The sequence below is a fragment of the Nostoc sp. genome (assembly GCF_036916975.1).
Taxonomy (GTDB): Bacteria; Cyanobacteriota; Cyanobacteriia; order Cyanobacteriales; family Nostocaceae; genus Nostoc.
In genome coordinates this window covers 57672-114083 of record NZ_JBALFF010000126.1, presented here as the reverse complement: position 1 = coordinate 114083, position 56412 = coordinate 57672, and the positions used below count along the sequence as shown (strand labels likewise).

The 56412-nt window shown below is 42.4% G+C and carries 60 protein-coding genes and 2 pseudogenes (1 of these 62 cut by a window edge); 35 read left to right on the top strand and 27 right to left on the bottom strand.

Annotated features, from left to right (window positions below; translation table 11 throughout):
• From V7K73_RS28990 to V7K73_RS28965, 6 genes are all read right to left on the bottom strand, one after another.
• A protein-coding gene (locus V7K73_RS28990) for an AbrB/MazE/SpoVT family DNA-binding domain-containing protein (RefSeq protein WP_334885426.1) crosses the window boundary here: on the bottom strand, window positions 1-21 show its beginning. The gene continues 240 nt to the left of window position 1, outside the view; only the first 21 of its 261 coding nucleotides appear in the window; its start codon is at window positions 19-21; its stop codon lies off the left edge, out of view.
• A gap of 127 nt (window positions 22-148) precedes the next feature.
• Entirely contained in the window at window positions 149-526 is a 378-nt protein-coding gene (locus V7K73_RS28985; protein WP_334885424.1) for a type II toxin-antitoxin system VapC family toxin, read from the bottom strand.
• A 3-nt stretch (window positions 527-529) separates the two neighbouring features.
• Window positions 530-784: a hypothetical protein gene (locus tag V7K73_RS28980; RefSeq protein WP_334885422.1), complete on the bottom strand. Its 255-nt coding sequence runs from the start codon at window positions 782-784 to the stop codon at window positions 530-532.
• A gap of 142 nt (window positions 785-926) precedes the next feature.
• Window positions 927-1175, bottom strand: coding sequence for a DUF4926 domain-containing protein (locus V7K73_RS28975; RefSeq protein ID WP_334885420.1), 249 nt, complete (start codon window positions 1173-1175; stop codon window positions 927-929).
• Window positions 1176-1194: 19 nt separating this feature from the next.
• Window positions 1195-1548, bottom strand: a complete 354-nt coding sequence (locus tag V7K73_RS28970) for a DUF6883 domain-containing protein (RefSeq protein ID WP_334885418.1) — start codon at window positions 1546-1548, stop codon at window positions 1195-1197.
• A 32-nt stretch (window positions 1549-1580) separates the two neighbouring features.
• Complete coding sequence (locus V7K73_RS28965) at window positions 1581-2111, bottom strand: hypothetical protein (protein WP_334885416.1); 531 nt, start codon at window positions 2109-2111, stop codon at window positions 1581-1583.
• A 176-nt stretch (window positions 2112-2287) separates the two neighbouring features.
• Here V7K73_RS28965 and V7K73_RS28960 point away from each other — a divergent pair, with 176 nt between their 5' ends.
• The 5 genes from V7K73_RS28960 (at window position 2288) to V7K73_RS28940 (ending at window position 5431) form a co-directional block, all read left to right on the top strand.
• Complete coding sequence (locus V7K73_RS28960; protein ID WP_334885414.1) at window positions 2288-2440, top strand: UPF0175 family protein; 153 nt, start codon at window positions 2288-2290, stop codon at window positions 2438-2440.
• A gap of 200 nt (window positions 2441-2640) precedes the next feature.
• Window positions 2641-3492, top strand: coding sequence for an ABC transporter ATP-binding protein (locus V7K73_RS28955; protein ID WP_334885412.1), 852 nt, complete (start codon window positions 2641-2643; stop codon window positions 3490-3492).
• Window positions 3449-4303, top strand: coding sequence for an ABC transporter permease (locus tag V7K73_RS28950; protein ID WP_334885410.1), 855 nt, complete (start codon window positions 3449-3451; stop codon window positions 4301-4303). The genes V7K73_RS28955 and V7K73_RS28950 overlap by 44 nt, the downstream gene beginning before the upstream one ends.
• 19 nt (window positions 4304-4322) lie before the next feature.
• Window positions 4323-4796 (top strand): MarR family winged helix-turn-helix transcriptional regulator, encoded by a 474-nt coding sequence (locus V7K73_RS28945; RefSeq protein ID WP_334885408.1) that lies wholly within the window; start codon window positions 4323-4325, stop codon window positions 4794-4796.
• A 29-nt stretch (window positions 4797-4825) separates the two neighbouring features.
• Window positions 4826-5431 carry a DUF4129 domain-containing protein gene (locus V7K73_RS28940; RefSeq protein WP_334885407.1) on the top strand — a complete coding sequence of 202 codons (606 nt, stop codon included), beginning with the start codon at window positions 4826-4828 and terminating at the stop codon, window positions 5429-5431.
• 150 nt (window positions 5432-5581) lie between these two features.
• Here the strand turns inward: V7K73_RS28940 and V7K73_RS28935 are convergent, their stop codons facing one another.
• Window positions 5582-6862 carry an aspartate aminotransferase family protein gene (locus V7K73_RS28935; RefSeq protein ID WP_334885405.1) on the bottom strand — a complete coding sequence of 427 codons (1281 nt, stop codon included), beginning with the start codon at window positions 6860-6862 and terminating at the stop codon, window positions 5582-5584.
• A gap of 280 nt (window positions 6863-7142) precedes the next feature.
• On the opposite strand from V7K73_RS28935, the gene V7K73_RS28930 reads away from it, so the two are divergent.
• Window positions 7143-7583, top strand: a complete 441-nt coding sequence (locus V7K73_RS28930) for a hypothetical protein (protein WP_334885403.1) — start codon at window positions 7143-7145, stop codon at window positions 7581-7583.
• A 354-nt stretch (window positions 7584-7937) separates the two neighbouring features.
• Here V7K73_RS28930 and V7K73_RS28925 read toward each other — a convergent pair whose 3' ends face one another.
• Entirely contained in the window at window positions 7938-8315 is a 378-nt protein-coding gene (locus V7K73_RS28925; RefSeq protein ID WP_334885401.1) for a hypothetical protein, read from the bottom strand.
• 126 nt (window positions 8316-8441) lie between these two features.
• Between V7K73_RS28925 and V7K73_RS28920 the strand changes: the two genes are divergently transcribed.
• Window positions 8442-8624, top strand: coding sequence for a hypothetical protein (locus tag V7K73_RS28920; protein ID WP_334885399.1), 183 nt, complete (start codon window positions 8442-8444; stop codon window positions 8622-8624).
• Window positions 8625-8757: 133 nt separating this feature from the next.
• On the opposite strand, the gene V7K73_RS28915 is transcribed toward V7K73_RS28920, so the two are convergent.
• A complete protein-coding gene (locus V7K73_RS28915; RefSeq protein ID WP_334885397.1) occupies window positions 8758-9381 on the bottom strand; it encodes a Uma2 family endonuclease in 624 nt (207 codons plus the stop codon).
• Window positions 9382-9694: 313 nt separating this feature from the next.
• Here V7K73_RS28915 and V7K73_RS28910 point away from each other — a divergent pair, with 313 nt between their 5' ends.
• A complete protein-coding gene (locus tag V7K73_RS28910; protein WP_334885395.1) occupies window positions 9695-10711 on the top strand; it encodes a potassium channel family protein in 1017 nt (338 codons plus the stop codon).
• A 111-nt stretch (window positions 10712-10822) separates the two neighbouring features.
• Window positions 10823-12112, top strand: coding sequence for a leucine-rich repeat domain-containing protein (locus V7K73_RS28905; RefSeq protein WP_334885393.1), 1290 nt, complete (start codon window positions 10823-10825; stop codon window positions 12110-12112).
• A 375-nt stretch (window positions 12113-12487) separates the two neighbouring features.
• Here V7K73_RS28905 and V7K73_RS28900 read toward each other — a convergent pair whose 3' ends face one another.
• Window positions 12488-14830 carry a putative PEP-binding protein gene (locus V7K73_RS28900; RefSeq protein WP_334885391.1) on the bottom strand — a complete coding sequence of 781 codons (2343 nt, stop codon included), beginning with the start codon at window positions 14828-14830 and terminating at the stop codon, window positions 12488-12490.
• Between the two features lie 813 nt (window positions 14831-15643).
• Between V7K73_RS28900 and V7K73_RS28895 the strand changes: the two genes are divergently transcribed.
• Window positions 15644-16102 carry an MgtC/SapB family protein gene (locus tag V7K73_RS28895; protein WP_334885389.1) on the top strand — a complete coding sequence of 153 codons (459 nt, stop codon included), beginning with the start codon at window positions 15644-15646 and terminating at the stop codon, window positions 16100-16102.
• Between the two features lie 227 nt (window positions 16103-16329).
• Here V7K73_RS28895 and recF read toward each other — a convergent pair whose 3' ends face one another.
• On the bottom strand, window positions 16330-17454 hold the full coding sequence (recF, locus tag V7K73_RS28890) for a DNA replication/repair protein RecF (RefSeq protein ID WP_334885387.1): 1125 nt from the start codon (window positions 17452-17454) through the stop codon (window positions 16330-16332).
• A gap of 45 nt (window positions 17455-17499) precedes the next feature.
• On the opposite strand from recF, the gene V7K73_RS28885 reads away from it, so the two are divergent.
• Window positions 17500-17847: a hypothetical protein gene (locus V7K73_RS28885; RefSeq protein ID WP_334885385.1), complete on the top strand. Its 348-nt coding sequence runs from the start codon at window positions 17500-17502 to the stop codon at window positions 17845-17847.
• 320 nt (window positions 17848-18167) lie between these two features.
• On the opposite strand, the gene V7K73_RS28880 is transcribed toward V7K73_RS28885, so the two are convergent.
• Complete coding sequence (locus V7K73_RS28880; protein WP_334885607.1) at window positions 18168-21026, bottom strand: cation-translocating P-type ATPase; 2859 nt, start codon at window positions 21024-21026, stop codon at window positions 18168-18170.
• A gap of 638 nt (window positions 21027-21664) precedes the next feature.
• Here V7K73_RS28880 and V7K73_RS28875 point away from each other — a divergent pair.
• From V7K73_RS28875 to V7K73_RS28870, 3 genes and pseudogenes are all read left to right on the top strand, one after another.
• A complete protein-coding gene (locus tag V7K73_RS28875) occupies window positions 21665-23335 on the top strand; it encodes a transglutaminase family protein (protein WP_334885383.1) in 1671 nt (556 codons plus the stop codon).
• A gap of 270 nt (window positions 23336-23605) precedes the next feature.
• Window positions 23606-23734 (top strand): annotated as a pseudogene (locus V7K73_RS29970) (IS982 family transposase); the annotation flags it as partial.
• A 455-nt stretch (window positions 23735-24189) separates the two neighbouring features.
• Complete coding sequence (locus V7K73_RS28870; RefSeq protein ID WP_334885381.1) at window positions 24190-24765, top strand: hypothetical protein; 576 nt, start codon at window positions 24190-24192, stop codon at window positions 24763-24765.
• A gap of 141 nt (window positions 24766-24906) precedes the next feature.
• On the opposite strand, the gene V7K73_RS28865 is transcribed toward V7K73_RS28870, so the two are convergent.
• The gene (locus V7K73_RS28865) at window positions 24907-25761 is read right to left on the bottom strand and encodes a PD-(D/E)XK nuclease family protein (protein WP_334885379.1); all 855 of its coding nucleotides are present in this window, start codon (window positions 25759-25761) and stop codon (window positions 24907-24909) included.
• A 146-nt stretch (window positions 25762-25907) separates the two neighbouring features.
• Here V7K73_RS28865 and V7K73_RS28860 point away from each other — a divergent pair, with 146 nt between their 5' ends.
• From V7K73_RS28860 to V7K73_RS28850, 3 genes are all read left to right on the top strand, one after another.
• On the top strand, window positions 25908-27323 hold the full coding sequence (locus V7K73_RS28860; protein ID WP_334885377.1) for a phosphoglucomutase/phosphomannomutase family protein: 1416 nt from the start codon (window positions 25908-25910) through the stop codon (window positions 27321-27323).
• A gap of 190 nt (window positions 27324-27513) precedes the next feature.
• Window positions 27514-27789 (top strand): LapA family protein, encoded by a 276-nt coding sequence (locus tag V7K73_RS28855; RefSeq protein WP_334885375.1) that lies wholly within the window; start codon window positions 27514-27516, stop codon window positions 27787-27789.
• Window positions 27790-27802: 13 nt separating this feature from the next.
• Entirely contained in the window at window positions 27803-28000 is a 198-nt protein-coding gene (locus tag V7K73_RS28850; RefSeq protein ID WP_334885373.1) for a DUF433 domain-containing protein, read from the top strand.
• A 36-nt stretch (window positions 28001-28036) separates the two neighbouring features.
• Here V7K73_RS28850 and V7K73_RS28845 read toward each other — a convergent pair whose 3' ends face one another.
• Both V7K73_RS28845 and V7K73_RS28840 read right to left on the bottom strand, forming a co-directional pair.
• A complete protein-coding gene (locus tag V7K73_RS28845) occupies window positions 28037-28315 on the bottom strand; it encodes a type II toxin-antitoxin system RelE/ParE family toxin (protein WP_334885371.1) in 279 nt (92 codons plus the stop codon).
• Entirely contained in the window at window positions 28305-28547 is a 243-nt protein-coding gene (locus V7K73_RS28840; RefSeq protein WP_334885369.1) for a CopG family ribbon-helix-helix protein, read from the bottom strand. Before V7K73_RS28840 ends, V7K73_RS28845 begins: the two co-directional genes overlap by 11 nt.
• Before the next feature lie 316 nt (window positions 28548-28863).
• Between V7K73_RS28840 and V7K73_RS28835 the strand changes: the two genes are divergently transcribed.
• The gene (locus tag V7K73_RS28835; protein WP_334885606.1) at window positions 28864-29433 is read left to right on the top strand and encodes a Uma2 family endonuclease; all 570 of its coding nucleotides are present in this window, start codon (window positions 28864-28866) and stop codon (window positions 29431-29433) included.
• Window positions 29434-29562: 129 nt separating this feature from the next.
• Here the strand turns inward: V7K73_RS28835 and V7K73_RS28830 are convergent, their stop codons facing one another.
• Complete coding sequence (locus V7K73_RS28830) at window positions 29563-30054, bottom strand: hypothetical protein (RefSeq protein ID WP_334885368.1); 492 nt, start codon at window positions 30052-30054, stop codon at window positions 29563-29565.
• Window positions 30055-30056: 2 nt separating this feature from the next.
• Window positions 30057-30272 carry a hypothetical protein gene (locus tag V7K73_RS28825; protein ID WP_334885366.1) on the bottom strand — a complete coding sequence of 72 codons (216 nt, stop codon included), beginning with the start codon at window positions 30270-30272 and terminating at the stop codon, window positions 30057-30059.
• Between the two features lie 283 nt (window positions 30273-30555).
• On the opposite strand from V7K73_RS28825, the gene V7K73_RS28820 reads away from it, so the two are divergent.
• Window positions 30556-30744 carry a hypothetical protein gene (locus V7K73_RS28820; RefSeq protein ID WP_334885364.1) on the top strand — a complete coding sequence of 63 codons (189 nt, stop codon included), beginning with the start codon at window positions 30556-30558 and terminating at the stop codon, window positions 30742-30744.
• Between the two features lie 81 nt (window positions 30745-30825).
• A complete protein-coding gene (locus V7K73_RS28815; protein ID WP_334885362.1) occupies window positions 30826-31104 on the top strand; it encodes a hypothetical protein in 279 nt (92 codons plus the stop codon).
• A gap of 159 nt (window positions 31105-31263) precedes the next feature.
• Here V7K73_RS28815 and V7K73_RS28810 read toward each other — a convergent pair whose 3' ends face one another.
• Together V7K73_RS28810 and V7K73_RS28805 are read right to left on the bottom strand one after the other, a co-directional pair.
• Window positions 31264-31974, bottom strand: coding sequence for a hypothetical protein (locus V7K73_RS28810; RefSeq protein WP_334885361.1), 711 nt, complete (start codon window positions 31972-31974; stop codon window positions 31264-31266).
• A 150-nt stretch (window positions 31975-32124) separates the two neighbouring features.
• Window positions 32125-32847: a Uma2 family endonuclease gene (locus V7K73_RS28805; protein ID WP_334885359.1), complete on the bottom strand. Its 723-nt coding sequence runs from the start codon at window positions 32845-32847 to the stop codon at window positions 32125-32127.
• Between the two features lie 579 nt (window positions 32848-33426).
• On the opposite strand from V7K73_RS28805, the gene V7K73_RS28800 reads away from it, so the two are divergent.
• From V7K73_RS28800 to V7K73_RS28790, 3 genes and pseudogenes are all read left to right on the top strand, one after another.
• On the top strand, window positions 33427-34428 hold the full coding sequence (locus tag V7K73_RS28800) for a DUF4351 domain-containing protein (RefSeq protein ID WP_334885357.1): 1002 nt from the start codon (window positions 33427-33429) through the stop codon (window positions 34426-34428).
• 8 nt (window positions 34429-34436) lie between these two features.
• Window positions 34437-34696 (top strand): annotated as a pseudogene (locus tag V7K73_RS28795) (DUF4351 domain-containing protein); the annotation flags it as partial.
• A gap of 18 nt (window positions 34697-34714) precedes the next feature.
• Window positions 34715-35176 (top strand): hypothetical protein, encoded by a 462-nt coding sequence (locus V7K73_RS28790; protein ID WP_334885355.1) that lies wholly within the window; start codon window positions 34715-34717, stop codon window positions 35174-35176.
• Between the two features lie 115 nt (window positions 35177-35291).
• Here V7K73_RS28790 and V7K73_RS28785 read toward each other — a convergent pair whose 3' ends face one another.
• A complete protein-coding gene (locus tag V7K73_RS28785; RefSeq protein WP_334885353.1) occupies window positions 35292-36869 on the bottom strand; it encodes an NAD(P)H-quinone oxidoreductase subunit 4 in 1578 nt (525 codons plus the stop codon).
• 404 nt (window positions 36870-37273) lie between these two features.
• On the opposite strand from V7K73_RS28785, the gene V7K73_RS28780 reads away from it, so the two are divergent.
• The 3 genes from V7K73_RS28780 (at window position 37274) to V7K73_RS28770 (ending at window position 38128) form a co-directional block, all read left to right on the top strand.
• A complete protein-coding gene (locus V7K73_RS28780; protein ID WP_334885351.1) occupies window positions 37274-37504 on the top strand; it encodes a hypothetical protein in 231 nt (76 codons plus the stop codon).
• Window positions 37501-37764: a ParE family toxin-like protein gene (locus V7K73_RS28775; RefSeq protein WP_244141934.1), complete on the top strand. Its 264-nt coding sequence runs from the start codon at window positions 37501-37503 to the stop codon at window positions 37762-37764. Before V7K73_RS28780 ends, V7K73_RS28775 begins: the two co-directional genes overlap by 4 nt.
• Window positions 37765-37870: 106 nt before the next feature.
• Window positions 37871-38128: a hypothetical protein gene (locus V7K73_RS28770; RefSeq protein ID WP_334885348.1), complete on the top strand. Its 258-nt coding sequence runs from the start codon at window positions 37871-37873 to the stop codon at window positions 38126-38128.
• 10 nt (window positions 38129-38138) lie between these two features.
• Here V7K73_RS28770 and V7K73_RS28765 read toward each other — a convergent pair whose 3' ends face one another.
• Window positions 38139-38366 (bottom strand): type II toxin-antitoxin system MqsA family antitoxin, encoded by a 228-nt coding sequence (locus tag V7K73_RS28765; RefSeq protein ID WP_223277960.1) that lies wholly within the window; start codon window positions 38364-38366, stop codon window positions 38139-38141.
• Window positions 38363-38650, bottom strand: a complete 288-nt coding sequence (locus V7K73_RS28760) for a DUF4258 domain-containing protein (RefSeq protein ID WP_334885346.1) — start codon at window positions 38648-38650, stop codon at window positions 38363-38365. Before V7K73_RS28760 ends, V7K73_RS28765 begins: the two co-directional genes overlap by 4 nt.
• Before the next feature lie 44 nt (window positions 38651-38694).
• On the opposite strand from V7K73_RS28760, the gene V7K73_RS28755 reads away from it, so the two are divergent.
• Entirely contained in the window at window positions 38695-39090 is a 396-nt protein-coding gene (locus V7K73_RS28755) for a hypothetical protein (RefSeq protein WP_334885344.1), read from the top strand.
• A 274-nt stretch (window positions 39091-39364) separates the two neighbouring features.
• On the opposite strand, the gene V7K73_RS28750 is transcribed toward V7K73_RS28755, so the two are convergent.
• The 3 genes from V7K73_RS28750 to V7K73_RS28740 form a co-directional block, all read right to left on the bottom strand.
• On the bottom strand, window positions 39365-41467 hold the full coding sequence (locus V7K73_RS28750; RefSeq protein WP_334885342.1) for an NAD(P)H-quinone oxidoreductase subunit 5: 2103 nt from the start codon (window positions 41465-41467) through the stop codon (window positions 39365-39367).
• Between the two features lie 383 nt (window positions 41468-41850).
• Window positions 41851-42237, bottom strand: a complete 387-nt coding sequence (locus V7K73_RS28745; RefSeq protein ID WP_334885340.1) for a thioredoxin family protein — start codon at window positions 42235-42237, stop codon at window positions 41851-41853.
• A 414-nt stretch (window positions 42238-42651) separates the two neighbouring features.
• On the bottom strand, window positions 42652-43374 hold the full coding sequence (locus V7K73_RS28740) for an NnrU family protein (RefSeq protein ID WP_334885339.1): 723 nt from the start codon (window positions 43372-43374) through the stop codon (window positions 42652-42654).
• 212 nt (window positions 43375-43586) lie between these two features.
• Between V7K73_RS28740 and V7K73_RS28735 the strand changes: the two genes are divergently transcribed.
• From V7K73_RS28735 to V7K73_RS28705, 7 genes are all read left to right on the top strand, one after another.
• Entirely contained in the window at window positions 43587-44600 is a 1014-nt protein-coding gene (locus V7K73_RS28735) for a LysR family transcriptional regulator (protein WP_334885337.1), read from the top strand.
• A gap of 268 nt (window positions 44601-44868) precedes the next feature.
• Window positions 44869-46269 carry a serine/threonine-protein kinase gene (locus tag V7K73_RS28730; protein ID WP_334885335.1) on the top strand — a complete coding sequence of 467 codons (1401 nt, stop codon included), beginning with the start codon at window positions 44869-44871 and terminating at the stop codon, window positions 46267-46269.
• Window positions 46270-46294: 25 nt separating this feature from the next.
• Window positions 46295-47350, top strand: coding sequence for a PstS family phosphate ABC transporter substrate-binding protein (locus V7K73_RS28725; RefSeq protein WP_334885333.1), 1056 nt, complete (start codon window positions 46295-46297; stop codon window positions 47348-47350).
• Between the two features lie 637 nt (window positions 47351-47987).
• On the top strand, window positions 47988-48740 hold the full coding sequence (locus V7K73_RS28720) for a PEP-CTERM sorting domain-containing protein (protein ID WP_334885332.1): 753 nt from the start codon (window positions 47988-47990) through the stop codon (window positions 48738-48740).
• A 349-nt stretch (window positions 48741-49089) separates the two neighbouring features.
• Window positions 49090-50997: a phospholipase C gene (locus tag V7K73_RS28715; protein WP_334885331.1), complete on the top strand. Its 1908-nt coding sequence runs from the start codon at window positions 49090-49092 to the stop codon at window positions 50995-50997.
• Window positions 50998-51139: 142 nt separating this feature from the next.
• Window positions 51140-52117, top strand: coding sequence for a hypothetical protein (locus tag V7K73_RS28710; protein WP_334885330.1), 978 nt, complete (start codon window positions 51140-51142; stop codon window positions 52115-52117).
• Window positions 52118-52227: 110 nt separating this feature from the next.
• A complete protein-coding gene (locus V7K73_RS28705; RefSeq protein ID WP_334885328.1) occupies window positions 52228-53271 on the top strand; it encodes a PstS family phosphate ABC transporter substrate-binding protein in 1044 nt (347 codons plus the stop codon).
• Window positions 53272-53299: 28 nt separating this feature from the next.
• Here V7K73_RS28705 and V7K73_RS28700 read toward each other — a convergent pair whose 3' ends face one another.
• Complete coding sequence (locus V7K73_RS28700; protein ID WP_100901811.1) at window positions 53300-54019, bottom strand: Crp/Fnr family transcriptional regulator; 720 nt, start codon at window positions 54017-54019, stop codon at window positions 53300-53302.
• A gap of 312 nt (window positions 54020-54331) precedes the next feature.
• Between V7K73_RS28700 and V7K73_RS28695 the strand changes: the two genes are divergently transcribed.
• Window positions 54332-55225: a DALR anticodon-binding domain-containing protein gene (locus V7K73_RS28695; protein WP_334885326.1), complete on the top strand. Its 894-nt coding sequence runs from the start codon at window positions 54332-54334 to the stop codon at window positions 55223-55225.
• Window positions 55226-55404: 179 nt separating this feature from the next.
• Here V7K73_RS28695 and V7K73_RS28690 read toward each other — a convergent pair whose 3' ends face one another.
• Window positions 55405-56274: a Cof-type HAD-IIB family hydrolase gene (locus tag V7K73_RS28690; protein ID WP_334885324.1), complete on the bottom strand. Its 870-nt coding sequence runs from the start codon at window positions 56272-56274 to the stop codon at window positions 55405-55407.
• Window positions 56275-56412 lie beyond the last annotated feature (138 nt).

The window sequence follows — 56412 nt, the reverse complement described above, 5'->3', positions numbered from 1 at the left end:
GGTTCTAATTGCTCTTCCCATGAGGATACTTATCCTTGATTGTAATTACATTGTGATTACAATCAAGGATTTTGTCAAGAAGCGCTCAATCGCTTTCAAAATTACCAGATGCGATATCTACGACGGGCTATGTCTACGCGCTTTTCTCTTAACTAGGTTTATCAGACTCAAACGGATTCCACAATCTGATTTGTGTAATCCAACGGAAATCATCTGTATTTCTTGTTATCAAAGTTAGTCCATACACTAAAGCAGTGCTGGCAATAATTGCATCACCTAGAGTCATTCGTTTCTGTTGTCGCAGAATTACCGCTTGATTTAACACATCTTGAGAGATTGGTAGAACCTGAGCAACTTGAAAGAACTCCTCAAAATACTGGCGTTGTTCCTCTTTAAGCAGATGATAGCCTAACACTTCCAAATAACTGAGTGCTGATACCGCAGGTGCATATTCAGCTATTAACTCTCTCAATTGGCCGTTTTCTGATTGAGCAGAATATATAATAATATTGCTATCGAGCAGCACGTTTTATCGTCCCGGAAGTGAACGGTCTTGACGGGTTTCTTGCTGCCAAATAACGGGGTCAACATCACTCAAAGCTTGACTAACAGCAAGTTTTTCTAATATTTCAGCCATTCTTCGTCCCCGTGCTTGTTTATCTATGACCGATTCATTTTCCAGCAATGTAACATGAACTCGGATTTGTTGCTCTCCCAATGTTGGTACATCATCAATCCACTCTAAACGACTTCCTTTCAACCAAGCTCTGAATGTTTTTAGCATTATTTCGCTCTCTACTTTCTATCTATCTTGGTATCGCTCTCAAAATTACAATATACAATAAGCGATCGCTAGATTCTCTATATTTATGTGCGTAAGGTTAGCCCATCACTAAATATCATTAGCATCTACGTTTTTATACCAATTACACTGACACCATTTCTGGGACTGAATCAGGGGATGCTGGCTCAAAATGTAACACCATAATTTGCTCTGGGCGTAAACCGATAGATTCATAAGTGCGGCCAGAGCGATCGCTAAATTCCACTTCAAATGCAGCACCGCCAGCTAATAATTCTACTACTGTGCCAACTTGACCACGGTACAGGTTGTATTCAGGTAAATCAACTGTCAGTGCTACTACATCCAGCAACTTGATTGTACTTTTAGTCATCTTGTATCACCTTCAAATATTACAGAGGATAGCAGGTTGTTAATCTTGGGATATCAGAACCTTTTTCGATAATCCAACCACTGCGAATGGTCGCACTTCTATCTTGCCATTCCAACGTTAAATCTAGAGTATAGCGTTGTCCAAATTCATCACGCCGTTCCAAGCGAACTTGATGAGTTTTGACTGTTTCCAAAAGAATTTGGCGTAATTCTTCAGCATTGTCTGCTGTCATACCTAAGACTGATGAAAAGAGACGAGCTTTATGTTTTCCATCATCATGCTCTGGATTGAGGCAGTAGTCACGCAGTTTACGAATATCTACGACTGCATTTGCTGCATTTGGGATTAGATTAGTTGAACTAGAGCCTTCCATATTTTCAACAGTGATTTGATGCGATTTTCAAATTAGCACCATCTACTTTCACCTTCTGCAATAACTGTTGTAAGAAAATTATTTAAATTGGGTTTATCTTTAAATTTTCCTAAATTAATATGATTGGAATTATCCCACTCTCCAAGCGTCCAATATGCAGATGCAGCCAGTCCTAATTCAAGAGTGAAATAGCTTCGTAACCAATCAGATGGTAAATCATCATCAATTAAAAAGATAATTGCTATATATGCTGCTTCTGGACTTACTCTAGGTGCTGGCATAGCAATGTAAATTAATCCAATATCCTCAGAATGCCTAGTAAAATTACATGTCGGATAAATCAATGATGTATAATTATAATTTTGGATATCAGAACACTTATTCCAAAGTTGTAGAATCCAGTCTTGAGCAGATTTATTAATAACTTTAGTGACTAACTCTTGAAAGTTATTTTCTACAATATAAGGCATTATTTTATGGGCAAAGGTATAGTGCTGCTGATTGAGCATCTCACTCAATTGCTGATTATTAATTAGCCCATTAAAGTACTCCTGAATATCCATTAGCTATTTATCCTATTTGCTAAAATAATACTGGATGGTAGATTTAATTTATGGTAATTACCCCATCAATAAACTTGCCACAGTATTCACACTGATACCTTTTGGTGAAGCAAAAATCACCAACCAAGAATTACCGGGAAAAACGGCTCTGGTAATGGAAGAACTCAGGATAATGAATGAAGCAGGAAATTGTGATCATGCTCTTTCAAAAAGAAAAGTTAACCCTTGCTCAAGCCAGCCGATTTGCAGGGATAAATCGTATAGCATTTCAGCATCTACTCGCAAGCCGTCAAATTTTAGTGCATTATGGGTGGGGTCGAGGATTTTGAACAAGATATCAATAACTTGCGGGCGATGGGTAGACTGCGATCATTGTCAGTGATATTTCGCCCATCAATAACCTCGCCGCCACTATACTGAGTTTCCTTTTACTCTGATTCAGATTTCTGTAACAAGTCTATTGACTTCTGGTAAATCTATTGAGAAGCTAATAGTTAGATTTACTAATTAATAGAAGTGCATCAAACTTGTGACAATACTGACGGGAAAAATAAATAGATCGCAACCTCAAGAAGAACCAAAACCGTTGATTTTGGAAACTCAGGGACTTACACGCCGTTTTGGGAAGTTAACCGCAGTTAATAACGTGAGCATATCTGTGGAACAGGGCGAAGTATTTGGACTGCTTGGCCCCAATGGTGCAGGAAAAAGTACAGTTATTAAGATGTTGACAACCTTACTGCCTATCAGTGCAGGGAAAGCAACCTTAGCTGGGTATGATGTGGCTCGTGAATCTAATCCTGTGAGACGGGCTATCGGCTATGTCCCCCAGGCGCTGTCTGCTGATGGTAGTCTCACGGGTTACGAAAATCTGTTAATTTTTGCCAAGCTGTATGGAATACCTGCCAAAGGACGCGATCGCCGCATCTATGAAATTCTAGAATACATGGGTTTGCAAGATGCAGCGAAACGCTTGGTCAGAAACTACTCTGGTGGGATGATCCGCAAGCTGGAAATTGGCATATCAGTTTTACATCAACCCCAAATTCTGTTTCTTGATGAGCCGACTGTGGGATTAGATCCCATCGCTCGAACTCAAGTATGGCAGCTTGTACTACAACTCTGTGCTGATTACGGCACAACTATATTTTTAACAACCCACTTTTTAGAAGAAGCGGATAGTTTATGTAACCGAGTGGCAATTATGCAGCAAGGTGAAGTCGTTACCACAGGTACACCAAGCGACTTAAAAGCTTCTTTAGATAACCCAAATGCAACTTTGGATGATGTCTTTATTCACTATACAGGCGACCAGTTAACATCAGGAGTGAACTACCGTGACACAGCAAGAACCAGACGGACTGCTCAACGGTTGGGTTAAAGCACCACCCACTGTCCGAGGAAATTTGATCTCTGCAATTAAAGAGCTAGTTACAAAAACCCTGGCGATCGCAGAATTGGAAATACGTAAACTCCGCCACGATCCGACTGATTTAATAGTTCGATCTGTGCAACCAGCATTATGGCTGCTAATCTTTGGGCAAGTTTTCTCCCGAACTCACGCAATTCCTACAGGAAATTTACCCTATTTGGATTTCATTTCTGCTGGCATCTTGGCTCAGAGTATTCTATTTGTGGCAATTTTTAGTGGTGGAATGACGCTAATCTGGGAGCGAGATTTAGGGATTGTACATAAATTTTTAGCTAGTCCTACACCCCGTATAGCGATGCTCTTGGGCAAAGGTTTGGCATGTGGGGTACGGTGCTTATCTCAGGTAATATTCATTTACGGATTGTCATTTTTATTAGGTGTCAAACTAAATCTTCATCCCCTAGCTATTCTCCAAGTGGTAGTGATAGTCATGCTGGGGGCGGGAACATTTTGTATTTTCTCATTAATTATTGGCTGTTTGGTGAAAAGCCGAGAAAGGATGACGGGTATTGGACAATTGTTAACTATGCCGTTATTTTTTGCTAGCAATGCCATATATCCGATCTCGTTGATGCCCAGTTGGTTAAAGTTGATTTCCCATTTAAATCCCTTGACTTATGAGGTTGACGGCTTACGCAGCACCATGCTATTAAACGGTACTAGCACCTATGGCTTTGGTCCAGATTGTACAATTCTCTTATTAACATTAATAATTTTGGCGATCATTGGTGGAAAACTTTATCCACGGGTGGCCATGTAACTAGGAGAACAACAAGCCCATGACCTTGGATAAACCTAATCAAGGTGCAACTTCCGAAGAATGTGCCGCTAGAGTAATGGAAACAGTTCCATTAGTGATGCGGTTTATCCGAGCGGATATGCGTGTCCATAGTGCCGCTTTTTTATCTATACCTCAGTTGCGATCGCTAGCATTTCTCAACCGGAATCCTGGTGCTTCATTATCTGACTTGGCAGAGCATTTAGGTGTCACCTCTGCTACGGCATCAGCAACCATAGAACGCTTAGTACAACGCGACTTTGTAAAACGCTGCGCTCATCCTCAAGAGCGGCGGCGGGTGCTGCTCAATTTAACTGAAGATGGAAAACACCATCTCAAGCAATCCCAAGATCAAACTCGCGCTCATATTACTGACTTGCTCAAAGGTCTTACAGAAGACCAAATTTCTAACATTGAAGAAGGCTTAACTCTACTAAAAAATGTCTTCGAGAAAACAGAACTCAAAGCCCCATAATTCTCAGTACAAGTCCCCACTCTCCCCCTATGACAGATACTTTTGAAAAAACTAGCTGGAGTTGGCAGCTTTCTCAATTTCAACAACAAGCGGGAGAATGGTGGGAATACCAGTTTTACCGCTTTGAACAGGCAATGCCCGAATTGCCTAGTGGATGGTCGATTAGCCCAAGGCTTGCTGATTTGCTGAAATTCCTGTTTTGGCTGGTACTAGGCTTATTTATCGCTTGGGTGGGTTGGCGACTATGGCGAGAATTCAGTCCTTATCTATATTCTTGGCTGAATAGAAGTGGCAATTTGACGGATTTTCGCCTCAAAACTCGCTCTAATGAGTCATCTATAGCCATTTTGTTGGAGCGAGCGCAACAATTTTACCGTCAGGGAAACTATCGTGAAGCTTGCCGTTGTCTCTATTTAGCGATGTTGCAGCAGTTACATCAAAATGCTATCGCACCCCACAAACTCAGTCGCACTGATGGAGAATATCTGCAATTGCTGCGATCGTCTCTGACTCCTATACAGCCTTATGAAACTTTAATTACCACTCACGAGCAATTATGTTTTGGTAATGCCGAGATTTCGCCAGACAATTATGAGCAGTGTCGGCAAGCTTATCGAGAAATTTTCCCAGGATGAAGAAGCCCTGGCGAATAGAATTCGCGGCTACACAGGCTTTCGTCCGCCTGCGCGGACTAAGGAAAAACTCAATGTTAACCCACGGAGGTGGGTTTTGATTGTGTAGACGCGGTTTCTAACCGCCCTTTTAACTTATATTTTACAGATTGCCTAAGCTGTGAGAGTTGCGATCGCTCGATCCACAGCTTCCAAGGCAGAATTTACTTCTGCTTCTGTGACAATTAGCGGTGGCACAAATCGGACTACTTTTGGCCCGGCTGGTACGAGTAATACACCCTCGTTGATGGCAGCATTGACGATATCTGCTGCGGTTAATTGAATATCGGCTCGCAACTCCAAACCGTTGATTAAACCCCAACCCCGAACTTCGCCAATATGGTGAGGATATTTCGCTGCGATCGCTTTCAATCCAGATCGCAATTGTTCACCTCTGTCTTGCACATTCTGCAAAATATTTTCCCGTTCCAACGTTTGGCAAACACTGAGTGCAACACCACACACAAAAGGATTTCCGCCAAAGGTGCTGGCGTGTTCCCCTGGTTGAAAAACATCACAGAATTTCTTGCTCATCATTGCGCCGATGGGGATACCGCCACCTAAGCCTTTGGCGCTGGTGAAAATATCCGGTTCAACGCCGAGATGTTCGTAAGCCCATAATTTGCCACTGCGTCCCATACCAACTTGCACTTCATCGAAAATCAATAAAATACCAGTTTCGTCGCAAATTTCCCGGAGCTTTTTGAAATAGGCAATATCTCCTGGACGCACACCGCCTTCTCCCTGCAATGGCTCAATCAGAATCGCCGCTACCCGATAATCGCCTTCATCCAACTCGCTAATTGCCACTTCCACAGCGTTAATATCGTTGTAATTTACGTAGTGGAACCCAGGAACCAAGGGGTCAAAATATTTTTGATACTTCGGTTGGGCAGTGGCGGTAACTGTCGCCAAAGTCCGTCCGTGGAAACTGGCATTGGCGGTTAAAATAATTGGTTTTTCAATGTCTAATACTGTGTGGGCATATTTCCGCGCCAGTTTAATTGCGGCTTCGTTAGCTTCAGCTCCAGAGTTGCAGAAAAATACGCGATCGGCACAAGAATGTTCAACAAGCCATTTTGCTAATTCACCTTGCTCGGGAATGTAGTACAAATTAGAGACATGGTGCAGCTTCTGGATTTGGCGTGTCACCGCTTCTACCATAACTGGGTGGGCGTGTCCCAAAGTACAAGTAGCAATTCCCGCCACAAAGTCCAGATATTCTCGCCCCTGTGTATCCCAAACCCGGCATCCAGCGCCCCGTTCTAGGGCTAAAGGAAACCGGGCGTAGGTAGACATGACAGCTTCATTAAAGCTATCTGCATCAAAGGGACTCGATGCTACAGACCCTGATGGGGGAATGGTGGCTTGGTCAACGAGAGTTTGTAGGCTCACTACCGCTCCTCCTGAAAGTTTTTCATTATATAGTTATTTACTAGTTTCCTAGAAATTCCTCAAAAATACTTTTTATCTAGCACAACTTGTACTTATTCTTAAGATAACGCTTACATAACCTTAAAATGCTTGGCGTTGGGTTTCGTTTACAATTGTGTTTTGTGGGATTGTCTCAGTACAAAATCCTTTAATTATGTCCAGCGCTTCATGGGATAATTTCAACTGCTAGCACAAGTTATCTAACTTAACTAGGCATTTGTTTTTATAGGACAGACTTCAAATGAAAAAGTTCACATCTTTCGCCACGTTAATGCTTTGTATTTCATCAGCATTTGGCACTTCAGTTATTCTGAATACCCCACAGGCAAGAGCAGAAAAAGTCTGCTCAAATAAAACTTTACAAGGACCATATTCAGTTCAGGGCGGTGGATTTTTGAATAAAACCCAGCCTTATGCATTAAATGCTTTAAATAAGTATGATGGCACGGGAAAGGTAACAGGAAGTGTTGTGGTTAGAAGTATTGCAGGAACCATAACAACCAATATTACCGTCCAAGGTACATACCAAGTGAAAAGTGATTGTACTTTTACAGTAAGCTTCACTAGAGCCGATGGAACGACCGCTAATTATAGCGGTGTTGTCTTCGATGGGGGTAATAAAATAAATTACACTCAAACAGACCCTGATACCATTGTTAACTTAAAAGCTGAAAAAGTTTAGAACGCTAGACTTATAGATGACTAGATGAGGGGAATAAAATCTAGTACAGCTTGGCAAAAGTAAACCACCCATTCCAAATCAATCAAAGGCTTATGCTGTATTGATTTGGAATAGGTTAATTTTGAATTTTGGCTTGGGGTATTACCTTACACACCACTCTCAAAACCATCCCTCAGCCTGTCGGATTCAATTCATGAACTCAAACCCCATAATTCCCTTAGCACCCCGTAGCCTTTGTGATGACGACGGGGTTTTTGCATTGGGGATGGTGAAAAAACTTTGTACTCAACACTTGAAGAATTGAAAGCCACAGATCCCCGATTTCGTAAAAGTTGTTGGGGATCTTGTCGATCGCTATTGACTCAGCAAGCCAACAGTTATCTCAAGGTGCATCTTAGCTTTGTGCAAATTCAGCAAGTTCTCTTGGTCAAAGCGATCGGGGTAAGCCATCCTTCTACCTTCCAAGGTTATTTTTATCAGTGCTGCTTGCTCATCTGTGGGTGAGTTCATTTCATCTATCACCCCTTCCAAAAATTGAATGACACTAAATCCAGGAGATTTTAATCCCCTTCCTTCTCTCACCTGCTGGAGTGCTAGCTGAGGAAATGCCATCAGAGAAGTCATGTAGCTGACTTTGTATGCTGCACTTCCTGTAGGCTTAATACCGTATCGGCGGCATAAGTCGCGTAATTCTGGGATGGTTTTGATTTCTAACTCGGAACGCGTGAACATAAAATAGAATTACCTCTTGGTAAAAGTGGTATCGGTAGGTAACAACTTTTCCAGGGATGATACCTACCGATTTAAACTCTATTTCCTTGTATACATCAAATCAAGCGTTATTTATATATCTCAACAATGCCTAACCCCAAGGGGAACCCTCAAAATTTTGAATCATCTCAACCAAGTAGAGAATTAAGTGATAATCTTAGTTTCCGTGTTACCAAAGAAATGAAGGAAGAGGTGAAAGCAGAAGATGACCCTCCAGAATTCTGTAGACGCGCTATCCAGGAAGCACTAGATAAGAAAAAACGGAAGTAGTCCTGAGTTATTCATGAGTCACGAGGACTCTATCATTCTGTGCAGCGATCGCCCATCTATGTAATGCTGTCGTATCTAATAAATAGCCTCTGAATAAGGATTTCAGGCATTTTGAGCTTTTCCAAAATGCCGTTTAGATATTACCAGCATTAAAAATCTGCTCTGGGGTTAAATTCAATTCTCTTAAAGTGGGTGATTGGATGCGATCGCTTCCACGAAATAGGCAGAGTTGGTATTCGCCCTCAACTAGTGAATAAATCGATATTGTCGGCTGTTTAGGGTTGCCAATAAATCGCCTGCCTCCCAGTGCTGCGTAGTCTACAATCCAATATTCAGGGATGCCGACTTCTTCGTAACGACCCAATTTTGTGAAATAATCATCTCTCCAGTTTGTACTTACTACCTCAACTACCAAAGGGATTGACTCTGCTTGAGTAAGAGTGGATTCTTTTTTCCACAGAGGTTCATTGACTAAATTGGGGCGGTTCAACAACAGCACATCTGGTAAATAAGCGGATTCACTTTCAGATGGTTTTACCAACGCTGTTTTTGGGCAGCCATAAGGTAGTTTGAGCCGGGTATATTCTAAAATAAATCTCTCGATTAAAAATAAAATAATCTCCTCATGGTCGCCTGTAGGTGGTGGCATCTCGATTATTGCTCCATCATGTAATTCATAGCGTTTATTTGAGTTGTTAGGGTATTTAGTGATAAATTCTTCAAACGTAACTAGTTTTCTTTGTAGGGCTTGAGTCATCGGTTAATCCTCAAAGTGAAACTGATATAGGAATTCGATTTGATTCCTAAACTTCATTGTGTAGACAGGGAACAGGGAACAAGCAAGAAGGCAAGAAGGAATATAGATGTGTATTGAGTTTTTTCCAAAATCAAAGTCAATTTAATTAATTTTACATTGCGTAACTTAGTTTGATTTCTTCTTACCCACTTACTGAGTTTAAATATACTAAAAAGGACGAATGCTAAAAAACTAGAAAAATTAGGCTAGAAGTACTATTGTTACCTTATTCTCAACCCTTGAGCAAAAATATCAACGTATCCAAAAGGAGTTAATGGCTGGGGCGATCGCTCTTGGCGGCGTTTTCATCATTGGCACTTTGTGGTACTCGTTAGTAGAGGGCTGGTCATGGGAAGACGCGGCTTACATGACAGTCATCACTTTAGCCACTGTGGGATATGGAGAGACGCATCCACTGGGTAGCCGAGGACGATTGTTTACAATTGCCCTGATTTTGTTGGGTGTAATCAATATCGGTTACATTGTCAACAGATTTACAGAAGCGATTATTCAAGGCTACTTTCAAGAAGGAATTCGGCTACAGCAGCAGAGGCGGTTAATGGAATCCCTAACAGAACACTACATTATTTGTGGATTTAGCCGGACTGGTCGTCAAATTGCCAAGGAATTTCGAGCAGAAGACGTACCTTTTGTGGTAATTGATTCGGAGATCGAATCTATACAAAGGGCGCAAGCTGAAGGTTACACAGCATACCAAGGTGACGCTACCTTAGATGACACACTTCTGAAAGTTGGCGTTGAACGGGCAATATGTCTCGTTGCAGCCCTTCCTTCCGATGCCGAAAATTTATACATTGTTTTATCAGCCAAAACACTGAATGCAGGAATTCGGATAATCGCACGCGCAAGTACAGAAGAAGCTTTGCAGAAGTTACGACGCGGTGGTGCAGATCAAGTGATATCCCCCTATATTACTGGTGGGAAGCGCATGGCTGCTGCGGCTCTCAGACCCCAAGTATTGGACTTTGTAGACGGAATTTTGGCAGGTGCAGACCGTCAGTTGTATATGGAAGAATTTTTACTCGACCCGGCTTTTTGTCCCTTTGTGGGTCAGAGTTTGCAAAAAGCGAGATTGCGATCGCAATCTGGGGCATTAGTTCTGGCAATTCGCCGCGCTGATGGAACTTTAATCGGTGGTCCCACTGGCGATACGGTTTTAATGTCAGGCGATCGCTTAATTGGTATGGGTACAGCAGAGCAATTGCGTAGCCTTAACCAAATTCTCGGCCCAATTGGTTCTCAGAAATTGCGACCACCGAAAAATAGTTAATCTTATTTTTCTTTGATTACTTTTTTATACTAAGGTTAGGTAATTCTTGGATAGTGTAATTGCATAAGCAAAAAGTATAATATTATGCGATAAAAATTATATTATCATGCAATGAAACTTACATTAAGCATCGCCACAATATTTACTTTTACTTTCGGATTTTACAGCACACAAAGTATTGCTGCTCCTCTAGAAAATCCCAAAAGCTTTACAGATTGGTGTCAGCAGAAATCAACTTTACCTCCACAGGCAAAACATACTGTTGAGGTACTGTTAGAAACAGCCCAGACTCAAAATTGCAATGAGGCTAACCAAAAGCTGACTAATTTGACTAAACTCAACCTTGACTCAAATGAAATCAGCGATGTTAAGCCTTTGTCAAATCTGACTAATTTGACTAAACTCTTCCTTAGCTTCAATCAAATCAGCGATATCAAGCCTTTGTCTGCTCTGACTAATTTGACTTCTCTAGACCTCAATACAAATAAAATCAGCGATATCAAGCCTTTGTCTACTCTGAATAATTTGACTTCTCTAGACCTCAGCTTTAACAAAATCAGCGACATCAAGCCTTTATCCACTCTGACTAATTTGACTGAACTCAACCTCAGCTTCAACAAAATCAGCAATATCACACCTTTCTTTGCTCTGACTAATTTGACTTCTCTTTGGCTGCGCTCAAATAAAATCAGCGATGTCAAGCCTTTGTCCACTCTGAAAAATTTGACTTCTCTTTACCTCAGCTTAAATGAAATCAGCGATATCAAGCCTTTGTCCGCTCTGAATAATTTGACTTTACTCGACCTCTGCTCAAATGAAATCAGCGATATCAAGCCTTTACCCGCTCTGACAAAATTGAATAGTCTCTGCCTGGGATCAAATAAAATCAGCGATATTAAGCCTTTGTCTGCTCTAACTAGTTTGACTGGACTTGACCTCGGCTCAAATAAAATCAGCGATATCAAGCCTTTACCCACTCTAAATAATTTGACTATACTCGGCCTCAACTCAAATAAAATCAGCGATATCAAGCCTTTGTCCGCTCTGAATAATTTGATTCTTCTCGATCTAGGCTCAAATGAAATCAGCGACATCAAGCCTTTGTCCACTCTGACAAAATTGAATGCCCTCAAGCTTGAATCAAATAAAATCAGGGATATTAAGCCTTTATCCAGTCTGAAAAATTTGACTTATCTCTATCTCTTTGTAAATGAAATCAGCGATATCAAGCCTTTATCCAGTCTGAAAAACTTGATTTTTCTGGAACTTAAATCAAATCAAATCAGCGACATCAAGCCTTTGTCCACTCTGACTCATTTGATTGTTATTGATATTAAAAATAACCCGATCGCACACAAAATATGTCCTAGAAAACCAGAATATATTTGTAAATTTGATTAGCTTCAGAATTGACAGTGGTCAGATTGACTATGAAAAAATAACCCAAATATAAAGGAGAGCGATCGCAATTAAACCACGTCTATCTTGAAACCTATAGTTCTTCCATGATGAAAAGGATTTGCCCTCATCCCCCAACCTATCCCCCAAATCTGGGAGAAGGGGAGCCAGAATGGGGAGCCAGAATGGGGAGCCAGAATTTCAAACTCCCTCTCCCAAATTTGGGAGAGGGATTTAGGGAGAGGGTGAAAACTCCGGTTCTCAACTTAGATAAGGTTTATTTTACAATCAACCCAACCTACAAATCTCAGGTTAACTTGACACCAATGGCTTTTCAGGCCACTCCACAAGATTGAATCATTTATTTGTTGGAATTACCTAATGGAGTTTTCGTCGTGCTGCTGCTAAAATTAAGCGTTGTTCAGCACGAGCGATCGCCTGATATGTTCGCTCGACTGCTTCCGGTTCCACAGAAATGGAAGTTATGCCCCATTCCACTAACTTATCAATAATTTCTGGATAGAGGGCTGGTGCTTGACCGCAGATTGAACAAGGGATACCGGCACTTTTAGCCATTTCGATCAGTTGAGCGATCGCACTCATAACTGCTGGATGACGTTCATTAAATACTTTTCCTAGCTGTCCTTGCTCTCGATCCACTCCGAGCAATAATTGGGTCAGATCGTTTGTACCAATAGAAATTCCGGCTGCACCTGCCTTAACATATTCTGGCAGTAAAAACAGGACGCTTGGCACTTCTGCCATTATCCACAATTGAAACTGTGACACCTCAGTTAAAAGAGCTTGTTCAACTTTGCGACGGCAAAAGACAAATTCTTCTACAGTCCGCACAAAAGGCAAAAGTAGATTTACATTGCTGTAACCAGCTTGCTGGACACTCGCTAAAGCTTGTAGTTCCAACTCAAAAACTGCGGGATTTCGTAAATAGCTAAAAGTACCACGTTCACCCAACATCGATTGTGTTGAAGATTGTAAATTATCACTCAATGATGGTGAATCCTGCGGCCAATCTAAAGAACGATAAAAAACTGGTCTTGGTGCAAAAGCACGGGCAAATTGGATAATCTGCTCAGACCATAGCTCTAATAATTCTGCTTCCCGCCCGCCTAAAATCCAACTATTAGGATGTTGCCCAGACAATATATTTAGTACCATCAATTCTGAGCGCAACAATCCGACTCCATCCAGGGGGAAGCTTTGCACTTGTTCTATCAAACTAGACTGACTCAAGTTAACCAGTAGTTGGGTAGCAATCATAGGTAGATGAGAAGTAACAGGAGGGGATGGAGAGATCGGAGGATGCAGAGGATTTTCTCCCAGTTTCCTCCTCTCTATCTCTTTTTCTCTCCTACTTTCCCCTTCTGTTTTGATCCGATAAACTTCTCCTCTGTCGCCATCGAGTAGCAGTCGTTCGCCAGTTTGAATTAAGCTTGTCGCAGATGTTGCGTTTACTACTGCGGCGATTCCTAATTCTCTGGCAAGAATTGCAGCGTGGCTGGTTAATCCGCCTTGTTCAGTAATAATACCACCAACTTGATGCAGCAATGGTAACCAATCAGGTGCGATCGCTGTTATTACTAAAATCACTCCCTTGGGTAATTGTTCGGGTTTGTGTTGGGGATTATTAATTACTAAAGCATTGGCCACAACCCGTCCTCCAGCCGCCCCTATTCCCCTAATGAAGTGTCTGTGGTTAATTACAGATTGGGGAGAACTAACTTGTGTTATGTAGAGCTTGCCAGATGTATTTTGCTCGGCGATAGTCCATTTAATGGTAAAGCTTTTACCTAATTCACTCACCAGTTGAGTTCCTAGAGCAATTATTTGTTGGATGTATTCTTCTTGTAAAGCGTACTCTTTTTGTTTGGCTGGCTGAATTAGGTAGGTATTTAGACAAGTGTGATCTGGTGTTAAAGCTGAGTTTGGCACAGGTTGCGAAAAAGCTCCAGGTGGTGCATCATCCACACCATAAGCGAGCATTTTATTGCCCAACTGTTGCTCCACAACTCCGGTTACCTGTTGAATGTAGTAAACATCTGGCTGGACTTCGCCAAGAGCGATCGCAATTCCTAATCCCCAAGTAGCTTCAATTTCCCATCCAGAAGAGTTGGCTTTCAGCAAACCACTAGCGATCGCATTCTCAACAGGTTGAACCAAAACTGCTAAACTGATTTGTTGCAGGTTAATTCCTGCCCGTTGCCAATATAGTAGACTTCTCGCCCGAAATATCTGGCTCCAAGTACGCTTTAAGGCATAAGCGATCGCTTCGGGTTCGCACTGGCAAAACACCGACTCTAGCAAACCAGATATATTCTTCGTCCCTAGAGTAGCATTTGATACTGCCAAGGTAGGCCGAAGAATTAAACAGCTAGTTTGCCATTCTCTAGCTGCTTGGAAAATTGTCCTCACCCAATCCTGTGGTACAGCCGCAGTGAGAATTTCTTGGCGCAAACGACCAGCTACTTGCTGAAGTTGACGCCAATTAGTTACATCTAGGTGTAACGAAGAATGGGGTAAGTCAGCCACTAATGACTCTGAACTATTGAGATTTTCGAGAAATTGCCGCAAAATCTCTGTCGAAACCACAAAACCAGCCACCACCGGATAGCCACGCTGCATCATTCTGCTCAAGTAAAATGCTTTGTCGCCTACTTTGGCGCGGTCTTGTAGTTTAATTTGGTCTAGCCAGTAGATGTCCACTCAATTTGTTAGTTGTCAGTTATTTATTTGTAGCCATAGCCATTTTCTCCTAGTCCGTTATCAGCCGGAAATCCACTGACTCCCTACTAGGAGGAGTTTCCAGCATTTACGTTTAATTTGCCGAGCTTATTGGTTAATTGCCAGTTACACGATGTATTTCTGTAATTCAACTCCTTTGTAAATCAAATATTTTCCTTCATTTAGCCTCTCTTCCCTGAAATTAGGGATTTAGTTGTTTGTGCGAGTTGTAGATGGCGATATTATATTTAATTATTGAGTGTATGGGTTAAATCTAGCAATTTAAGGTAAAATTTTATAGCTCAGTCATTTGAAATAGTTAAAAACCTATTTAATAAACTTAAAATTTATTTCTCACCAAAATAATATCTTATTGCTAAATAATCTTAACAACGTAAGAGATTAAATCGTACCAAAAAAAGTATTCCCGAATTGATAAGTAAGTGTGTCAAATTAAATATAAAACCTCACCCTGCCTCCGGCTTCCCTCTCCTGTCAAATTAAATATAAAACCTCACCCTGCCTCCGGCTTCCCTCTCCTTATTAAGGAGAGGGATTGAGGGTGAGGTTTATTATATGTTTAATTACGTCTACCTACTTAGAATCCCAATATGATAAGTAAGTGGGCGAAAAGAAATCAAAGTAAGTTAAGTAATGTAAAAAATATTGAAATTCTTCAAAACCTACGCAGTATTGCAATATGATTTTGCCGGAAGTCTTGTTAATTTTTATATATAGTACCTATATTTATACCGTGCTGTACTAATATATAAAACTCTCTACCCAGACTAAGCATTGCCAAACAATTACTACCTTGCAACTAATGATTGGTTAAATATCAGCTTCAGGCTCTGCCTTGCATTGCTTATTGGGGCAATTATCGGCTTAGAACGACAAATTAGCCGTAAACCAGCCGGTTTAAGAACTCACATGCTGGTAAGTTTCGGTTCAGCCGTGTTTACTCTCATAATTATGCAAACAGATGGGTCACAGTCCAGTCGTGATGGACTTAGCCGCGTGATTCAGGGGATTGCAGCCGGTGTAGGATTTCTCGGTGCTGGAGAAATTGTGCGCCAATCTTCTCAAGAATCACAGCGACTTGAAATTCACGGACTGACATCAGCAGCAGCTATTTGGGTTTCGGCTGCTTTGGGAATTGCTGCTGGCTGTGGTTTGTGGCAGTTAGCATTAATCGCTGCTTTTCTGACTTTTTTGGTTCTCACCGTTTTTAAAAGGTTAGAAAAACGTAATTAAATAATTCGTAATTCGTAATTCGTAATTCGTAATTCGTAATTCGTAATTCGTAATTCGTAATTCGTAATTCGTAATTCGTAATTCGTAAATTTTGTTTTGTAATGAAGAGTGCTGTTGTGGGGACGGTTTCCGACTCGCATTACAACGTGCGATTTAACCCCAATCGCATTACTTGCTTTTTTATAGAACCGGGGGACTTCAACCCACGGACAGCAGTTAATCACAAATTACTCATTTGGGATTATCTCTCCTGCTTTCACAAAAAGAATTTGCGAGGATTTCAGCCATTGAGAATCAAAAGAACCTAAGTGAGTAGTAGTAATTAGGGTCTGAAAGCGGTCTTGAATGGCATCGAGTAATTGATTTTGGCGGGATAAATCTAATTCAGCAAGAACATCATCAAGCAATAGCAATGGTGGCTCTTTAACAACTTCTTCAATTAATTGTAATTCTGCTAATTTTAAGGCTAGAACCAGCGTTCGTTGTTGACCTTGAGAACCGTATTGACGAGCGGGTGTCTGGTTAATAGTTAATTCTATTTCGTCTCGATGGGGACCGACAAGAGTAGTACCTTGGTGCATTTCGGCGATCGCTCGTTGCTGGATTTTTGCTAAAAAAGCTTGCTGCACTTCTTCTGGATGGTTATCCTCTAAAGGAATATTCGGCAGGTAGTTGATTTGCAAAACTTCTGTACTGCCGCTAATACTGGCGTGCCTTGCCCTAGCAATGGGGGCTAATCTTTGGATAGCGCGATCGCGTCGTCTAATTACCCTGGTTCCTGTAGTGGCTAACTGTGCATCCCACACCGCCAGTTCTGACTGTAGAGATGTTGCATCCAAAGTCTCTATATGGCGTTTTAAAAAGGCATTGCGCTGGCGTAACACATGGTTATACTGCTGCAAAATGTGAGCATAAATTGGTTCGAGTTGAATTAAGAGTGTATCTAACCAGTTGCGGCGACCTTCCGGGCCGCCGCGTACCAGTTCTAAATCTAAACTAGAAAATTGCACTGCATTGAGAACGCCAAGAAAATCCATTTGGCGGCGGATAGATTCACCATTGAGGGCAACGCTACGGCGACCATTGCGGCGCAGCGTTAAAGTCAGGTCACTAACGCCTGTTTGTCGCTCAAGGGTGGCATTAATTTGGGCTATGGCTTCCCCTTCTTGAACCAAATCGCGATCGCGGGTGATTCGGTGCGATCGCAATGTCGCCAGCAACTCCACCGCCTCCAACAAATTTGACTTTCCCTGAGCGTTATTACCTACCAAAATTGTTTTAGCAGCAGCAAACTCAACGTTTTGGTTTTGATAATTACGAAATTGTCGGAGGCTTAGAGTTTTAAGATACATAGGGAACAGGGTTAAGTAAAATTGTAGAAGTTCAACACAAGGAAAATGACTGACACACCTGAATACTTCCCTAACCGAATAGACCGTATTGAACAAATAATCTTGGGGTTGGCACAAAGACAAACTAGTACACAAGAACAATTAGACAATTTAACTCTTAGACAAGCTAATACTCAAGCACAACTGGATGAACTAAGCAAGGATTTGAGAGAGCTTACCAGTAACGTTGACCGTGTTCTGGGTCGTAGTGCGATTCTGGACGATGTGTTACTTGAGTTACGTGATAGCCATGAACAACATCAGCGTAATTTTGAAGAACATCAGCGCACTACAAACGCTGCATTACAAAGTCTTGAGTCTATCTTGTTGCAGTTGATTAGAAATAATTCTTGAAATGCGATCGTTGGAGTTAAACCAATTCGCAATTCGCTTTTTCGCCCATAGAGCCTCCGGCACGCTACGCGGTTTTCATGGCCCTTTGGGCTGTACGCAATTACGTTTGGTGACGGGGATTTAGACCCCGACCCCAAACAGGCTGCTTGATAGAAACAGGGGACTTAAACCCCCAAAAGTCGTTAAACCAATTCTCAATTACGTCCCTAAGCTTTTTATTAGCATTTAGGCAAATATTTAAAGCTTGCGTAGCCGCAAGTATGCTCAGAAGTTCGGCGTTGCTGGGCATTGCAACGCCTCAATCTCTATCATCCCTGCTCTCACACAGCTTTTTTGCCCATAATCCGCAGAAATATCTTCTCCGCTTCAATCCAGACAAACATTAAGGCACTGAAGCCAATACAAACCCCCAATTCTTGCATATTTAGGTAGTGAGTACCAAAGAAATCTCGCAGGGGTGGGACGTAAACTAGCATCAACTGCAAAATTGTAGTGACAACAACAGCCGCTAGTACAAATATATTAGAGAAGGGATTCATCTCGATGGTCAGTCGGTTATTGGAACGAATAGCGATCGCATGACCCATTTGGGCAATACACAAGGTAGTAAATACCATCGTCTTCCAAGCGTCGGGATCGCCCTGATAACCAGGGCCATGGGTATGTTGAAAAGCCCACCACATTAATGTAATGGTGATAATTGCAAATATTATTCCAATGCGAATCATATAAGAACCCAATCCCCTAGCAAAAATACTTTCGCGGGGACTAAAAGGCGGGCGTTGCATGACATCCGGTTCTGGAGGTTCTACAGCTAATGCCAAAGCTGGTAAACCGTCTGTCACTAAGTTCATCCACAAAATTTGTAAGGGGGTAAGGGGGACACCTCCCAAACCAATTAGGGGTGCAGCGGCAATTGTCAGAACTTCACCAATGTTACTGCCCAGAATGTATTTAATAAAGCGGCGGATATTGGTGTAAACAACTCTACCTTCTTTGGTGGCGCTGACAATAGTAGCGAAGTTGTCATCAAGTAATACCATATCGCTGGCTTCTTTACTAACATCAGTACCAGTAATGCCCATTGCAATACCGATGTCAGCTTGTTTGAGGGCTGGGGCATCGTTGACACCATCGCCTGTCATGGCGACAAATCGACCCCGCCGTTGCAGTGCTTGGACTATTCGCAATTTGTGTTCTGGGGAAACCCTGGCGTAGATGCTTACCAAATCAACACTTTGCTCTAATTCCTGGTCAGTCATCCGTTGCAATTCTTGACCTGTGAGGACACGATCGCCTTCTTGGGCAATTCCTAAATCGGTAGCGATCGCTCGTGCTGTTAATTGGTGGTCGCCTGTAATCATCACAGGGCGAATGCCTGCATCTCGACATTCTTGCACAGCTGCCCTCACCTCTGGGCGTGGCGCATCCAGCATTCCCACCAATCCCAACCACACCAAGCCTTGCTCAGATGTTTCGTCTGAACCTTCCGGTGGAATCTGTGCCAGGGGTTTGTAGGCAAAACCTAGCACCCGCAAACCTTTACTCGCCATCAGGTCATTTTCTGCTAAAATGTTCTGGCGTTGTGCTTCAGTTAAGGTGGCTGAGTGATTGCCCAAATGAATCTGAGTTGAACGTGCCAAGATTAACTCTGGAGAACCTTTGGTAAACATTAAGTGAGGTTCAGATTCGATAAAACTAGCGATCGCTGGGTCAATGCCTCTTGAAGATGCGTCACCTGTGGCGACTCCCTCCACCTGAGAAATTACGCTCATCCGCTTCCGTTCTGAGGAGAAAGGAAACTCTGCAACGCGAGGTAATTTACTGTTCCACTGGTCTTTTTCGATTCCAGCTTTTCCCGCCAGTGTTAACAATGCTCCCTCTGTAGGATCTCCCAAAATCGCCCAATCACCTTGTTCTTTTTGCAACACCGAATCATTACAAATAGCACAGGCGACTGATAAAGCTGAGATTTCTGGAAATTCCTCTAGAGAAAGTTTTTGACCATCTAATTGAAAATCCCCTGTGGGAGTGTAACCTTCACCGATGACGCGAAAAGTTTTGTTATTAGTGAAAACCGATTGCACCACCATTTTATTTTGCGTCAGCGTACCGGTTTTATCAGAACAGATGGTAGTTACAGAACCTAATGTTTCCACTGCTGGGAGTTTGCGAATCAAAGCATTTTGGCGCACCATTCGCTGGGTTCCCAGTGCCAAGGTGACGGTAATTACAGCAGGTAAACCTTCTGGCACCACAGCAACCGCCATACTCAAAGAAACTTCCAAGAGTTCTTGGATATTTTTAAAACCTCCATCCCTTAGCACACCGCCGATAACGACGATGGCCACGAGAATCAAGGAACCAGTAACTAAGACATTACCCAGTTGAGTCATCCGTTGCTGTAAAGGCGTCGGTTCAGTTTCCACCGCCTGCAACATGGTGGCAATTTTGCCGAGTTCTGTAGTCATGCCGGTGTTAGTTACCAGAACCTTCGCCCGTCCTTGGACTACTTCGGTTCCTTGAAACACAACATTGAGGCGATCGCCTAATGATGTTTCCTCTGGCAATTTTAATGATGCCTGTTTATTCACCGCTTCGGCTTCACCAGTCAATGCCGATTCACGGACTTGTAAATTAGACTGTTCTATCAAACGTCCATCTGCGGCTATCTGCATCCCAGCTTCCAGCAGCATTACATCCCCTGGAACTAATTCCTTGGCTGCTATCTCCACCAGTCTAGTGTCGCGGATGACGCGCACTAAGGGAGAGGTCATTTTTTTGAGGGCTGCCAAGGCTTTTTCGGCACGGCTTTCTTGGACGTAACCAAGTATGCCATTGAGGATGACAATTGCTAAAATAGCGATCGTATCTTTAAATGGCACTTCACCAGGCTTTAAGCGACCCTCCCGCAAAGCCATCAGGTCTAAAAAGCCAGAAATCAAAGCTACGCCAATCAGCATCAACAACATAATGTTCTTGAACTGATCCAGCAGGATTTCCCAAGTACTACGGCCAGCAGTTTCTTCAAGTTCGTTGGGGCCGTACTTTTGCAATCTCTGTTCAATTTCTTGGGGTGTTAAGCCACTGTCTGCATTACTATCGAGCAGGTCTAGCGCTTTATCAACTTCTAAACTATGCCAAACGGCGGCAGCTTCAGGCAGAGAATTAGCAGACATCGTGTAGGTCACAGGAAATGGTTACAAAATTTGATCATAATTTAGTGATGGCAGGAATTCCATCTTCTAAAGTTACATTAAGGCGATCGCTCAGTTGCACGAGTGGATTTGTAATTCTTAACATTTGTAAATTTATTTTTTTTAAGATAGTGTTATCTCTCACGAAAGAGTTTTTCAGAACACATTCTACCGATAATTGTGAGTAATAGAGCTTTGAAAAAGAGGCAAGGGAGCAGGGAGCAATAAGCAAGGGGGATGGAAAACAATCGGGATTCGATCCCACCACAAAGAGAACCACACCCACTGTTGTGGGGGACTCAGACCCATCTTCCACTCTCCTTTATAGCAGTTCTTGATGGGGTCATTTCCCCCTGGCCCCTACCCCCTGCCTCTTTTTTGAAGCTTAGTTCCAGAGCATCTGCGACAATGAATTTTAGACTGTATTGCTTTAATTTACATTTGGTCAATAGCCAGGATGCTTGCTACAAGTACATTTATTCATTGTTAATTTTGAGAGAAGTTGCCAGTAAGGTTTTCCTACCTAGTAAATTTTTCAAGAATAATTTTGAATTGCTTAAATAATCATGTTTCCTCCCCTACCTAAAGGTGAGGGGTTTTTACACTTCCCACAAGGTTTTATGAGTTTTGCACTCCCCAGTTTGACCGTTAGCCAGATGTTTGGGCAAAAGACGATTCGACCGCTTACTGCTGCAACCCTGTGTGGCATTACTTTCATTAAAGATAGACTGATTGCTATTGACAGTATTAAAGGGCATCTACTAGAAATTGATCCCACCTCTGACAACAGCACAATTCTCAATCCCCATCATGTTAAAGAATTTACTGATGTCACTGGTCTAGCTGCGTGGGAAGATACCCTGTGGGTGAGCCGAGAAAATAGTGTTTACTTGTGCAAGCTCAATGCTTTGGATCTGGAACATTTTGTAACATTACCTTATCCTGCTGACGGCCTTGCTGTTTGGGAAACAACAGTTTATGTCAGCTGCCAAAGGCTAGGCTACATTCTGATTTATGACCGCGAAACGCAAAAAGAGATTACCAGGTTTTATGCCCCAGGCGTTGGGATAGAGAATTTAGCTGTAACTCAGGAAATGCTCTGGATTTGCGATCGCACCGAACAATCAGTTTACGCGATGGATAGAGCCACAGGAGAACTTAAATTCAGCGTCCTGACACCCTTTGAATGTCCCACAGGCATAGCAATTCATAAAAATGGCGAAACAGGCAAAGAAAGTATTTACGTCGCCTACGCCTCAGAGGAGGCTTATATCCGGGATAATCCAAATGCCGATCCTAGTTATGAGCTAACATTCCGCGATCGCACTTTTATTCATCCTCTGTATTATCATTACGATCCAGATAAACGCTACGCCCTCTCTAATGGCTATCTGATTGAAATGTCTTATGCTGAGGAAATTGCCCCCTTAGACGAGGTTTATTTACCTGAGCTAGAATGGCGCATCGCCTTACCATCCGAAACAGAGCGTCAAAAGGTAAAACACGTTGAACCCATTGGTATACCTTTTACCGAAGAAGTGGTAAAGGGGCAACGTGTGGCAGTCTTTAAATTTGATTCTCTTGCCCCAGGTGAACGGCATATCTTTGGCTGGAAAGCACTTTTGGAAGTTCGCGGAATTAAGTATCGCATCACACCCAGAGATGTGGAAGATATACCTAAACTGTCCCCAGAATTAGAAACACGCTACCTAGTGGATGACGACGATTTAGCAATGGATACTACTATTGTTCGCCGTGCCGCCAGAGAAGCGATTGGTTCTGAAACCAATGTGTTGCGGAAAATGCACAGCATCCGCAACTACGTCTATGATCAGTTGTCTTATGGTATTAAACCTTACATTGACACGCCAGATACAGTTTTAGAACGGGGCGTTGGTTCCTGTGGCGAATATGTCGGCGTTTTACTTGCCCTATCCCGTTTAAATGGCATCCCTTGCCGGACTGTCGGTAGGTACAAATGCCCTGCCCATAGTGACTTAATAGGAGTGCCGCTACAACCCGACTTTAATCATGTTTGGTTAGAGTTCTACGTCCCGAATTTTGGCTGGTTGCCAATGGAATCAAATCCTGACGATATAGGTGAAGGTGGCCCTTATCCAACACGCTTTTTTATGGGCTTATGCTGGTATCACATTGAAATTGGTAAAGGTATCACCTTTGAAACCGTGACAAGTCAAGGTGAGCGATTAACCAAAGAAGATATTCCCATTGGCGATTTAGCGATAAATCATATCCGGTTCACAATTCTTAAAGAATTACCGCCTTTTTGAATTAATCTCCACACAGACGCGATAAATCGCGTCTACCCATTTCCCACCTTAGCCCTCAAATCTATATACACAAAGACTTTGACATCGTTAGGCTTAGTTTATTGATATATCTAGGTTTGAGGCATTTTTGAGTATTTGGTGTATTTCCCTTACCCTGTATGGGTTTGAGGCTTGTTTGTCCATCAAAAATGTTTAAGTCCCGCTAATAAATATAAAAAACCGGATCACAGGGGAGGAAGACGTGAAAATGCTGGCAGAAAACCAACACGAATATCAAGTTTAATTGCTTATACATATCAAGATAAAAAACCTTCATTAAATTTAACTACATCAGATTTATATTCACTACAAAAGACACATTTTTTGCATAATGAAACCTTGGTGATCGCTATCATCTAAGCTACACACAGAGTACTCTGTTTCTGTCTGTTTAAGAGACTTTTTCTTACATCGAACTCAAGTCAGGTCAAGAAATATTACGTAAGCATTACGAAACCACAAATCTTGCTTATAAGAAAGAGGTAACGCCGTGAAATAGTTAGCAGCTAATACCAATTCTGGCGTTGCTGAATTCAGGTATGAAAATCATTTTGCCTGATTTCAAAACCTTTGTCTTGACGTTGCAATTGCTAGTCTATACACCAAGATTTATACATCTAATCAGCAACGCCCCAATTCTTTATAAAGACGCATAGAAATAACCCCACCCCCTGCGGCACCTATCCTTGGTAAGGGGAGGTTGCGAGGGGTCAAAATAATGTGCAGCTTTATAGAGAATTGGTATCAACTCCAGTTAAAAGTTTAGAGCGCTTTTTGTTCAAGAAAACTATTCACTAACCTAGTCAACAAATACAATGAAAAAATACTTTTTTGCAACTCTCACTTCTCTGACTTCTTTGTTAACTTTTTCATATTTAGCACCAGCACATGCAGACACCGGTATTTTTTATCCTTCTGGAGATGGATCTACATATAGAATAACAACTGCTGGTGGTCTTGATTCAAACTGGGATATAAATATGGCGGGCAATTCTGCTGCATGGGGAACTCCTGCCATAACTTACTTTACTAGTTCTCCTGGGCAAAATGATAAGTATGGCTTAGTTTGGGATAATACTTATGGAGCATACACCATTCGTCCGCGTGTTGAACCAAACGGTGATGCTTGCCTTACCGAAAACCCTTCTGGGAAGATTGAACTCCGGCCTTGTCTTGGCTATGATTTCAATGATAATCAACACTTTTGGATTCAATGTTCAAATAGTGATAATGCTGAAGGGAAAGGTAAGCTTTCGGGCTGCTATATTAGTAATGCCCTTCATTCTTCTCAAGCAATTGGAACAGATTGGGGTCACCAAAACTATCCAATAGGTGAAACCAACTATAGTCCTTCTTATGGTTTATGGTGGAATTTCATACCTGATAATTAACATTGAACCCCACGCGGTGGAGAAGTTAACCCGGATTTTTCACAAACATGTCATAGAATAGGGATTTCGCAATACTGCGGCAATACTAAAAACCCCAGACAATTAGCTATCTGGAGGTTTTTAGTTTGCCAGATAAACCAACTAGCTATTAACTCTTAAGCTGGGCATTGGATAGGATTTATACTGCTTGAAATCGGCAAAATCACAGATTGAGTTAAATGGACAAAAACGGCAGTGAGAGCCAGGATTGGGAGGAAAAATTTTACTGAAATTACTAGTTTCTTCCTGATATTTTTGCAAATCGTGCTGGTGCTTGTGGGCAATATTAGCTAAGTCTAATTTTAAGTATTCTAATTCACTATTATTAATAGTAATTAATTCCGATTTTTTACATATTTCTAAATTATAAAATGATGCGACAGCTTCCCTTCCTGGGTAAAGATAACGAGCAGCTAGCAAATAAACTAATGCCTGTCGTCGGTCAAAAGCCGATTTACCAGTTTTGAAATCTAAAATATGTATTGTGCGATCGCTCTCAATGAAAACGCAGTCCATAGCCGCATATAAGCGAAAGCAATAATCTTCTTGTTCAACTACTATCGGTTTAGGAAAGCCTTCATCACCCGGAGTTAATTGGATAATATCTTTATCTAAAAGCAACGGCGCATCGTGATATCTTTTCAAAATTTGCAGCACGCGTTGCTGGACTTGAACACTTGAGTTACCTAATTTAAGTAGCTGTGCAACTCTTTCTACACCATCTGATTGCTTCAACAGATGCCTGTGATGATGAAACTCATAAACGCCTTTTTGGGCGAGTATGCCAATCCTCTGGGGCGCGGTGGCTTGCCCTAAAAGCGCTTTGACTTGTGGTTCGTGTTGCCGTGCTTTGATAAACCCCCGTCTCATCTGGCAATGCCAGCGTTCTTGCCCAGTCGCTGGGGCAACTAGAGACCAAAGGTGATAACTGGCAAAAGGTCGATCGGGGGTTGACATTGCTCAGAAACAGTGAGAGAAAATACGGTGGGGAGAAGTTTAAACTAAGGCTTGCTTAGAAAAGAACTTCGGAGGATAGTTGCTGCTACACACGGTTTGCGAGAAGCTTTTATAGTACTGATAATGTACGGGAGCAAGTGGCAAAAATGTCCAGCAAGATAAAATTTGGTACTGATAGATGGCGAGGGATTATTGCCGATGACTTTACTTTCCCCAATGTGCGGAAAGTAACAAGGGCAATTGCCGCTTACTTGGATACAGCCTACACAAAAGATAGACCAGTACTTATTGCCTACGATACTCGCTTTTTAGCTGACCAGTTTGCCCAAACATCAGCCCAAGTTTTGGCAGACTTGGGTTGGACTGTGAAAATTACCGATCGGGATTGTCCCACACCAGTAATTGCCTACAACGCCCGTCATCTAAATTCTGCTGGGGCATTAATGTTTACTGCTAGTCATAATCCAGCACCCTACTGTGGAATTAAATATATACCCGATTATGCTGGGCCTGCCACTCCAGAGATTACTGATACTATTGTGGCAAATATAGAAAGTGCTTCGGATGAGTTGCCTCTTAGTAACCCATCAGGTTCAATTTCAATTTTCGATCCGAAACCTGATTACCTGCAATTTATCTACACCTTACTTGATATAGAAAGGATTAAAAGCGCTAATTTAAAGGTAAAGTACGATGCCCTTTATTCTACCTCTCGCGGCTATTTAGATGAAGTTTTGCTTCATTGTGGCGTTCAATTAGAAAGTTTCCACGATTGGAGAGATGTTTTATTTGGCGGCGGGATGCCAGAACCTAAAAGAGAACAATTAGTTGAGTTAGTAAAAGCAGTAGTTAGCGATCGCGCTGATTTGGGTTTGGCGACTGATGGAGATAGCGATCGCTTTGGTATTGTCGATGAACAAGGAACTGTCCTTACTCCCAATACTGTGCTATTGGTTCTAGCACGTCATTTAATCAAAAATAAAGGGAAAACTGGCGCGATCGTCCGCACTGTGGCGACAACCCACCTACTGGATAATTTCGCTGCCAAAAATGGGTTGCAAATTTATGAAACAGCAGTCGGTTTTAAATACATTGGCGAAAAAATGCGGGAAACTGCTGTGTTAATTGGTGGAGAAGAATCAGGCGGTTTGAGTATTATTGGGCATATTCCCGAAAAAGACGGGATATTAGCCGATATGCTAGTGGCAGAAGCGATCGCTTATGAAGGCAAACCTCTGAGTCAACTTGTCAAAGAAGCGATCGCCGAAGCCGATGGACCACTTTACAACAACCGCCTAGACTTGCACCTGTCAGAGGCGCATAAAACCGCCGTCATCGACTCTTTTACTAAAAATGCACCTTCAGAGGTAGCAGGAATTAAAGTCAAGGAAATAGGGCGTAAAGACGGTATTAAGCTGTATTTAGAAGAAGGTAGCTGGGTTTTACTGCGTCCTTCCGGTACAGAACCACTGGTGCGTGTCTATCTAGAAACCAACACTCCCGAAAAACTCACCCAAATCGCCCAAGAGTTAGAGAGTATCATTGCTAAACTAAAGGCATAAAAGTTAGGAGTTATGAGTTATGAGTTAGGAGTTAGGAGTTAGGAGTTAAGAGTTAAGAGTTGTAAATTAACAATTTTTAACTTATAAATTCTATTAAGAGTTATGAGTTATGAGTTTTAAATTAATAACTCCTAACTTCTCACTTGTAACTCCTAACTCCTAACTTCTAACTCCTAACTTTTATCAAACTATGAAAATCGCTCCTTTTTTGACATCTCTAGTTTTAGCGGTTTGGGTAATAGCGATCGCAATTATTTCAGTCCAAAATGCCACACCTGTATCGTTAAAATTCTTAACATTCCAATCGATTCAGATACCAATGGGTTTAGTGCTGGCTTTTAGTGCCTGTGTAGGGTTAATTGGCATGGCACTGCTGCAACCTCTCTGGGGACTTGCTGGTATTGGGCAGCGTAATTCTCGATTAGAAGACGATGCCGAATTTTTTGTTGACGATGAAGATTTTTGAGGGTTGAATAGCTGTGCAGTATCAAAACATTATTACAATCGAACCAGGAAAACGAGGTGGTAAGCCTTGTATTCGAGGAATGCGAATTACTGTATACGATGTTTTATCATATCTTGCTTCTGGGATGACCTACGAGGAATTGCTTGATGACTTTCCTTATTTGACACAAGAGGATATTTTGGCTTGCTTAAGCTATGCGGCTGATCAATAACGGCAAATGCTGACAATGGTGGCTTGGGTACTGGCGCTAATCTGGATAGCGCTTTGACGTATGTAAAACTCGAATAATTTCTACCGACTCTTCTTTGACTCGGTAAATAACAATGTACGGCGTGCTAGAAATTACTACCTCTCTTGTACCTTCTATGCGTCCAAGTCGCCCCATAAAAGGATAATTTTCAAGTTGACTGGTAACAAGTTGAATCCTCAATATCACTTTCTGCGCTGCTTCTGGATTCTCTTTCAGGATGTAGCTATGGGCTTGTTCCAAATTACGAAGCGCACGACGCACCCACTTAATCTGCATTGGTGAGTCTTGCAAAAGTCGCTTTTACTTCTTCATCACTGGCAAAGTCTCCAGCATCCGCTTCAGCAATCCCCTTTTGAATCTCCTCGATTTGCCACTGATACATCTCTAGATAACTGGCTACCGCCTCATTAAGTACGTAGCTGCGATCGCGATTGATTCCGGCTGCGATCGCATCAAGTGCAGCTTTGTGATCGGTATCTATCCGAAACGTAATATTTTCTTTGCTCATTGTCTTGTAGAAGTTATATTGCAATATATTATATTGCATTGCAAGATAATAGTGGCGATCGCTATTATCTGAGAGCGCTTCCCTTGGAGTAAACGGGAGCCTCAAAGCGTCCTTGCGGGATCAAGATAATGTTAGACAAACACTAGCTAGGAAAAGGAAATATGGCTGCTATAACTATTAATATTACAGAGCAGTCTCTGGAAAAAATTGCAGGAATTAGCGCAAAACTTGGGTATCTCTGTTGTCATGATTAAAGCAATTGGTTGTTTTGCAAAAAGCTAAGATTAATCAATCCTAAGATATGGGAATAAAGGCAATGACTACAGCGATCGCTAAAAAGATGACCTTTGAAGAATTCCTAAATTATAACGATGGAACGGATACTTTATATGAATTAGAAAACGGAAAACTCATTGTCAAGCCTTCAGAAAGTGATATTAATCAACGGATTGCAACGTTTTTATTAATTTATTTTTCGCAACTAGGCATCCCATCTTATCAGTTGCGGATGAAGGCAGAGTTAGCAGTTAATAGCACACAGGTGGGGGTACGTATACCTGATTTGGTGGTGTATTCTGAGGAGTTAGCAAAGGTGATGGAAGGAGTTACGCGATCGCTAATTTTGATGGATATGCCGCCACCTCTGTTGGTGGTTGAGGTGGTGAGTCCGAATCAGGAAAATCGGGATTATCGCTACAAGCGATCTGAGTATGCAGCACGGGGGGTTGCTGAGTATTGGATTGTTGATCCAATTGCCCAAAAGGTGACGGTGTTGGAATGGGTGGAGGGTTTTTATGAAGAGCAGGTGTATGTGGGAGATCGGGCGATCGCTTCTCCTATGTTTGCTAATCTTAAATTGACTGCTGCTGAAGTTTTAAAAGGATGAGATGTGATGAAATAGTAGCGATCGCTATTATCTTAAAGCGCCTCTAGGTGGAAGCCTCGCACTACATGAAAAAAGCCTATGTCGGTAGGCTTTTGAGAAAGTTTTGGAGCGATCGCGCTGGATATAAAATTAAAATGTCCATTTGTGATCTGGATCGTCTAGGGCGGCGCGAACAGAAGCTAAATTTGCAAGGTCTTTGAAGGGGCAGGATTTAGCTATTTCGATGATTGAGTTTAAAGTAAGGGCTAGTTCTTCATTATTGCCAGCTGCGATCGCATGATCAACGACAGCAAATAAAGCGCGAAAGTTTTCTGTACGTTCATCAAAAGAGCGATCTAGATACCCCATCAATAACTCTCGCTGGGCGTTAATCTTCGTGATTGTTTCTTTTTCCCAAGCTTCAATCTCTCGTCTCTTTGTCTGTTCTTGTTCGGCAATTATCTTATATTCAGTATAAGCTGAAGAAACTATGTCAAGACATTGTGTTTTTTCCAAAGCTGCTATCTCACGCCTTTTAGTCCGTTCTTGCTCTCCAATTTGCTTGTAACTGGAAACAATGGTTACTAACGATTTTGTGGCATTAACCGCAGTGCATATTGTATTAATATTTTGTAAAACCATTGCTAAATACCTCCCAGAGTTTTGTATTTAGCTTGGATAGTTAAGCTAGAAGGGTTTAACAGTCCTTCATTATCTAAAATAGGAATTTTCATAATTTCTGCAAGTGCTTTAATTAAAAGTGCTACTTCTTGAAACTTGCTAGCATCGCGATCGCTATTAAAAGGTTGGGCTTCAAGCTCCTGAAGTGCAGATTTAGCACGATTGTTTAAATTACACACTAAATTGGCAATTTGGTTAGGAATTGTCTACGGGTTAAACCTCATAAAAAAGCATCACCTTATACTTATCTTTCCCAGGGATACCAACTAATGAACATTCAGAAGGTATAAATTTGAGATTGGGATGAATGCAGTTGTCAATCCTTTTGGTATTGCGATCGCACCTTTCTTTGGGAGGCTAAAACTTCAATGCAACAGACAAGCGATGTCTACGACGGGCTATTCGGCGTCGCACTCGGCTTGCCGCAGGCATCGCAACTGTTAGGATAGATGACACGAGGATATGTCCAATAATGCTCAAGAGATATACAGCCAAGTTGTTTGTAACTTGTCACCGACTGAGCGGCTACGCTTGGCAACCCTAATTCTAAATGAGCTAGTCGAGCAAAACTTGTCTATCATCGACCAAAGTTATACTTGGACTGAGCAAGATCAGCTTGATTTAGCATCCTTCTCCTTGGACGAATCGTAGTAGTTATTTACACCGAAATTGGTGAAGAAACGATTCGGATCATCTCATTAAGAAAGGCACTGTCTCACGAACGAAAACGCTATGAACAATACCTCAAGAACCGATTGGGTTAAAGTCGATGCAATGACTGACGAAGACATCGACACCTCAGATATTCCACCCTTGTCAGAAGAATTTTTGGCTATTGCACAATTGCGAATGCCCAAGTCACCTCTAACAATAACAGTTAAGGTAGATCCTGAAACTTTTGCTTGGTTCCAAGAGCAGGGAGAGACTGCCGAACAGCAGATGGCTGTAGCATTAAAGATTTACGCAGAAGCACACAAAGCTTATCCTGCGTCTGAGGCGAAGTCAACCTAATACAATACTAAATTGGATGTCTTTAACAATAAAAAAATTAATATAGCAATCCTAAATCATTCGTGAAAAGTTAGATCCCCGACAACTTTTACGAAGTCGGGGATCTGGACACCGATAATTTTCACAAATTAGATAAAATTACTTACTATACAACAGCCGCTAAGTTGGGCAGTTTTGGGTTAGTTGTAGCTTCAAGTAATCAATGAAATCTAGAATTTCTGTATCAGTGAGTTGTAGACGCGATCGCTTGCCATATTTCTGCTGCAAATACTCCCTTCCCTGCTCTGGAGTCCAATTTAATTGGGCTAAATATGTGTCACTTTGAGCTATCAAAACTGCATTAATTTCTGATGCTGTTGTATTAGCATATATTTGTATTGGCTCTTGATTTAAATTTTGAAGTTTATTAATTTTGAAACTAACTTTTTGCCCTAGAGCTTGCAAATCAATTTCATTATGTCCATCCCAACTAACACCTACAGAGCGATAAGTTACCGGATTATAAATTGTACAAAATACAATTGTTTTCTCTCCAGGACTGACTGCGATCGTCAGTGGATGATGCAATTGTTCAGTAGTCAAGGCATCAAGTGAAAGCAACAAACTTTTAGAAAAGTAAGATTCACTTCCTGAGCGGATAACATAAGGTTTCTCTGCCAGAATATGTAAATCAGTTTTTTCTTTTTCTCCATGTGAAGTTTCCACTTTTTTATTAACTTCTATCCCTGTTATCACCCCAGTGAAAGCTCTCTCATAAATTGGGATTTGTCTTGTATCATCGGATAGCATATACCAACAGTGATCCGATTCTTTGCTGACAAAAACATATTGAGGTTTTGGGACTGCTCCAAATCCTAATTTAACTTCCATATTTTTGATGTAGGTTTTGGTAAATATATTTCTTGAGCAACCAGCCTTTACGATTTGTACCGTTAAGCTATGAGTTACTTAATAGATATAATTCCCTAATCAAGAAGCCAATTAACATTAAGGGAGCAAAAATTCCGAAATTTGGTGAATCTATGAAAAACTTTCTGGATCAACACCAAGCGCCTTCAACCTTTCAATTAACATTTTCACCTGTTGTTCTGCTTCCACCCGTCGCTGTTCTTCAAAAGCTGTGCGTTCTTCCGCTTGTCTGATGCGTTCTTCTGGTGTCAGCAATTTTTGCCCTTCCGCATCATACCAGTACAGCCACTCCCGCACTATACCTTGATAAATTCCCCGTTCTCGTCCAATTCCTAAACCAATTTCTGGTAGCCAAACAGGATTTCCTGACATTAAGATGTATTCCCCATCAACTAAGTGATACACCTCCAAAGGTGTCTTTTTACGCCGAAGGGGACTATACACAACGTAGTACAAAATTCCTAATTCTTTGGCATAGAGTTCTTTTTTAGTGCTATATTCTTCCCGATATATTTGGGAAACAACTTCTAGCGCTAAGATTGGCTGCTTCTTTTCTTCCCATAGCACATAACTTAGGCGCAAGTCCTCATCAATGAAGCGTTTAACTCCTAAGCTGAGAAACCCATCAGGGACTATGGCTGGTTTGTCTGGGTGATAATAAATACCCATGTCAACACCAAAGAACCAATCCCAGCGATCGCACCAAACCAAAGCCAGTGTCGTTTTCAGCAAGCCGGGAATTAAATTTTGGAGTTCATTATCCACAGCAGTATCATCTGAGTCGGGTAATTCTTCGGAAGATGCCAAACAATGCAGTGGATTGTAGTTTAACATGAGCGGTTTTGCCAAATCTCATTCTAGATAGATTGTACGTAATCTATTGATGTGCGATCGCAGCGCATGAATAAAGAACCATTTTTAGCGACGCCGAATAGCCCGTCGTAGACATCGCCTGTGGATCTTTTCTCAGTATTCACGTACTTCTGATTACAAAATCTTACATTAGATTTATGCTTTGCTACTGATTTATAGAATCTCTAACTGACAATAAGTAGGTAGGCAAGATAAAACCAAGCTATGTAAGGAAAAGTAAAATCTCTGTATTTGGCTCGTAGTTGCGCTTTAGCGCATCTTTATCTGGATGCGCTAAAGCGCAACTACGAGCGAGTGATGATTATTTGCGCCCACTTACTTAGCAAAAAAGGGCAGGTAGAAAACCCGCCCTCAAAGCAATCAATATTTAAAGTAAACTAAACTAGCGATTTAGGGTGCATTCAAAAAAAACTTTTGCACTTATTTTCTTGTTTTACTAATATCTGCACAGTTTTTAACGCATGATTTATGAATGCTATAGTTGAGCAAACCAAAACTCAATGTTAGGATGTTTTAAAAATTATTATCTGCAATCAATTCATGACTAATTTTAGCGTTCGCGCTGATTTTGATAGCCCTTGGAAAGAAATTATAGAAGCTTATTTTCCCCAAGCAATGCATTTCTTTTTTCCAGAAACTTCTGCATTAATTGATTGGGAACGTCCCTACGAATTTCTAGATAAAGAATTTCAACAAATAGTTCGTGAAGCTGAACAGGGTAAGAGATATGCCGATCAATTAGTCAAAGTTTGGCAAAATCAAGGGGAAGAACTTTGGTTATTAATCCATGTTGAAATTCAGGCACAAAAAGAAGATAACTTTACTAAGCGGATGTTTACCTACAATTTTCGCATATTTGACCGCTTTGATCGACCAGCAATAAGCCTTGCAATTCTCTGCGATTCAAACCGCGAATGGCGGCCAAGTAATTACAGTTACAATTATCCCAATACTCGCTTAATTTTTGAATTTGGCAGTGTTAAACTTTTGGATTATGAAAATCGATTTTACGAGTTAGAAAATAGCGATAATCCATTTGCAACTGTCGTTATGGCGCATTTGAAAACGCAGCAGACACGCTCATCACCCGAACAACGCAAAATATGGAAATTTAGCTTAATTCGTAGGCTATATGATTTGGGGTTAGGAGAGCAAGATATTCGCAACCTGTATCGATTTATCGATTGGGTTATGATATTACCAAAGGCATTGGAAAATCAGTTTTGGGAAGAGTTTAAACAATTTGAACAGGAGCGGACTATGAGATATATAACGACAGGTGAGCGCATCGGCTACGAACGCGGAAAACAAGAAGGTAAACAAGAAGGTAAACAAGAAGGTAAACAAGAAGGTAAAAAAGAAGGTGAACAACAGCTTATTTTAAGGTTACTACAAAGACGAGTGGGAGAATTATCATCAGAATTACAAGAGCGCATCAAATCTCTTTCTTTAAATCAGTTAGAAAACCTTGGCGAAGCTTTGTTAGATTTTACTGCTATGGAAGATTTACTTAACTGGTTACAAACAAATCAATCAGCTTAAAATCTATTTTTATGAAATTTGAGCAGGAGCGACTATGAGATATATAACTACAGGTGAGCGCATCGGCTACGAGCGCGGAAAACAAGAAGGTAAACAACAGCTTATTTTAAGGTTACTACAAAGACGAGTGGGAGAATTATCATCAGAATTACAAGAGCGCATCAAATCTCTTTCTTTAAATCAGTTAGAAAACCTTGGCGAAGCTTTGTTAGATTTTACTGCTACGGAAGATTTACTTAACTGGTTGCAAACAAATCAATCAGCTTAAAATCTAGGGCAGTTTAATTTGATAGAAAATTATTACCCAAGTTGGCTTTGTCAAGAGCTTATTAATAATTGCTTACCTTGGCAGGAAGGCAAAAATATGAGCTTTGGAGATTTTAATGAACAATATACATTACATGATTCTTATTGGATAGGTATTTTCTATAACATTGGATATGAACAAGCCATAACTTTAGCTATTGATTGGAATTCTGTTTGGTTGCCTGATGAAATAAAAAAAAGTATTACCGTCGGTGAACCTTATATTTTCATCCGATTAACGGGTGTTGAACAGATAAGTACGGCTAATTATATTGATATTGTCAATATTTCTAGAATAATCGGGAGTTGTGAATTTGAAGAGATAGAGGGTAAGAAGTTTTTGGCTATTGATGATGTGTTTAGAGGACAAATTAATATTGTCTACAGAGGTGAGGAAACCTTCTTGGCATTAGAAAAAAATAGAAGGATTTTGAAGATTTAAACTAGAAAATTGATTAAGCGATCGCCTCCAAGCAATGTACATAAAAAAAGGGCAGGTAGAAAACCCGCCCTCAAAGCAATCAATATTTAAAGTAAACTAAACTAGCGATCGCAACTTAATCAGCGATTTGGGGCGCACTCAAAGAAACCTTTAATGCTTCGTCTTTTTGCAGTGCTAATGTCGGCACAGAATCACGCAATCTTGCTGTCAATTGTACAGTTGTGGCGTCATACATCTGAGTCAGCAATTTTGGATAGAAACCAATACCAATAATTGGAATTAACAAACAGGCAATGATAAATACTTCACGGGGTTCGGCATCTATCAAAGCTTGGTGAGAAACTAATTCCTTGTTCTCTTCTCCGTAGAAAATTTCTCGCAACATCGACAGCAGATAAATCGGAGTTAAAATTACTCCCACTGCCATCAAGAATACCACAATGACTTTGAAGGTAGAGCTATAAGCATCGCTAGTAGCAAAGCCAACAAATACCATTAATTCTGCTACGAAACCGCTCATCCCTGGCAGTGCCAAAGAAGCCATCGAACAGGTAGTGAACATGGCAAAAATCTTCGGCATTCTCTTCGCAACACCGCCCATTTCATCCAACATCAGGGTGTGTGTGCGATCATAAGTTGCGCCAACCAAAAAGAATAAACTCGCCCCAATTAATCCGTGCGAAACCATTTGTAACACTGCCCCACTCAATCCCAAATCGGTGAAGGAGGCAATCCCAATCATAACAAAGCCCATGTGGGAAATTGAGGAGTAGGCAATTTTTCGCTTCAGGTTGCGCTGGGCAAAGGATGTTAAGGCAGCGTAGATGATATTAACTACCCCCAAAACCACCAAAACTGGTGCAAAATAAGCGTGGGCATCGGGGAGCATTTGGGCATTCATCCGAATTAAGGCGTAACCGCCCATTTTCAACAGAATACCTGCTAATAGCATGTGTACAGGGGCTGTAGCTTCACCGTGGGCATCAGGTAGCCAGGTGTGCAAGGGAATAATCGGCAACTTGACGGCGTAGGCAATCAGGAAGCCAGCATAGGCGGCAAGTTGGAAATTGAGGGCGAAGTCTTTTAAAGCGAGCGATCGCATGTCAAACGTCACCGTATCGCCGTAAAATCCCATTGTCAGGGCAGACAGCAAAATAAACAGCGAACCGCCGGCGGTGTATAAAATAAATTTAGTCGCTGCATACTGCCGTCTTTTGCCTCCCCAAATCGACAGCAGAAAGTATATCGGTACTAGTTCCAGTTCCCACACCAGGAAAAACAACAGCATATCCTGGACGGCGAACACGGCAATTTGACCGCCATACATCGCCAAAATCAAGAAGTAAAATAGCTTCGGCTTGAAGGTAACAGGCCAAGCTGCTAAAATCGCCAGCGTGGTAATGAATCCAGTCAAAATAATTAGGGGCATGGATAAGCCATCTGCCCCTACTGACCAATTCAAATCTAGTTGGGGTACCCAGGGGTAACTCTCGACCAACTGCAAATCTGGATTGGAGAAATCATACCCAGTATAAAAAGCATAAACAATTAGTGCAAAATCTATCAGCCCTACGATGAGGGAGTACCAGCGCACTGTTTTGCCTTCTTTATCCGGGATGATGGGAATCAGTAGTGAGGCGGCTATCGGCAACAGAATAATCGTCGTCAGCCACGGAAAATTAGCTGTATTCATCACAATTCGTCTGCTATCAAAATCATGTTTGGCAAAAAGTCACTAGTTATTAACTAACAGCTTTTTGAGGATTTCGTCTTCCTCGTTAGGTTGATTTAATTAAATTGGCAATCCCCTATTTTGTCTATTAGGGGTCTTTTTTGACAGTTGCGGGTGCGGAGTGTGCGTTGTGATACTCCCAGTCAAGTCAAAAATTGACCCTCAAAAAGTTGGTAAAATTATAGTTTAGGGGTGCGATGTCTACGAGAAGCCGCTTTGCGTCTACGCCTAACCTAACCCATCGCTAAAAATATACCAGTCCCTGTATAACTCTGGCAACAGCTCGCTCTCATCACGATAATAGGTGATTTGATTGAGTTTTTTTAGTAAAATAGACATGGAAGGTTGATAAGGTAAATTCGATTATGTCATCTCCAGCGATCGCTACTGTAATTAAGATGATGGAATCTTTATCTGAAGATGTGCAAGAAAGAGTTGCAGAACATCTTGGAGAGTACCTGGAAGATTTGCAAGATGAATTGAAATGGAATAAATCATTTAACAAAACTCAACAACAACTGATTGCATCTGCCCAATCTGCTAAAAGAGAGATTGCAGAAGGACTTGCAAAACCAATGAATTATGAAAATTTATGAAGTCTGCAACTCTTCCTTCTTTTTGGGATAAATATCAGTCTCTTGAAAAGCAAGTTAGACAAAGTGCAAGAAAAGCTTATCAGTTATGGAGAGAAAATCCTTTTCATCCGTCTTTACATTTTAAATGTATAAATAACGAGGAGAATATTTGGTCTGTCAGAATCACTCGCAATTATCGAGCAATTGGGGTTTTAGAGGGTGATACAGTTACATGGTTCTGGATAGGTAGCCATGACGATTATGAGAGTTTTTTTTCATAGCGCGATCGCGATCGCCTAACCTAACCCTAAAAATACAAGATGCTGTTTGGTGGTTGTAGAAAAAAGCGATTTGGTGCAAAAAAGCATAACACGAGAACTAACCATAATGATCATCGCACAAATTGAAAGTCAAATTCGTTATGTCACTAACGTAGATGGAGAAACAACAGATGTACTCATCCCTGTAGAACTTTGGCAACAGCTTATAAGTTCCATAAATTCTGATAACGTCAGTGGTTTAGCTTGGATTGATGAACAAGAGCCAAAAGCACAAATATTAGCCGATTTGCAAGAGTCCGTGCGACAAGCAGCAGAAGGACAAACCTTCCCAGTTTCAGAGCTTTGGGACGATATCAAAGCCTAGAATAAGAAAACTAAGCTGCATATCTAATAATCTCTAATTCTGCTCCATTATTAATAGCTGACTCTGCTTTTTCTAAAACCTGTTCGGTAACTGCATCACTTAAATAATATTCACCACAGTTATCACAAATTTCTGCTGGAACTTTTTTTAATACAATAATACATTCATCTCTTTCTAATGTCACAGTTACTAAACCAGGTTTAGTTTCTCCATGCTTACAAATTACGCATTTCATCATCTTTGTCTCCTAGTTTTAAAACCATCTAACCAAATATTAGTATCAGGAATATAAGCTGTTACTACATATCCTGTATCTGTAGCTTCATTGTAGGAAAATACAACATGAATCGGCTTACCTTCTATAAAATCCAATATTAGATAACTGGGGTAAGGTGTATCATCAGGATTTTCTTCTATCACTTCTCCATAATAAATCGCAGCTTTTACTTCTTTTTGACTGATGCGACGATAAAACATTTGTTGGATAGCATGACGGGAGAAAACTAGATTTTCACAATACATACATGAATTATTTTTAAATTATAATTAGTGATAAACTTATTATTTTGCTGAATCTTGGGCTTATATTAATTTTTCTCTTAAGAGATCGCTCAGAATACCATATCATTTATCTACTGTGTAACCTGTCTCCCATAGCCATAACTTCATGCCTTTCTCCAATTTCACTAATCCTTACCAAAATCCGGCGAACATACCACAGAAGATATCGCCAGGATATAAATCTACGGAAGTTATTTAAAGCTGATGGTTCTTATGTGCGTCCAGCAGAAGACCCTGTGACGATGTGGGCGCTTCAGATTTTAGTAGAAGAGTACGGTGTTCCACTACAGGCAATGGAACTAGAACTAAATGCAGATTTTGCCGAGGGAACTTATCAAGGTGGGCGACGCTATCAAGGACGAGTGGATATTGTCTGCCTTAAAAAGACCTGTTGGTTTTGAGATTATGTTTGAACCGCCAGATGATGTAAAAGAAGACTTGAATATTTAATTGCTGACTATCAGGCAAAAAAAAGGAGTCTAAAATTAGGCTCCTAAAAAACTTGGGGTGAAAGGGCGGTTAGAAACCGCGTCTACACAGGCAAAACCCACCTCCGTGGGTTTCAAAAATTCAATTTTTCTTTAGTCCGCGAAGGCGGACTTCGTTTGTGTAGCCGCGAATTCTATTCGCCCTGGCTCTAATTTTCGCCCTGGCTCTAATTTGACACTACAAAAATCAGGTAACACCAAAGACAATCACTAAGCCCAAAACCGCCCCAAATACAATCAAGGCATAGAATTGAGCGCGACCGTTTTCTAGGTACTTCAGACCTTCACCGCTAACAAGGGTGAAAAAGCCTGTGAGGTTAACAGCACCATCGACAACGCGGAAGTCAACTTCCATAACTTGTCTAGCTAGGCGACGCAAACCGAGGACAAAAACCCGATGGTAAATGTCATCAAAGTACCACTTGTTGAGCGATAACTCATAAAGTGGTTGGATTTTAGCAGCGATCGCATCTGGGTCAATTTTACGCCTCAAATACATCAGCGAAGCCAGGGTAATCGCAATCAAAGAAATTCCGACTGAGGCACCCGCCATAATGTAGAATTCCGTCGGATTGAACTCGGAAGCCTTTTCTATAACTTCGGAGAGAGTTTCACTAGGAGGAAAGATAAACTCTTCAAAATAATTGGCGTAGGGAGTTCCCACCAAACCAATCAAAATCGAAGGCACAGCCAACAGTGCCAACGGCAGCGTCATCGTCCAGGGCGATTCGTGGGGGGAGTCGCCCTGATGCCCGTGGGAGTCATGGGAATCATGCTGCTGACTAGTTGCCGCCAATTCTCCTTTCTTCATCGCCCCAGGCCCAAAATTCGGGGCTGGTTCTTCTGACTCTAATTCCAGGACAATTGTCGCCGCAGCTTTCTTGAGTGTTTGCTTGATTTTCTCGTCATTACCCCGGAATTTGCCTTCAAATGTCGAGAAGTACATTCTAAACATATAGAAAGCCGTAATCCCGGCAGTTAACCAGCCGATGAACCAGAGAAGTGGGTTAGCTTCAAAAGCTTTCCCCAAAATTTCATCTTTTGACCAGAAACCAGCAAAGGGGGGAATACCAGAAATTGCCAAGCAACCAATCAAAAAGGTAGTTGCGGTGACGGGCATATACTTTCGCAGTCCACCCATCAAGCGCATATCTTGAGCTAAGGCGGGGTCGTGTCCAACCACACCTTCCATACCGTGAATTACTGAACCTGAACCCAAGAACAGCATCGCCTTGAAATAGGCGTGGGTCATCAGGTGGAATAGTCCAGCACTGTAGGAACCTATTCCCATCGCCATCACCATGTAACCGAGTTGGGAAATGGTGGAGTAAGCCAAGCCCTTTTTGATGTCGTTTTGGGTAATGGCAATGCTAGCCCCCAAAAACGCCGTAAACGCCCCAGTAAAGGCAATGACATTCATTGCGGCTGGAACGTCTTCAAATACTGGGTACATCCGGGCAATTAGGAAAACACCTGCCGCTACCATTGTTGCCGCGTGAATCAAGGCAGAAATGGGGGTGGGGCCTTCCATTGCGTCTGGTAGCCAGACGTGGAGGGGGAATTGGGCTGATTTTGCAACAGGCCCTAAGAAAACTAAAATCGCAAACAGGACAGCGAGAAAATTGCTGATAGAACCTGATTCGACAAGTTGGGCGAGGCGATCGCCCATGATATTAAAATCAAAGCTTCCCGTTGCCCAGTACAGCCCCAAAATGCCCAGCAGCAAACCAAAGTCGCCCACACGGTTGGTCACAAATGCTTTTTGGGCGGCATCGGCGGCTGACTTGCGATCGTACCAAAAACCGACCAGCAAGTAGGAACACATCCCGACCAGTTCCCAGAATATATAAATCTGTACTAGGTTGGGGCTGACCACCAGACCTAACATTGAGGAGCCAAACAAACTGAGATAGGCGTAAAACCTCACGTAACCGGGATCGTGAGCCATGTAGCCATCGGTGTAAACCATGACTAAGCAGGCTACCGTTGTGACAATCACCAGCATTAGGGCTGTCAGGTGGTCAATAGTGTAGCCCATGCTCAGGTGAAAATTACCTGCTGCCGCCCACTCAAAGGTGCGAATATAAGCCGCATGTCCTTGAATTTGACTCCATAGCAAGGCAAACGACAGCCCCATAGCTGCCCCCATCATGGAGATAATCACCACAGCGTTAAGCTGGCGGAGGCGGTTTGTCACCTGATTCAACGAGATTAACCCTAGACCGACCAGCATTGCCCCAAGAAGAGGGAACACCGGAATCAGCCAGGCATACTGATAGATTACTTCCATCACTGACGCCTACTTTTAGAATTCTTGATTAGCGTGTCGAAACTGTTAATAATTGTGACACACACCCTTTAGGATAAAATAACCCACCCAAGACTGATTGGGTGGGGTGTTAAGCATGGTTTTAGATTTGGTCATTCGTCATTGGTCATTGGTCTTTAGCCCTATGCCCCTCAAGAGTGCTCAGTTCCGAGTTCCGAGTCAGCAGAGGGGAGAATAACTCCAAACTCCAAACTCCTAATTCCTAACTCCAAACTCCTAATTCCTAACTCCTAACTCCTAACTCCAAACTCCTAACTCCAAACTCCAAACTCCAAACTCCTAACTCCTAACTCCTAACTCCTAACTCCTAACTCAGCACTGTTTTGCCCTATGCCCTATATGCATCAGGCTGACCGACACTCTAAGTCCACTGTCTTTGAACTTTTATAAATTTTTGGGCAATTGCTGTACCTAGCTTTAATGTCTTCTAAAGCTAGACGTAAATCTTCTCTACCGCGAAAGCATTCCAAGCGATGGCGAATAGTGCCATTTTCAATCAATAGTAAAGTGGGTAGTGATTTTAGCCTATAAGTAGTTGACAATTTAAAATTTTGATCGGCGTTAACCCCAACTAATTTAATTTCTTCACCACATTGGGCTTGAAATTGCAATAACAGTGGGTGGATAATCCGACACAAGCCACACCAAGGTGCTTCAAAATTAACTAAAACAGGAATAGGTGATTCTAAAACTTCTTGAGTAAATGTTTGCTCACTAACCGACAACACCATGACGCCTCTTGGATTATAAGGTTTTTATATTAAACTACCTATCAGCTTTGAAGTGAAGGATTGGCAAGTCAGTAACTGCCGATATATGCTTTCAGGAACCAAAACTCAGGACACAGAATAATTAGGGAAAAATCGAGCGCGTTGATGTGTCTCTGAGAAAAAAGCCACCGGGGAATTCGCGCTGGCTTTTTTGAATGTTAAACTCCTGATTGCCGTGGCCACCTGGGGATCTGACTGAATCTGCCATTTTTTCCTAAGGAAAAGCAACTGACCAACAACTACCAATTTAAAATCTTAACTTGACTCAGACCACCCCCATCCATAGATGTTTGAACTTATCCTACATTGATTTAGGGCAATTGATAAGCTGAAATCCTCATCTATTTTTGATTTTATGCTGATACTGGGGATCGCCTAGATTTCCCATCTTATCTTACTAGTTGCTTCGAGCAACAAAGGATGCGACAACCACAGCAAAACTATAAAAATGGCAACTCCCAAATAGGAAGGACGAAGAAATTCCTGCCATTTGATAGATTGACGCCCGTCGAGAATTGCTTTAAAGGGAATAATTGAAGTCCGTTGTTTGGCAATTTCAAAGGCTTCTCCATAGCGATCGCTCAAACGGCGATCGCCGTGCCAAACTCCAAACAAGTGATGCAACACTAATCCAATGGAAGTCACAAGGGTAAAGGTAGTACCCAGCCAGAGAGTATGGGCAATACACCAAATTATTTGTCCTACCATCTGGGGATGACGGGTAATCCGAATAATTCCTGTTTCGTAGAGATGAACTTGGGGCTTTTGAATGGCAGCAACTTCTAGTAGATTGAAGGTAGCAGGATATAAAAATAAAAACGAGATAGCTGACAGCAGCCAAACAAATTCTTGCACTCCTGGTACTCCTTGTACCTGCCAAAGTTGCAAACCATCATAGCGATGCCCAAAAAAGTAAATAATTAATATGACAGCCAAAGGTAGGCTAACTAATGCAAAGAGAACGCGATAAAGCCTTGCACCAATATATTTTTCGGCTTTTGGACGGAAAGCAGCGCCTCCACTGTGAGCGATCGCAAAAACTATTTGTAGCCCCAGCATGACAAAATGACTGGGTGTCAACCAAGAAATCAACAGCATATACACGGATGAAATAATTTAAAGAAAATGGAACTCAGTACAACCAATACTACAAAGTATTCAAAAGGAGACTTTAGTCAAGATGTTGTGCTACTGTGTTTTTCCAGTCAAGCCTTCAAGTTTAATATGCAACAAATCATGTCCGGCTAATTTATGCCAAATTTGATTTGTTGTGTGCATCCGCTCCTTTCAAAATTTGTGGTTTGAGCCTTATGTCTGACCTTCCTTTCACTTTAGATCAGTTACGTATTTTAAAAGCGATCGCCCAAGAAGGAAGCTTCAAGCGTGCCGCTGATAGTCTTTACGTTTCGCAACCTGCCGTCAGCTTGCAAGTGCAAAATCTCGAACGGCAGCTAGATGTCCCCCTATTCGATCGGGGAGGACGACGCGCCCAATTAACCGAAGCAGGGCATCTACTTCTAAGTTACGGTGAAAAAATCCTCAGTCTGTGTCAGGAAACCTGCCGCGCGATCGAGGATTTACAAAATCTCCAAGGCGGTACTTTAATTGTCGGTGCTTCTCAAACCACCGGCACTTATCTTTTGCCTAGAATGATCGGCATGTTCCGACAAAAATATCCAGATGTGGCAGTGCAATTACACGTCCACTCTACCCGGCGGACTGCTTGGAGTGTCGCTAACGGACAAGTTGATTTGGCAATTATCGGCGGTGAAATTCCCGGCGAACTGTCAGAATCTTTAGAAGTTGTTCCTTACGCTGAAGACGAACTAGCGCTAATTCTACCTGTTTTTCATCCCTTTAGCAAACTGGAAAAAATCCAAAAAGAAGACCTATACAAATTACAATTCATTGCCCTAGATTCCCAATCGACTATCCGCAAAGTAATTGACCAAGTGCTAGCACGCTGTGAAATTGATACCAGACGTTTTAAGGTAGAAATGGAATTAAATTCCATTGAAGCAATTAAAAATGCTGTGCAATCTGGTTTGGGCGCTGCCTTTGTTTCAACTAGTGCGATCGCTAAAGAGTTACAAATGGGTGTTCTGCACCGTACCCCCATTGAAGGCGTTGTCGTCAAACGGACACTGTGGCTGATTTTTAATCCTAATCGCTATAGATCCAAGGCCGCAGAAGCTTTTAGTCGGGAAATTTTGCCCCAGTTTGCTAATCCTGGATGGAGTCAAGATGTGTTAGCATTGGCACAAAAAAGCATAGTGATATCTACATTGGATATAACGACATCCACCTCTGCCGCTGACGACTAAATGGTGATTAGTCCTACCCTTAGGGCGTCTACGTTATTTATCCTATGTTTTTTGTAAATGATCAATGAGCAAATAATTCGTAATTCGTAATTCGTAATTATTATTTCATAGCTTTTCGCGTAGCATACCGTAAGCAAGCTAAGAATTTGACATCAGTTAAAAAGTTTCCTGTTCTTGATAAAGAGATTTAGTTTCTATGTAACCTGAATGAATTACGAATTACGCATTATCAATTACGAATTATTTTGACTAATGACTAATCACGAAAATGGAAGTTTACTGTACTCGTCCACGTTGCCCACGCCCACAAAACTATTTTGCCGATTTAGATGATATTACGGCGCTGAAAACAACGCAGCAAAAATTCTGTACTACCTGTGGTATGCCATTGCTGCTAGATGGTCGATATGTCACCGTGAAGCTACTGGGAAGGGGAGGATTTGGAGCCGCTTTTTTGGCACGCGATCGCCGAATTCCAGGAATGCGTCAATGCGTAGTTAAACAGTTTCAACCGGCGGGAAATTTAAGCTTAAATCAACTGCAACAAGCACAGTTGATGTTTGAAAGAGAGGCAGAAGTTTTATCACAACTGGGTAACGATCACGAGCAAATCCCTAACTTGTTTGCTTTCTTTCCAGTCATAGTTAATGGTTTGCAACCAGGACAGCAAGACCAGTTTTTTTACTTGGTACAAGAATACATTGATGGGCAAAACTTAGAGGAAGAATTAGTTCAACAAGGCAAATTTTCTGAGCAGCAAGTGTTGGAGGTGCTGCAAGAAATCCTGAAGGTGCTAAAGTTTGTTCATCATAGAGGGATTATCCACAGAGATATTAAACCCTCTAATATCATGCGCCGTCGTGATGGGAGACTTTTTCTACTAGATTTTGGCGCAGTTAAACAAGTAACAAATGTTGCACTTGGTTCTGCTGCTTCTTCCACAGGAATTTATTCTATGGGATTTGCACCGCCAGAGCAGATGGCTGGGGGTCAAGTATTCCCATCTACGGATTTATACGCTTTGGCTGTAACTATTATTATTTTGTTGACAAATCAAGAAGCAGTTCAACTATTTGATGCCTATAGCAACCAGTGGAAATGGCGATCGCAAGTGACTGTCAGCCCTCGCCTTGCTGAGGTATTAGATAAGATGCTGCTACCTGCTGCTAAGGAGCGCTTCCAGTCAGCCCAAGAAGTTTTAGATGCACTTAACTCACAAGCGGCTCAAGCCCCTACACAACTTAATTCGCCCTCTGTAACCCTTCCGCCACAACCACCTAATTCTAGTCCCGTCGTCCCCCCCCGTTCACCAACTCAACCAGTGTTTTCGACAGTGGAATTGCTGGCTGGAGCGGCATTTAGTGGATTTGAAGGGGGATTAATTGCGATCGCACTCTTCAGTCTAGTAAAATCACCAATAGTTACTTTCACTGTTGCATGTGTGATTTTAGGTATACTAATTTTTGCCCAAACTAGGCGGTGGATTGAAAAGTTCGATTTATTAATTATTCCAACAATTAGTTTTGCTGTTATTTTTTTTATCCCTTTTTTACAGGGGGGTCTTGGTATTCAGGCAGTAGTAATTTTATCACTTGCAGCAGCCTTAGTAACCATTTCACTAACAGCCGTATTTCGACTTATTTATAAATTATTATCTCTCTTACTTTAAAAACTTTTGGTGCTAACAGCTAACTATGTCTCAGAAAAACGAAACACTTAGCCTTTTCTTAGCTGCTATCATCACCATTGGTTTAATCTTTGGTGGCTTATGGTTTCTTATGGAACGGTGGGCGCAACTAAATGGAACTGTTACTAAAACTTCAACAGGTGGTAACAATGATAATGCCATAAACCAGCCTGTAAACCAGCCTGTCAAGAAATGTGACGTGGCAAATCTGCCAGAGGGAACATTTAACTATGGTGGTAGTACAACCTGGGCACCCATTCGTAAAGACGTAGACTCTGCACTAGAAAGCCTTTGCCCTCAATTTACTTTACGCTACACTCAACCTCCTTCAGGTCAACCAGGATCTGGAACTGGCATTAGAATGTTGATAGATAATCAACTAGCTTTTTCTCAATCTTCTCGCTCAGTTAAAGCTGAAGAAAACGCCGAAGCGAAACAAAAAGGATTTAGTTTAAAAGAAATTCCCGTGGCGATTGATGGAATTGCGATCGCAGTTAACCTAAATCTCAATATCCCTGGTTTAACTATCGCCCAACTCAAAGATATCTACACCGGGAAAATTACTAATTGGCAACAGCTGGGTGGGCAAAATTTACCAATTACAGTCTACTCTCGCAGTAAAGAAGCTGGGGGAACAGTGGACTTTTTTGTGGAAAATATTTTAAATAAAGAGAATTTTGGTAATAACGTTAATTACATTAGTACGACCACAGAAGCAGTACGAAAAGTAGCTGCAAGTCCTGGTGGAATTTACTATGCTTCCGCCCCAGAGGTTGTACCCCAGTGTATAATTAAATCCCTCCCACTAGGGCGGACAAGCGCTCAATTTGTGCCTCCCTACCAAGAACCCCTTGTACCTCAATCTCAATGTCCCAATAAACGTAACCACTTAAATAGTCAGGCGTTTCGTAGTGGAGACTATGCAATTACTCGCAATTTATTTGTAATTGTTAAACAGAATGGTCAAACAGATCAGCAAGCTGGTGAAGCTTATGCAAATTGGCTGCTAACACCTCAGAGTCAAGAACTGATTGAAAAAGCTGGATTTGTCAGAATTAAATAATCGAGTGGTTTTCTTTAATTCTCAGAGTAACTATAGCCAGTCTTTAAAGTCGGAGTTTGTCTCATCTGTTTTCTTAGAGGATGGACAGCTATTGAGCGAATTTCAATACGGTTCGGTTAAGCCCAAATATAGAAGTGGGGATTTTTAGCAACTGATGAGGTAGGAGTAATACCAATTCACGAAAATCCTGATACATATAGATTTCTCGTAGGGGCTAGGCAATGCCTAGCCCTTACCAGATTATTTGTATCATTATTAAAATGAAATGGTATAACTACCGAATCCAGAGGCTAATGGACAATTGATTTAACTACCTTGTCTATTTCATAAACTTTGCTTTTTCTTAACTTTTTATTAATTTTGAGGTAACAAAATATAGAAGTGGGAATTTTTAGCAACTGCTGAGGTAGGAGTAATACTAATTCACGAAAATCCTGATACATATAGATTTCTCGTAGGGGCTAGGCAATGCCTGTCCCAAACAGCAGATTATTTATTTGTATCATTATTAAAATGAAATGGTATAACTACCGAATCTAGAAGGCTAATGGACAATTGGTTTAACTACCTTGTCCCTTGTGGGGGAAATCAAGAATAATTTGATGCGGTGAAACTTGTATCAGATTACAGATTGTGGATGCAATCATTTCTGACTTCGGGATTTTTCTTTATACCTTCAAGCCTAGCCATAGCAGCGTCTTCACTTTGGGATTATTTTCGGTGTGTAAAAAGCGCACTTACCTATATGGGCAAAAATACTAAGACCAAACTTATGCTGAGTGCAACACCTTTGAGAAGGCTATCGCAAGCAACTGCCACCGCAGGGCTTGGTTTTGCTATGGTTGCAGCTATTGGCAATCCTGCCCAGGCTGTCAATTTGAAAACATTTAATATTTCTGGAAATTTTGCTCCTGCATCTGAGGATGGTTCAGTAGGGCTGCCTGTGAATTTAGCAAATGCCTCTTTTAATGGGAGTTACACAGTAGATGTAGATCAATTACCCGCTTCTAGTTCTTTTGTAAATTTGACAAATTGGACAATCAACTTAGTCAAGGATAATACTATTGTGCGAACATTATCCAAAAAGTTGGCTGGCAATACAGCTTACATTCAAGAGAATATACTTGATTTTTCAGACGCAGGTTTATTGACAGGTAAAAACAAGAACTTGTACAGTTTGGAGCTTTATTTTGACAGCAATTTCACAGGGACGGGTAGTACCAATAATGGGAAATTTTTGGACAATAGCAACCTTGGAAATGTTCAAAGTTCTGGCATTACTGCCGTTGGTTTCGTTAAAAGCGAGCCTGTTTCTGAACCTGAAAGTTCTGCTGGAACAGTATTTTTCGCTACTATCTGTTTGTGTTTTAAAATAAAGAAAACAGCTTAAATTGCAGCATAATTATGCTTGTATAAAACGGTGTTAAGGTTTCTTAAAGTTGGGAAACACAATAAAGCACGGCGGAACAAAAATACCTATTCTAAATTAATCAAATACTTGTTTGCGGTATATGAATACTACTTATAAATTCCGCATAGAGATATTAGCTGGATAGAAATTACTAAGGAGATGTGCTTTGAGACAATTTACGAAGTTCTATTTTGCTCTAACATTGCTACTTTCCTCGTCGATCGTACCGTCCATGTTTCTCGGTTCGGCGATCGCAGACGAGTCTTCAGCACAGCAAGCTTCGCCAGCAAAGTCAACCGTCACAACTCAGCCACATCCAACGTCAGACGTGGCACGATACTTAAACGATCCAGGCAAAGAACCCCAGCTACCACCGAAGTTGCTCACAAAGCTGCTTCAGGAGCGGATCAAATACGTCTTCGTCATCTTTAACGAGAACCACTCCTTCGACAACGAGTATGGCACATTGCCCGGTGTTAACGGACTCTACTCAGATGGACAAAAGCCTCGTAACCCAGAAAAAACACCGGGATTCACCCAGACCTACACCGATACCAACGGCGCAACCGTCACAGTTGAGCCATTCCGAATCGGATCTGAGCAGAACGCCAGCGCCGTTGACAGCGTTGACCACTCGCACACCGGACTGGCAACCAAGATCCACGTTGTGGACGGTAAGCCACAGATGGATCAGTTTGCCTCCGACGAGTACACACGCTTCGCGGCGAAGGGTGGAGCAGCCAACATTGCTGAGGGCAAGCAGTTCGCACGCCTTGTCATGTCGCACATCGACTGCGACACTATTCCGTTCTTCTGGAAGTGGGCTAGTCGCTTCACGGTCTTCGACAACATTTTTGCAACTGAAGACACGCCCTCAACCCCGAATGCAGTAGCGATGCTCGCGGGGCAGGGGGGTGAAACACAGTGGGTCAAGCAAGGTGCAAGTGGCAAATCCTACACCGTAGGCAGCCACACAGGGACAACGCAAGGTGTACCCTTGGTCAACGACCCACAGCCCTTTTATGGCTCCCAGTTCGACACAACGACAGACAACAAGCAACCTGCTGGTGCCAAAGAGAGCTACGCCGATGGCAATATCGCCTCGAACCTGACCTTCGCTAGTCTGCCGCTCACCTTCCAGGGGCGCGATATTCGGTCAGTATTGGCTAGTAACAAGAATCCTTTATTTGACCTAGCCGACATCCAGCAAGATATCCCCTATATCCACAAACTCCAGACTGAGCCGGTGAATTGGCGCTGGTATCAAGAAGGCTACGATCTCGAACCGACCGATACCAACAAAATTGCTTCGCACAATGCCTATGTCAGCCATCACAACGGCGCACAGTATTTTGGCTATATTGCCAACACGCCGCAGGTGAGCAAAAATCTTCGAGGGCTGAATGACTTTTTTAGCGACATAGCCAATAATTCGCTGCCCAAAAGCGGCGTGTTCTACATTCGTGGCGGTTATACAAACCAGCAGGGTCTGAAGCCGCCAATTACGAACCCCAAAACACCAGCAGATGAGATCGCTGCAATTAATGCCGCAAAGTCAGGTGATGACGACCATCCAGGCTATAGCGATCGCCAACTCAGTGAGGGGATGGCGGCTAGGGCGATCAACGCGATCGCATCAAATCCCAAAATCTGGCAGCAGAGTGCCATCATCATTACCTACGACGAATCCGATGGCTTCTACGACCATGTACCACCAAGGATATTGTCCTATGGCCCTGATGGGCTGCCCCTCTCCCGTGGTGTGCGTGTACCACTGATCCTCATCTCACCCTACGCCCGGACGCACGCCGTGTCGCACGTCGAGGGCGATCACAACTCGGTGATCGAGACCATCAACACGATCTTTGGTTTGCCTGCCCTTGCCAGCTTACCCGATGAGGCACAGGCGCTCGCTGCTGGCAACTCCCCAGAGTTCAACAAGTTCGGCCCGCCAGGATTTGAGCAGAAGTACCTCGGCCCACGGGACATCAATTCGCCGATCACCGATAGCTTGCTGTCGGGCTTCGATCCCAAGCGCCTACTCGGTATCTCACCGCCACTGCCAGCCTCCTTTGCGAAGATTCCAGATAGTATAGTGAATACACTACCGCACTACGGGGGTGAAGGCTGTCGGGCGATCGGGGTCACACCAGAGGACAAGCGCCAGGGGATAGTTAATAAAATCCCCAAGGGTTTCAACGCGCTACCAAGCACTTATCCAGCCGCTAACCCTTAAAGACAAGGATGGATGAGGCACACCCCATCCATCCTTCAGCCCAAAACACCTTTTACTCGCACTGAGTGCTGAGTAAAAAAGTGAAATTCCCCACTCAGCACTCTTCATATCCCCGTTTTTCGCCATTCCCTGAGGATAATTCATGCGCTTTGTGTTAGTCTTCCTGACTCTGTTTGGTGTCTGCTGCTCGATTTCCGATGCTCAGGCGGGTTCGGTTATCAAACGTGTCAAGGAACGGAATGTGGTTCGCTGTGGCAGCGTCGAGCGGACGGGTCTAGCAACTTCAGCCGAACCAGGTGGTTGGAATGGTCTAAACGTCGATATCTGCCGTGCGATCGCCGTCGCCGTGCTGGGAGCTTCTGGCCGCATCGAATATCATCAGTATGAGACACCGAAGGACTTCGACGCGGTGCGTAACCAAGAAGACGACGTATACTTCCTCACAGGATCGGAAATTGAGGAGCAGAAATTGGCTGGTAAGCTGCTGCCTGGCCCTACTATCTTTGTAGAATCTAATGCGGTAATGGTGGCGTCCACCTCGGCTGCACACCACGTCAGCGACCTAGCCAAAGAAAGCATCTGCTTTATGATTGGCAGTTCAGTTGAGCGGAGCCTCACGGCTTACTTCGGTGCGCTCCACAAAAACTGGTTGCGTCGGCCGTTCTCTGAGGATGGGGAGATGATCGATACATACAACGTGCAAAATTGCCACGCCATCGCCGGTGAAATCACGACCCTTGCAAAGATCCGCCTTGACCCTGGAGTAAACCAATTATCGAGCCGCATCCTCCCAGAGTCGCTGACGAGCTTTCCGGTAATCGCCGCCACCGGAACCCAGGATGCCCAGTGGTCAGCGATCGTCGCCTGGACAGTTCATACATTGATCAATGCAGAGAGGCCGGAAACACACTGGTATGCGGGCGGTGCTGGGGCGATGCCGATATCCGCTCCAGATTTAGGTCTTGACAAGGAGTGGCAGCGCCGCGTTCTTGCATCTGTAGGCAACTACGGCGACATCTTTAATCGCCATCTGGGGAAAGGCTCTCTACTCAAGCTCGATCGCGGATTAAATACGAACTATTTCCGGGGAGGACTTCTTCTGAGTCCGTTCCTTGAATAATTTCAACCAAGCATAGAGGTGTCAGAATTTTTGAATAAAACACCCGTCCTCCAAATACAATCTCAAGTAGCACAAGCACTTATATTGAATGGAAGCGGGGGTAATTTACTATGTCTCAAAAAAATGAAACAACTATTCTTGTATTATCAATTCTGATTACAGTCGGGCTAATAGGTGGCGGTTTTTGGTGGTTTACTAAAAAATCTGGTATTAACCTAAATGCAATTAATTCTGGTAGCACCAAAACGCCCCAACCTCAATCAGAACATCCTAGTGGCAATATCACTTCAGTACAAGATGTTCCTACAGGATTATTCAATTACGGAGGCAGTACATCTTGGGCACCGATTCGGCTGGTAGTTGATCCAAAAATTCAAGCCGCGCGGCCAGAGTTTCGGCTGCGCTATGTCGAACCCAGTAATGCATCTCCTGGTTCTGGTACTGGCATTCAATCTCTAATAGACGGTCAACTAGCTTTTGCCCAGTCCTCCCGACCAGTTTTAGATCAGGAATTAAGTCGCGCCCAGCAGCGTGGGTTCACTTTAAAACAAATTCCTGTGGCAATTGATGGTTTAGCGATCGCAGTTAACCCCAACCTTAACATCCAAGGACTGACGATAGACCAGTTAAAGTCAATTTACACAGGCAAAATCAATAATTGGAGCCAGGTGGGCGGCCCCAATATCCCGATTAAGCCCTATTCCCGCCGCATTGCTGATGGCGGTACGGTGGAACTTTTTGTCCAAGATATCTTGGGTGGTCAACCTTTCAGTTCCAATGTGGAATTTATCTCCACAACCACCCAAGCCTTGCAAAAATTGGCTGATAGTCCTGGTAGCATCTACTACGCTTCTGCCCCAGAGGTGATTCCTCAATGCTCAATCAAAGCCTTGCCGTTGGGGCGGACGCAAGGGCAATATATTGCTCCATACCAAGAACCATCTGTCCTCCCGTCCCAATGTCCTGGTAAACGGAACAAATTGAACATTGAGGCTTTCCAATCAGGAAAATACCCGATTACCCGCAATCTGTTTGTGGTGGTCAAACAGAATGGTCAGACCGAGCAGCAAGCAGGTGTCGCTTACGCCAACTTACTGCTGACTGAGCAGGGACAGGAACTTATTTCCCAAGCTGGTTTTGTCAAAATTCGCTGACAATAGCGATTAAACTCAGGCAGAGGCTTTAACCAGCTCTATTAATCGACTCTGCTGGCAAGCATATTAGATTATCCCCTTGGGTAAGGATTAAGCCACGTTGACGCAGCTTACCCATTAAGCGGGTGACGGTGACACGGGTCGAACCAATCGCGCTCCCAATTTGGGCATGGGTGAGGGGGAAGGGCAGACAATAGCCGCGAATCACATCAGGATCTGTGTCGCTCATTGCTGGCTCTCCATATTCCTCAATTAACAATGTGAGAAATCCTAAGAGTCGGTCAATTGTGCGGCGTTGTCCCAAGGCACTCAGCCACAGTAGCTTACGCTGGTGCTGATACCTAAAGGCATCCATAACTTCACGACGGAAGTGAGGCCAGTTGTCTAAGTCATGCCAGTACATCCACAACACCGCAGTTTGGTCAACATGGGCGTAAGACTGGAGTGTGAATGGTGATTGGGCAACAATTTCAAATGGCTGTCCCGCTCCCACAAAACCCAAGAACGCTTCTTCTGGGGTTCTGTTAATTCGTCGAGACGTTAGCTGGCTGGCAGTTGCACTAACTTGGGCGGTTCCTACCATCCGGATCGCACCCCTTTGCACCAAATATAGCAATCCAGGCCGGGCTGGAATGCGCTCATCTTTGCTAAAGGTACGGCAGCGGTAGTGTTCTTGAGCCCAGTCAAGAATGCGTTGCCAAGTTAAAAAAGGCCGTGATGCCTCAGAAAAGGAGGATGGAGATTGCATAGGTAACAAAGAGCGTTCGGCTGAAGACAAAGACGTAAATAAAAGGGTGCAAGGAGTGTCTTTGTGTTGGCAAGGCAGGCTTAACGCCTAACAGCGCCAGCCAATCCAAAGAATAGAAAGTAAATTACTCTCTACTCTTTTGTTATACTTCCTACTGTACAATGATGGTAGTAAAGTTTACTTACTATTCATCGATTATTCATCAAATTTTATCCTCTTCTCATTTTTCTTTATCTAAATTATATTTATACCGCAAGACGGATGACAAAAAAGTAACAAGTATATCTTACATGATGATTTAAATAATATTACGTGTCTCATAAATTACAAGTTAGCAAATATATATCAATCAAACAGTTAGTGTACAGTTATCTAAGAAATTCACTAAGCATTGATACTTATAAAGCAGAAAATAAACGCATAAAAGATGAAAAAATTCATCTATATAAAGGTAGAGATAATAAAATAATTTTCTACACCTCAAATGTGTCTCTGGGACTATCAAAATCTCAGAATCGAAAAGCGATGGAAGTTGCCAGTGCGATCGCCTCAGATATATCAGGGATTTGTGGCGACGTTTTTAGCATCCAAATAGTTCCCCCTGGTTTGATACATTTTGAATTAACTGACTCGACGTTAGGGACTTGGTTACAAAGTCTTGTAGAGGGGAGTGGGGGGGATGAGGGGACAAGGGGGATTACTAAAGCCAATGCCCAATGCCCACTTGCCCTGAGCAAAGCCGAAGGGATGCCCAATTTGTTTGCTGTTCAATATGCTCATGCACGTTGCTGTTCGCTAGTGCTTCTGGCTGATCGAGAGGGATTGATTAAACTTAGAAAACCAGTTCCAAATAATAGTCCAGCTTTTTGGAGTGTTATCTCTCCTAACCCTTTACCTTGGCTTAATTGTGACGGAACATTGCGGCTAAATCACCCAGATGAGCGTCGTTTAATTGGTGAGTTAATACAAGTGGTAGACAATATAGAATGCCCTGATGTTAAGGGTTCTGTGAAATGGGAAAAAGTAGCGGTGAGTTTGAGCCAAGCTTTTGAAAAGTTCTGGTGTAATTGCCGGATTTGGGGTGAGGTGAAAATTACCTCACCAGAGTTAGCCCAAGCTAGACTCGGATTGCTTATGGCTACTCAGTCAGTATTAAGATTTGTGCTAGAGGAAAATTTGGGTGTTTTTGCGCCCTTGGAGTTATAAATCGGTAATGTCGCTTAGGCAAAAATAAAAACTTTTATATATCTCTTGACTCAATGCATCACCTCAGCTACATTAACAGGTGTGTGAGGAGCGAACCAGCTAGGACACCGAGACGAAACACGGCCAGTCGTCGGTGTCCTTTCTGATTTATATGGGTTAGGTTTGAAAAATTGCCCTGATTAGAGCAAAAACTTTTCAATTGCTACAGCTGCTCCGTCTTCCTCTACGCTAGGAGCTACCCACTGCGCGATCGCTTGCACTCCTGCTGGTGCGTTGCCCATAGCTACACCCAGTCCAACATACTCGAGCATTTCCACATCATTGAAGTTATCGCCAATCGCCATAACGTTGGCTAATTGTAATCCCAGTAATTCTTCGGCTAGGTAACGTACAGCAGTTCCCTTATTCACAGAGGCGTTAGTTGCTTCAAAGAAAGTAGCAACAGATGTTGTCAGATAAAGTTCAGCCGGTGTGTATTGACGGCGCAAATTCCCCAATAGCTTGTCGATCACATCAGTGTCATCGCACAAAGCGAGAATTTTTGTCGGTTCATTGGTTAAGGTTTGACGCAAATCACCCACGGGAATCGCGGTAATATCAGAACGTTCTGCATAAATTTGGGTTTCTCTGGTTAATTCACGGACATATAGTTGATCGTTGATGTAGAAGTGGACAGATAGGAGCGATCGCAACTCAGGCTGTTCAAAATAGTCGAGTAACTGGTGGGCGATTTCTCTGGAAACAACCCAATGGCGATGAATTTTTTGAGTGATCGGATCTTGAATCCAGGCTCCTTGATAGGCCATTAATGGTAGGGTAGAGCCGATATCTTGGTGAAAGCGCAAGGCTGAACGATACATCCTACCTGTGGCGATCGCTACTTTAATTCCTCGTGCTTGGGCTGCAATAATCGCTTGCTTTACAGGTTCGCTGATGGTGTTAGAATGCCCTGCGATCGTGCCATCTATATCCAAAACTAGTAGTTTAATGTCTTTTGTAGCAGCCTGATTATCAGTAGATGCCAAATGTGTGGCAGATGCTTTCGGCATAATTTCCTAGATTTTAAGTTTCAGTAAGAGGTTAACAGGCTCTAGCAGGCTGTGGTAAGCTGTTCCACAAATAAACTTGCATATACTGGGCGGGCTTTCCTGCCCACCCCACAAGATTTCTATTTAATAAGGGTTATG

Excerpts from the sequence above, each read along its gene's own strand:
- V7K73_RS28870 (WP_334885381.1), top strand. The coding sequence starts at position 24,190 with ATGAAAAAATACTTTTTTGCAACTCTCACTTCTCTGACTTCTTTGTTA.
- V7K73_RS28885 (WP_334885385.1), top strand. The coding sequence starts at position 17,500 with ATGACTGACACACCTGAATACTTCCCTAACCGAATAGACCGTATTGAA.
- V7K73_RS28760 (WP_334885346.1), bottom strand. The coding sequence starts at position 38,650 with ATGTATTGTGAAAATCTAGTTTTCTCCCGTCATGCTATCCAACAAATG.
- V7K73_RS28880 (WP_334885607.1), bottom strand. The coding sequence starts at position 21,026 with ATGTCTGCTAATTCTCTGCCTGAAGCTGCCGCCGTTTGGCATAGTTTA.
- V7K73_RS28920 (WP_334885399.1), top strand. The coding sequence starts at position 8,442 with ATGCCTAACCCCAAGGGGAACCCTCAAAATTTTGAATCATCTCAACCA.
- V7K73_RS28855 (WP_334885375.1), top strand. The coding sequence starts at position 27,514 with ATGAAAATCGCTCCTTTTTTGACATCTCTAGTTTTAGCGGTTTGGGTA.
- V7K73_RS28820 (WP_334885364.1), top strand. The coding sequence starts at position 30,556 with ATGTCCAATAATGCTCAAGAGATATACAGCCAAGTTGTTTGTAACTTG.
- V7K73_RS28800 (WP_334885357.1), top strand. The coding sequence starts at position 33,427 with ATGACTAATTTTAGCGTTCGCGCTGATTTTGATAGCCCTTGGAAAGAA.
- V7K73_RS28945 (WP_334885408.1), top strand. The coding sequence starts at position 4,323 with ATGACCTTGGATAAACCTAATCAAGGTGCAACTTCCGAAGAATGTGCC.
- V7K73_RS28710 (WP_334885330.1), top strand. The coding sequence starts at position 51,140 with ATGCGCTTTGTGTTAGTCTTCCTGACTCTGTTTGGTGTCTGCTGCTCG.
- V7K73_RS28740 (WP_334885339.1), bottom strand. The coding sequence starts at position 43,374 with ATGCTGTTGATTTCTTGGTTGACACCCAGTCATTTTGTCATGCTGGGG.
- V7K73_RS28775 (WP_244141934.1), top strand. The coding sequence starts at position 37,501 with ATGAAGTCTGCAACTCTTCCTTCTTTTTGGGATAAATATCAGTCTCTT.
- V7K73_RS28805 (WP_334885359.1), bottom strand. The coding sequence starts at position 32,847 with ATGTTAAACTACAATCCACTGCATTGTTTGGCATCTTCCGAAGAATTA.
- recF (WP_334885387.1), bottom strand. The coding sequence starts at position 17,454 with ATGTATCTTAAAACTCTAAGCCTCCGACAATTTCGTAATTATCAAAAC.
- V7K73_RS28785 (WP_334885353.1), bottom strand. The coding sequence starts at position 36,869 with ATGAATACAGCTAATTTTCCGTGGCTGACGACGATTATTCTGTTGCCG.
- V7K73_RS28725 (WP_334885333.1), top strand. The coding sequence starts at position 46,295 with ATGTCTCAGAAAAACGAAACACTTAGCCTTTTCTTAGCTGCTATCATC.
- V7K73_RS28705 (WP_334885328.1), top strand. The coding sequence starts at position 52,228 with ATGTCTCAAAAAAATGAAACAACTATTCTTGTATTATCAATTCTGATT.
- V7K73_RS28930 (WP_334885403.1), top strand. The coding sequence starts at position 7,143 with ATGAAAAAGTTCACATCTTTCGCCACGTTAATGCTTTGTATTTCATCA.
- V7K73_RS28770 (WP_334885348.1), top strand. The coding sequence starts at position 37,871 with ATGATCATCGCACAAATTGAAAGTCAAATTCGTTATGTCACTAACGTA.
- V7K73_RS28750 (WP_334885342.1), bottom strand. The coding sequence starts at position 41,467 with ATGGAAGTAATCTATCAGTATGCCTGGCTGATTCCGGTGTTCCCTCTT.
- V7K73_RS28835 (WP_334885606.1), top strand. The coding sequence starts at position 28,864 with ATGACTACAGCGATCGCTAAAAAGATGACCTTTGAAGAATTCCTAAAT.
- V7K73_RS28960 (WP_334885414.1), top strand. The coding sequence starts at position 2,288 with ATGAAGCAGGAAATTGTGATCATGCTCTTTCAAAAAGAAAAGTTAACC.
- V7K73_RS28810 (WP_334885361.1), bottom strand. The coding sequence starts at position 31,974 with ATGGAAGTTAAATTAGGATTTGGAGCAGTCCCAAAACCTCAATATGTT.
- V7K73_RS28690 (WP_334885324.1), bottom strand. The coding sequence starts at position 56,274 with ATGCCGAAAGCATCTGCCACACATTTGGCATCTACTGATAATCAGGCT.
- V7K73_RS28875 (WP_334885383.1), top strand. The coding sequence starts at position 21,665 with ATGAGTTTTGCACTCCCCAGTTTGACCGTTAGCCAGATGTTTGGGCAA.
- V7K73_RS28915 (WP_334885397.1), bottom strand. The coding sequence starts at position 9,381 with ATGACTCAAGCCCTACAAAGAAAACTAGTTACGTTTGAAGAATTTATC.
- V7K73_RS28905 (WP_334885393.1), top strand. The coding sequence starts at position 10,823 with ATGAAACTTACATTAAGCATCGCCACAATATTTACTTTTACTTTCGGA.
- V7K73_RS28925 (WP_334885401.1), bottom strand. The coding sequence starts at position 8,315 with ATGTTCACGCGTTCCGAGTTAGAAATCAAAACCATCCCAGAATTACGC.
- V7K73_RS28865 (WP_334885379.1), bottom strand. The coding sequence starts at position 25,761 with ATGTCAACCCCCGATCGACCTTTTGCCAGTTATCACCTTTGGTCTCTA.
- V7K73_RS28720 (WP_334885332.1), top strand. The coding sequence starts at position 47,988 with ATGCAATCATTTCTGACTTCGGGATTTTTCTTTATACCTTCAAGCCTA.
- V7K73_RS28845 (WP_334885371.1), bottom strand. The coding sequence starts at position 28,315 with ATGCAGATTAAGTGGGTGCGTCGTGCGCTTCGTAATTTGGAACAAGCC.
- V7K73_RS28965 (WP_334885416.1), bottom strand. The coding sequence starts at position 2,111 with ATGGATATTCAGGAGTACTTTAATGGGCTAATTAATAATCAGCAATTG.
- V7K73_RS28780 (WP_334885351.1), top strand. The coding sequence starts at position 37,274 with ATGTCATCTCCAGCGATCGCTACTGTAATTAAGATGATGGAATCTTTA.
- V7K73_RS28815 (WP_334885362.1), top strand. The coding sequence starts at position 30,826 with ATGAACAATACCTCAAGAACCGATTGGGTTAAAGTCGATGCAATGACT.
- V7K73_RS28975 (WP_334885420.1), bottom strand. The coding sequence starts at position 1,175 with ATGACTAAAAGTACAATCAAGTTGCTGGATGTAGTAGCACTGACAGTT.
- V7K73_RS28765 (WP_223277960.1), bottom strand. The coding sequence starts at position 38,366 with ATGATGAAATGCGTAATTTGTAAGCATGGAGAAACTAAACCTGGTTTA.
- V7K73_RS28735 (WP_334885337.1), top strand. The coding sequence starts at position 43,587 with ATGTCTGACCTTCCTTTCACTTTAGATCAGTTACGTATTTTAAAAGCG.
- V7K73_RS28830 (WP_334885368.1), bottom strand. The coding sequence starts at position 30,054 with ATGGTTTTACAAAATATTAATACAATATGCACTGCGGTTAATGCCACA.
- V7K73_RS28840 (WP_334885369.1), bottom strand. The coding sequence starts at position 28,547 with ATGAGCAAAGAAAATATTACGTTTCGGATAGATACCGATCACAAAGCT.
- V7K73_RS28730 (WP_334885335.1), top strand. The coding sequence starts at position 44,869 with ATGGAAGTTTACTGTACTCGTCCACGTTGCCCACGCCCACAAAACTAT.
- V7K73_RS28860 (WP_334885377.1), top strand. The coding sequence starts at position 25,908 with ATGTCCAGCAAGATAAAATTTGGTACTGATAGATGGCGAGGGATTATT.
- V7K73_RS28700 (WP_100901811.1), bottom strand. The coding sequence starts at position 54,019 with ATGCAATCTCCATCCTCCTTTTCTGAGGCATCACGGCCTTTTTTAACT.
- V7K73_RS28940 (WP_334885407.1), top strand. The coding sequence starts at position 4,826 with ATGACAGATACTTTTGAAAAAACTAGCTGGAGTTGGCAGCTTTCTCAA.
- V7K73_RS28745 (WP_334885340.1), bottom strand. The coding sequence starts at position 42,237 with ATGGTGTTGTCGGTTAGTGAGCAAACATTTACTCAAGAAGTTTTAGAA.
- V7K73_RS28910 (WP_334885395.1), top strand. The coding sequence starts at position 9,695 with ATGGCTGGGGCGATCGCTCTTGGCGGCGTTTTCATCATTGGCACTTTG.
- V7K73_RS28970 (WP_334885418.1), bottom strand. The coding sequence starts at position 1,548 with ATGGAAGGCTCTAGTTCAACTAATCTAATCCCAAATGCAGCAAATGCA.
- V7K73_RS28980 (WP_334885422.1), bottom strand. The coding sequence starts at position 784 with ATGCTAAAAACATTCAGAGCTTGGTTGAAAGGAAGTCGTTTAGAGTGG.